This is a genomic window from Streptomyces sp. NPDC005151 (assembly GCF_053599875.1).
The window spans coordinates 56,391-111,633 of sequence record NZ_JBSFYR010000008.1 but is presented as its reverse complement, the minus strand read 5'-3'; the positions used below and the strand labels follow the sequence as shown (position 1 = coordinate 111,633).

The 55,243-nt window shown below is 69.2% G+C and carries 61 protein-coding genes and 2 pseudogenes (2 of these 63 only partly in view); 15 read left to right on the top strand and 48 right to left on the bottom strand.

Annotation, left to right across the window (positions count from 1 at the left end):
- The 9 genes from ACWD6R_RS07225 to ACWD6R_RS07185 form a co-directional block, all read right to left on the bottom strand.
- Positions 1-789 carry the 5' portion of an alpha/beta fold hydrolase gene (locus ACWD6R_RS07225; RefSeq protein WP_451817787.1) on the bottom strand. The gene continues 474 nt to the left of window position 1, outside the view, so 789 of the gene's 1,263 nt are visible here — the first part of the coding sequence; its start codon is at positions 787-789; its stop codon lies beyond the left edge, outside the window.
- Between the two features lie 64 nt (positions 790-853).
- Entirely contained in the window at positions 854-2,011 is a 1,158-nt protein-coding gene (gene alr / locus ACWD6R_RS07220; RefSeq protein ID WP_451817786.1) for an alanine racemase, read from the bottom strand.
- Between the two features lie 160 nt (positions 2,012-2,171).
- On the bottom strand, positions 2,172-2,555 hold the full coding sequence (locus ACWD6R_RS07215; protein ID WP_398951082.1) for a DUF488 domain-containing protein: 384 nt from the start codon (positions 2,553-2,555) through the stop codon (positions 2,172-2,174).
- Between the two features lie 58 nt (positions 2,556-2,613).
- On the bottom strand, positions 2,614-4,074 hold the full coding sequence (locus ACWD6R_RS07210) for an NAD(P)H-hydrate dehydratase (protein ID WP_451817785.1): 1,461 nt from the start codon (positions 4,072-4,074) through the stop codon (positions 2,614-2,616).
- Positions 4,075-4,078: 4 nt separating this feature from the next.
- Positions 4,079-4,447: a holo-ACP synthase gene (locus ACWD6R_RS07205; protein ID WP_451817824.1), complete on the bottom strand. Its 369-nt coding sequence runs from the start codon at positions 4,445-4,447 to the stop codon at positions 4,079-4,081.
- Positions 4,448-4,471: 24 nt separating this feature from the next.
- Positions 4,472-6,319: a glutamine--fructose-6-phosphate transaminase (isomerizing) gene (glmS, locus tag ACWD6R_RS07200; RefSeq protein WP_451817784.1), complete on the bottom strand. Its 1,848-nt coding sequence runs from the start codon at positions 6,317-6,319 to the stop codon at positions 4,472-4,474.
- Between the two features lie 631 nt (positions 6,320-6,950).
- Positions 6,951-7,706 (bottom strand): copper homeostasis protein CutC, encoded by a 756-nt coding sequence (locus tag ACWD6R_RS07195; RefSeq protein ID WP_451817783.1) that lies wholly within the window; start codon positions 7,704-7,706, stop codon positions 6,951-6,953.
- A complete protein-coding gene (locus tag ACWD6R_RS07190; protein ID WP_451817782.1) occupies positions 7,703-9,226 on the bottom strand; it encodes a M81 family metallopeptidase in 1,524 nt (507 codons plus the stop codon). The genes ACWD6R_RS07195 and ACWD6R_RS07190 overlap by 4 nt, the downstream gene beginning before the upstream one ends.
- A 23-nt stretch (positions 9,227-9,249) precedes the next feature.
- Positions 9,250-10,470 (bottom strand): ROK family protein, encoded by a 1,221-nt coding sequence (locus ACWD6R_RS07185; RefSeq protein ID WP_451817781.1) that lies wholly within the window; start codon positions 10,468-10,470, stop codon positions 9,250-9,252.
- Between the two features lie 286 nt (positions 10,471-10,756).
- Between ACWD6R_RS07185 and ACWD6R_RS07180 the strand changes: the two genes are divergently transcribed.
- The 10 genes from ACWD6R_RS07180 (at position 10,757) to ACWD6R_RS07135 (ending at position 21,418) form a co-directional block, all read left to right on the top strand.
- Entirely contained in the window at positions 10,757-12,574 is a 1,818-nt protein-coding gene (locus ACWD6R_RS07180) for a peptide ABC transporter substrate-binding protein (protein ID WP_451817780.1), read from the top strand.
- A 50-nt stretch (positions 12,575-12,624) separates the two neighbouring features.
- Positions 12,625-13,584: an ABC transporter permease gene (locus tag ACWD6R_RS07175; RefSeq protein WP_451817779.1), complete on the top strand. Its 960-nt coding sequence runs from the start codon at positions 12,625-12,627 to the stop codon at positions 13,582-13,584.
- The gene (locus ACWD6R_RS07170) at positions 13,581-14,480 is read left to right on the top strand and encodes an ABC transporter permease (RefSeq protein WP_451817778.1); all 900 of its coding nucleotides are present in this window, start codon (positions 13,581-13,583) and stop codon (positions 14,478-14,480) included. Before ACWD6R_RS07175 ends, ACWD6R_RS07170 begins: the two co-directional genes overlap by 4 nt.
- Positions 14,477-16,186 carry a dipeptide ABC transporter ATP-binding protein gene (locus tag ACWD6R_RS07165; protein ID WP_451817777.1) on the top strand — a complete coding sequence of 570 codons (1,710 nt, stop codon included), beginning with the start codon at positions 14,477-14,479 and terminating at the stop codon, positions 16,184-16,186. Before ACWD6R_RS07170 ends, ACWD6R_RS07165 begins: the two co-directional genes overlap by 4 nt.
- Entirely contained in the window at positions 16,183-17,118 is a 936-nt protein-coding gene (locus ACWD6R_RS07160) for an ROK family protein (RefSeq protein WP_451817776.1), read from the top strand. Before ACWD6R_RS07165 ends, ACWD6R_RS07160 begins: the two co-directional genes overlap by 4 nt.
- Before the next feature lie 110 nt (positions 17,119-17,228).
- Positions 17,229-17,600, top strand: a complete 372-nt coding sequence (locus ACWD6R_RS07155; RefSeq protein ID WP_451817775.1) for a hypothetical protein — start codon at positions 17,229-17,231, stop codon at positions 17,598-17,600.
- A gap of 110 nt (positions 17,601-17,710) precedes the next feature.
- Positions 17,711-18,325, top strand: a complete 615-nt coding sequence (locus tag ACWD6R_RS07150) for an RNA polymerase sigma factor (protein WP_451817774.1) — start codon at positions 17,711-17,713, stop codon at positions 18,323-18,325.
- On the top strand, positions 18,313-19,335 hold the full coding sequence (locus tag ACWD6R_RS07145; RefSeq protein WP_451817773.1) for a CU044_5270 family protein: 1,023 nt from the start codon (positions 18,313-18,315) through the stop codon (positions 19,333-19,335). The genes ACWD6R_RS07150 and ACWD6R_RS07145 overlap by 13 nt, the downstream gene beginning before the upstream one ends.
- A gap of 119 nt (positions 19,336-19,454) precedes the next feature.
- On the top strand, positions 19,455-20,450 hold the full coding sequence (coaA, locus tag ACWD6R_RS07140) for a type I pantothenate kinase (protein WP_451817772.1): 996 nt from the start codon (positions 19,455-19,457) through the stop codon (positions 20,448-20,450).
- A gap of 29 nt (positions 20,451-20,479) precedes the next feature.
- Positions 20,480-21,418, top strand: coding sequence for a DUF389 domain-containing protein (locus tag ACWD6R_RS07135; protein ID WP_451817771.1), 939 nt, complete (start codon positions 20,480-20,482; stop codon positions 21,416-21,418).
- 120 nt (positions 21,419-21,538) lie between these two features.
- Here the strand turns inward: ACWD6R_RS07135 and glmM are convergent, their stop codons facing one another.
- The 4 genes from glmM to ACWD6R_RS07115 all read right to left on the bottom strand — a co-directional run bounded on the left by glmM (position 21,539) and on the right by ACWD6R_RS07115 (position 26,143).
- A complete protein-coding gene (gene glmM / locus ACWD6R_RS07130; RefSeq protein WP_451817770.1) occupies positions 21,539-22,897 on the bottom strand; it encodes a phosphoglucosamine mutase in 1,359 nt (452 codons plus the stop codon).
- Positions 22,898-23,116: 219 nt separating this feature from the next.
- The gene (gene rpsI / locus ACWD6R_RS07125; protein ID WP_037688031.1) at positions 23,117-23,644 is read right to left on the bottom strand and encodes a 30S ribosomal protein S9; all 528 of its coding nucleotides are present in this window, start codon (positions 23,642-23,644) and stop codon (positions 23,117-23,119) included.
- 44 nt (positions 23,645-23,688) lie between these two features.
- Entirely contained in the window at positions 23,689-24,132 is a 444-nt protein-coding gene (rplM, locus tag ACWD6R_RS07120; RefSeq protein WP_124269622.1) for a 50S ribosomal protein L13, read from the bottom strand.
- Positions 24,133-24,514: 382 nt separating this feature from the next.
- Positions 24,515-26,143: an ABC-F family ATP-binding cassette domain-containing protein gene (locus ACWD6R_RS07115; protein ID WP_451817823.1), complete on the bottom strand. Its 1,629-nt coding sequence runs from the start codon at positions 26,141-26,143 to the stop codon at positions 24,515-24,517.
- A gap of 261 nt (positions 26,144-26,404) precedes the next feature.
- Here ACWD6R_RS07115 and ACWD6R_RS07110 point away from each other — a divergent pair, with 261 nt between their 5' ends.
- Positions 26,405-27,259, top strand: coding sequence for a hypothetical protein (locus ACWD6R_RS07110; RefSeq protein WP_451817769.1), 855 nt, complete (start codon positions 26,405-26,407; stop codon positions 27,257-27,259).
- Positions 27,260-27,456: 197 nt separating this feature from the next.
- On the opposite strand, the gene truA is transcribed toward ACWD6R_RS07110, so the two are convergent.
- The 32 genes from truA to rpsJ all read right to left on the bottom strand — a co-directional run bounded on the left by truA (position 27,457) and on the right by rpsJ (position 45,428).
- Positions 27,457-28,311 carry a tRNA pseudouridine(38-40) synthase TruA gene (gene truA, locus ACWD6R_RS07105; protein ID WP_451817768.1) on the bottom strand — a complete coding sequence of 285 codons (855 nt, stop codon included), beginning with the start codon at positions 28,309-28,311 and terminating at the stop codon, positions 27,457-27,459.
- Positions 28,312-28,398: 87 nt separating this feature from the next.
- The gene (gene rplQ, locus ACWD6R_RS07100; protein WP_266982582.1) at positions 28,399-28,899 is read right to left on the bottom strand and encodes a 50S ribosomal protein L17; all 501 of its coding nucleotides are present in this window, start codon (positions 28,897-28,899) and stop codon (positions 28,399-28,401) included.
- 244 nt (positions 28,900-29,143) lie between these two features.
- Positions 29,144-30,166 carry a DNA-directed RNA polymerase subunit alpha gene (locus ACWD6R_RS07095; RefSeq protein ID WP_451817767.1) on the bottom strand — a complete coding sequence of 341 codons (1,023 nt, stop codon included), beginning with the start codon at positions 30,164-30,166 and terminating at the stop codon, positions 29,144-29,146.
- A gap of 109 nt (positions 30,167-30,275) precedes the next feature.
- A complete protein-coding gene (gene rpsD, locus ACWD6R_RS07090; protein WP_451817766.1) occupies positions 30,276-30,902 on the bottom strand; it encodes a 30S ribosomal protein S4 in 627 nt (208 codons plus the stop codon).
- Positions 30,903-30,931: 29 nt separating this feature from the next.
- Positions 30,932-31,336 carry a 30S ribosomal protein S11 gene (gene rpsK, locus ACWD6R_RS07085; protein WP_003956432.1) on the bottom strand — a complete coding sequence of 135 codons (405 nt, stop codon included), beginning with the start codon at positions 31,334-31,336 and terminating at the stop codon, positions 30,932-30,934.
- Between the two features lie 97 nt (positions 31,337-31,433).
- On the bottom strand, positions 31,434-31,814 hold the full coding sequence (gene rpsM / locus ACWD6R_RS07080) for a 30S ribosomal protein S13 (RefSeq protein ID WP_014047799.1): 381 nt from the start codon (positions 31,812-31,814) through the stop codon (positions 31,434-31,436).
- A 198-nt stretch (positions 31,815-32,012) separates the two neighbouring features.
- Positions 32,013-32,126: a 50S ribosomal protein L36 gene (gene rpmJ, locus ACWD6R_RS07075; RefSeq protein ID WP_003956441.1), complete on the bottom strand. Its 114-nt coding sequence runs from the start codon at positions 32,124-32,126 to the stop codon at positions 32,013-32,015.
- A gap of 60 nt (positions 32,127-32,186) precedes the next feature.
- On the bottom strand, positions 32,187-32,408 hold the full coding sequence (gene infA, locus ACWD6R_RS07070; protein WP_003956442.1) for a translation initiation factor IF-1: 222 nt from the start codon (positions 32,406-32,408) through the stop codon (positions 32,187-32,189).
- Between the two features lie 182 nt (positions 32,409-32,590).
- Entirely contained in the window at positions 32,591-33,427 is an 837-nt protein-coding gene (gene map / locus ACWD6R_RS07065; RefSeq protein ID WP_451817765.1) for a type I methionyl aminopeptidase, read from the bottom strand.
- A 121-nt stretch (positions 33,428-33,548) separates the two neighbouring features.
- A complete protein-coding gene (locus ACWD6R_RS07060; RefSeq protein WP_451817764.1) occupies positions 33,549-34,208 on the bottom strand; it encodes an adenylate kinase in 660 nt (219 codons plus the stop codon).
- Positions 34,208-35,527, bottom strand: coding sequence for a preprotein translocase subunit SecY (secY, locus tag ACWD6R_RS07055; protein ID WP_451817763.1), 1,320 nt, complete (start codon positions 35,525-35,527; stop codon positions 34,208-34,210). Before secY ends, ACWD6R_RS07060 begins: the two co-directional genes overlap by 1 nt.
- 222 nt (positions 35,528-35,749) lie before the next feature.
- A complete protein-coding gene (gene rplO / locus ACWD6R_RS07050) occupies positions 35,750-36,205 on the bottom strand; it encodes a 50S ribosomal protein L15 (protein ID WP_018550610.1) in 456 nt (151 codons plus the stop codon).
- A 1-nt stretch (position 36,206) separates the two neighbouring features.
- Positions 36,207-36,389 (bottom strand): 50S ribosomal protein L30, encoded by a 183-nt coding sequence (gene rpmD, locus ACWD6R_RS07045; protein ID WP_018550611.1) that lies wholly within the window; start codon positions 36,387-36,389, stop codon positions 36,207-36,209.
- Positions 36,389-36,994: a 30S ribosomal protein S5 gene (gene rpsE / locus ACWD6R_RS07040; protein WP_327422379.1), complete on the bottom strand. Its 606-nt coding sequence runs from the start codon at positions 36,992-36,994 to the stop codon at positions 36,389-36,391. Before rpsE ends, rpmD begins: the two co-directional genes overlap by 1 nt.
- A 47-nt stretch (positions 36,995-37,041) precedes the next feature.
- Entirely contained in the window at positions 37,042-37,425 is a 384-nt protein-coding gene (rplR, locus tag ACWD6R_RS07035) for a 50S ribosomal protein L18 (RefSeq protein ID WP_266982593.1), read from the bottom strand.
- Between the two features lie 2 nt (positions 37,426-37,427).
- Complete coding sequence (rplF, locus tag ACWD6R_RS07030) at positions 37,428-37,967, bottom strand: 50S ribosomal protein L6 (protein ID WP_030977959.1); 540 nt, start codon at positions 37,965-37,967, stop codon at positions 37,428-37,430.
- A 21-nt stretch (positions 37,968-37,988) separates the two neighbouring features.
- A complete protein-coding gene (rpsH, locus tag ACWD6R_RS07025; RefSeq protein WP_030977958.1) occupies positions 37,989-38,387 on the bottom strand; it encodes a 30S ribosomal protein S8 in 399 nt (132 codons plus the stop codon).
- Positions 38,388-38,610: 223 nt separating this feature from the next.
- A complete protein-coding gene (locus tag ACWD6R_RS07020; protein WP_024491590.1) occupies positions 38,611-38,796 on the bottom strand; it encodes a type Z 30S ribosomal protein S14 in 186 nt (61 codons plus the stop codon).
- Between the two features lie 2 nt (positions 38,797-38,798).
- Positions 38,799-39,356 carry a 50S ribosomal protein L5 gene (rplE, locus tag ACWD6R_RS07015; RefSeq protein WP_037688009.1) on the bottom strand — a complete coding sequence of 186 codons (558 nt, stop codon included), beginning with the start codon at positions 39,354-39,356 and terminating at the stop codon, positions 38,799-38,801.
- Positions 39,356-39,679: a 50S ribosomal protein L24 gene (rplX, locus tag ACWD6R_RS07010; RefSeq protein WP_451817762.1), complete on the bottom strand. Its 324-nt coding sequence runs from the start codon at positions 39,677-39,679 to the stop codon at positions 39,356-39,358. Before rplX ends, rplE begins: the two co-directional genes overlap by 1 nt.
- Before the next feature lie 2 nt (positions 39,680-39,681).
- The gene (rplN, locus tag ACWD6R_RS07005) at positions 39,682-40,050 is read right to left on the bottom strand and encodes a 50S ribosomal protein L14 (protein ID WP_003966950.1); all 369 of its coding nucleotides are present in this window, start codon (positions 40,048-40,050) and stop codon (positions 39,682-39,684) included.
- Positions 40,051-40,156: 106 nt separating this feature from the next.
- Complete coding sequence (rpsQ, locus tag ACWD6R_RS07000; protein ID WP_030977953.1) at positions 40,157-40,441, bottom strand: 30S ribosomal protein S17; 285 nt, start codon at positions 40,439-40,441, stop codon at positions 40,157-40,159.
- Positions 40,441-40,665, bottom strand: a complete 225-nt coding sequence (gene rpmC, locus ACWD6R_RS06995; protein WP_015035581.1) for a 50S ribosomal protein L29 — start codon at positions 40,663-40,665, stop codon at positions 40,441-40,443. The genes rpsQ and rpmC overlap by 1 nt, the downstream gene beginning before the upstream one ends.
- Complete coding sequence (gene rplP, locus ACWD6R_RS06990; RefSeq protein ID WP_014047785.1) at positions 40,665-41,084, bottom strand: 50S ribosomal protein L16; 420 nt, start codon at positions 41,082-41,084, stop codon at positions 40,665-40,667. Before rplP ends, rpmC begins: the two co-directional genes overlap by 1 nt.
- 5 nt (positions 41,085-41,089) lie before the next feature.
- Positions 41,090-41,926, bottom strand: coding sequence for a 30S ribosomal protein S3 (gene rpsC / locus ACWD6R_RS06985; protein ID WP_037688007.1), 837 nt, complete (start codon positions 41,924-41,926; stop codon positions 41,090-41,092).
- The gene (gene rplV, locus ACWD6R_RS06980; RefSeq protein ID WP_004571827.1) at positions 41,926-42,273 is read right to left on the bottom strand and encodes a 50S ribosomal protein L22; all 348 of its coding nucleotides are present in this window, start codon (positions 42,271-42,273) and stop codon (positions 41,926-41,928) included. The genes rpsC and rplV overlap by 1 nt, the downstream gene beginning before the upstream one ends.
- 40 nt (positions 42,274-42,313) lie before the next feature.
- The gene (gene rpsS / locus ACWD6R_RS06975; RefSeq protein ID WP_003966956.1) at positions 42,314-42,595 is read right to left on the bottom strand and encodes a 30S ribosomal protein S19; all 282 of its coding nucleotides are present in this window, start codon (positions 42,593-42,595) and stop codon (positions 42,314-42,316) included.
- Between the two features lie 12 nt (positions 42,596-42,607).
- Positions 42,608-43,444 (bottom strand): 50S ribosomal protein L2, encoded by an 837-nt coding sequence (rplB, locus tag ACWD6R_RS06970; protein ID WP_266982598.1) that lies wholly within the window; start codon positions 43,442-43,444, stop codon positions 42,608-42,610.
- Positions 43,445-43,483: 39 nt separating this feature from the next.
- Positions 43,484-43,807: a 50S ribosomal protein L23 gene (gene rplW, locus ACWD6R_RS06965; protein WP_037688005.1), complete on the bottom strand. Its 324-nt coding sequence runs from the start codon at positions 43,805-43,807 to the stop codon at positions 43,484-43,486.
- The gene (gene rplD, locus ACWD6R_RS06960; RefSeq protein ID WP_359106592.1) at positions 43,807-44,457 is read right to left on the bottom strand and encodes a 50S ribosomal protein L4; all 651 of its coding nucleotides are present in this window, start codon (positions 44,455-44,457) and stop codon (positions 43,807-43,809) included. The genes rplW and rplD overlap by 1 nt, the downstream gene beginning before the upstream one ends.
- 4 nt (positions 44,458-44,461) lie before the next feature.
- Positions 44,462-45,106: a 50S ribosomal protein L3 gene (gene rplC / locus ACWD6R_RS06955; protein WP_030914132.1), complete on the bottom strand. Its 645-nt coding sequence runs from the start codon at positions 45,104-45,106 to the stop codon at positions 44,462-44,464.
- Between the two features lie 13 nt (positions 45,107-45,119).
- Positions 45,120-45,428 (bottom strand): 30S ribosomal protein S10, encoded by a 309-nt coding sequence (gene rpsJ, locus ACWD6R_RS06950; RefSeq protein ID WP_003948644.1) that lies wholly within the window; start codon positions 45,426-45,428, stop codon positions 45,120-45,122.
- A gap of 556 nt (positions 45,429-45,984) precedes the next feature.
- Here rpsJ and ACWD6R_RS06945 point away from each other — a divergent pair.
- From ACWD6R_RS06945 to ACWD6R_RS06930, 4 genes and pseudogenes are all read left to right on the top strand, one after another.
- A pseudogene (locus ACWD6R_RS06945) lies at positions 45,985-46,179 on the top strand (RNA ligase family protein); the annotation flags it as partial.
- A 2-nt stretch (positions 46,180-46,181) separates the two neighbouring features.
- Positions 46,182-48,983 carry a poly(A) polymerase gene (locus ACWD6R_RS06940; RefSeq protein WP_451817761.1) on the top strand — a complete coding sequence of 934 codons (2,802 nt, stop codon included), beginning with the start codon at positions 46,182-46,184 and terminating at the stop codon, positions 48,981-48,983.
- A gap of 262 nt (positions 48,984-49,245) precedes the next feature.
- Positions 49,246-49,455: pseudogene (locus ACWD6R_RS06935) on the top strand (GNAT family N-acetyltransferase); the annotation flags it as partial.
- A 146-nt stretch (positions 49,456-49,601) separates the two neighbouring features.
- Positions 49,602-51,581: a PIG-L family deacetylase gene (locus ACWD6R_RS06930; RefSeq protein ID WP_451817822.1), complete on the top strand. Its 1,980-nt coding sequence runs from the start codon at positions 49,602-49,604 to the stop codon at positions 51,579-51,581.
- 105 nt (positions 51,582-51,686) lie between these two features.
- Here ACWD6R_RS06930 and tuf read toward each other — a convergent pair whose 3' ends face one another.
- The 3 genes from tuf to rpsG form a co-directional block, all read right to left on the bottom strand.
- Positions 51,687-52,880: an elongation factor Tu gene (tuf, locus tag ACWD6R_RS06925; RefSeq protein WP_356640245.1), complete on the bottom strand. Its 1,194-nt coding sequence runs from the start codon at positions 52,878-52,880 to the stop codon at positions 51,687-51,689.
- 163 nt (positions 52,881-53,043) lie between these two features.
- The gene (gene fusA / locus ACWD6R_RS06920; RefSeq protein WP_451817760.1) at positions 53,044-55,173 is read right to left on the bottom strand and encodes an elongation factor G; all 2,130 of its coding nucleotides are present in this window, start codon (positions 55,171-55,173) and stop codon (positions 53,044-53,046) included.
- 38 nt (positions 55,174-55,211) lie between these two features.
- Positions 55,212-55,243: the 3' end of a 30S ribosomal protein S7 gene (rpsG, locus tag ACWD6R_RS06915; RefSeq protein ID WP_030977935.1), read on the bottom strand. 439 nt of this gene lie beyond the right edge of the window; 32 of the gene's 471 nt are visible here — the last part of the coding sequence; the start codon falls outside the window, past its right edge — the gene reads right to left on this strand; its stop codon occupies positions 55,212-55,214.

Genomic DNA, 55,243 nt, shown 5'->3' with positions numbered 1-55,243 from the left:
CAGCACCCCGGGCAGCACCCGCCGCACGGCGTTCACACCCGCGACCGGCAGCCCGAAGCTGACCTCGCCGAGCTTCCCGCTCGACGTACCGACAAAGGCGACGGCGGCGACCCGGTCCCGGATCAGCTGCGGGTACTGCTCGGCGAGCGCCATGATCGTCATGCCGCCCATCGAGTGCCCGACCAGTACCAGCCGCCCCTCGGGGGCCGCCGCGTCGATGACCGCCTTCAGATCGCGGCCGAGCTGGTCGATCCCGACCGTCACGCCCTGCGCCTGGTCCCGGCCGCGCTCGGACCGGCCGTGGCTGCGCTGGTCCCAGTGCACGGTGCGCACCAGGCCGCGCAGCGCCGCCCGCTGGAAGTGCCAGGAGTCCTGGCTGAGGCAGTAGCCGTGGCTGAAGACGACGGTAACGGGCCCGGGGACCTTGCGGCCGAAGAGCCGGCGTCTGCGCGGTCCGGTACCGGCGGGCCCGGAGCCCGCACCCGGTCCGGCGCCCGTGCCCGTACCGCCGTCGGGTTCGACCTCGTCGGTCTCGTAGTACAGCTCGGTGCCGTCGTCGGCGGCGGCCCGGCCGGGCATGCCGCGCAGCGAGCCGTACGGCCCCGAGGCGTCCAGCGCCAGCCTGGCCCGCCTGCGCATGCCCCGGCCGACGGTCATCCGCTCGACCGCGACACCGGCTGCCGCACCGGCGGCGATCACGCCTATGGCGGCTCCGGCGATGCCTGCCCGGCGCCAGCCGACCGCCGAAGCGGCCGTCGCCATCGCGTCCCCCGCGCTGATCTCGCTCACCGTGCCGTGCTCCTCGTCGGTCGTTGTCCGTCAGGTCAGGTCAGGACGTGCAGGACAGAGCGGATCAGAGAGAACCGGTCGGGATCTCGTTCAGATAGACGCGCGGCACGCGGCCGCCGATGCGGGTGACGATCTCGTACGCGATCGTGCCGGCCGCCTCCGCCCAGTCCTCGGCGCTCGGCTCGCCCCGGTCCCCCGGGCCGAAGAGCACCGCGTCGCTGCCCACCTCGACGGTGTCCCCGTCGAGATCGACGACGAACTGGTCCATGGCCACCCGGCCGGCGACCCGCCGCCGGGCGCCGCCGACCAGGACCGGGCCGCGCCCGGAGGCGTGGCGCGGAATGCCGTCCGCGTAGCCGAGCGGGATCAGGCCGAGTGTCGTCTCGGCGGACGTCGTGTAGTGGTGCCCGTAGCTGATGCCGTGCCCGGCCGGCACCTGCTTGACCAGGGCGACCGACGCGGCGAGCGTCATCACGGGGCGCAGCCCGAAGTCGGCCGGGGTGCCCAGCTCCGGGCTGGGCGAGATGCCGTACATGGCGATGCCGGTCCGCACGAGGTCGAAGTGCGACTCGGGGATCGTCAGCGTCGCCGGGGAGTTGGCCATGTGCCGCACCTCGGGTTCGACGCCCGCCTTCTCCGCGTGCGCGACCATGTCGCGGTACACCGCCAGCTGGGCGGCGATCGACGGATGGCCGGGCTCGTCGGCGCAGGCGAAGTGGGACCAGAGGCCGGTGACCTTCACCGTGCCCTCGTCCTCGGCGGTGCGGGCGGCGGAGACCAGTTCGGGCCAGTCGGCGGGCTGGCAGCCGTTGCGCCCCAGTCCCGTGTCGGCCTTGAGCTGGATACGGGCCGGCCGTCCGGCCTCCCGGGCCGCGGCGACGACCTCGCGCAGCGCCCACATGCCGCTGACCGACACATCGATGTCGGCCTCGATCGCCTCGTGCCAGGGGCCGCCCGGTGTCCACAGCCAGCACATCACCCGGCCGCCGAGCCCGGCGGCGCGCAGGGCGAGCGCCTCGTGCGGGGTCGCGGTGCCGAGCCAGGTCGCCCCGGCTTCGAGCGCGGCCCTGGCACAGGGCACCGCCCCGTGCCCGTACGCATCGGATTTGACGACGGCCATGAGTTGCGCGCCGGCCGCCCGGGCGCGCAGAACACGCACGTTGGCGCGCAGCGCGGCGAGGTCGATCTCGGCTCGGGCTCTCAAGGACGCTGTCTCGTTCATCGCGCCCAGTCTCTCAGAGGCGTACGCCAGGACCCTCAGGTGCCGTGTGCGGTCAGGGCCTTTCTTTCGGATCATGCCGGGCCGACGGGGTCCGGCCCGATCCGGAAGCACGGCCCGGGGTGCGTCACCGGTGGCGGCAGGGGTCACGAGGCCGCTGATGTCACCGATGGCGCAGCTCATGTTCCACGTGGTCGACGAGGACCGGGACATGGCTGTGCGGGACGTCCTTCACCGCTGTGACGAGGGTCACCGGCCCGCCCGCGCGGACCAGCTCGACCAGCTCACGCACCGCCGCCGTGTGGGAGGGGTCGGCGAGTTCGGCGCGGTAGCGGTCCACGAAGTCGTCGTAGCGGGTGCCACTGCGGTCCTCGTGGTACCAGGAGCGGAGTTCGTTCGACGGGGTGAGGTCCTTCAGCCACCGGTCGATCCGTGCCCGGTCCTTGGCGACGCCGCGGGGCCAGAGCCGGTCGACGAGGACGCGGGTCCCGTCACCGTCCTCCTGCGGGTCGTACACCCGGCGTACGCGTACGGAGTCGCTGCCCACCGTCGACCACTCCTCACCGGCTCTCCTCCGCGGTTCCGTGTCCGGTGCCCAGGATCTCTCAGGCCCGCACGTCACGCCACGCCGCGGGGACCGCGTCCGCGACGTCCTGGGCGGAGACCGGGCCGCCGTCCGAGGCGTGGCGGGCGGCGAGGCCGTGCAGGTAGGCGCCGGCGGAGGCGGCGTCGCGCGGGTCGAGACCCGCGGCCAGCAGGGAACCGGTCAGCCCGGAGAGGACGTCGCCGCTGCCCGCCGTGGCCAGCCAGGATGTGCCGGTCGGGTTGACCCGTACGGGTGCGCGTCCGGTGGCGTCGGCGACCAGGGTCGTCGACCCCTTGAGCAGCACGGTGGAGCGGTAGCGGGCGGCGAGCTCCCGGACAGCGGCGAGCCGCTCCTCCTCGACCTCCTCGCGCGGGACGCCGAGCAGCGCGGCGGCCTCCCCGGCGTGCGGGGTGAGCACCGTCGGCGCGGTGCGCGACCGCAGGACGGCGGCGTCGAGCAGCCGCAGCCCGTCCGCGTCGACAAGCACCGGAACCTCGGCGTCCAGCACATCGGCGACCGCCGAGACGGCGTCCGTACCGTCCCCGAGCCCGGGTCCGACGACCCACGCCTGCACCCGTCCTGCCTTCGACGGCGGGCCCGTGTGGACCAGGGTCTCCGGGTGCCGGGCGATCACGGCACCGGCGCCCGGACCGACGTACCGCACCGCGCCCGCACCGCCCCGCAGCGCCCCGCCGACGGCGAGCACCGCCGCGCCCGGATACCGCGCGGACCCGGCAACGATGCCGACGACACCACGCCGGTACTTGTCGCTCTCGCTGCCGGGAAGCGGCAGCAGCGCGGCGACATCGGCGTACTGCAGCGCCTCCAGATCGGGTACGCCGGGCAGCTCGTCGCCGAGCCCGATGTCGACGAGGTGCAGCGCGCCCGCCAGGTCGGCGGCCGGGTCGATGAGCAGCCCCGGCTTGTACGCACCGAAGGTGACCGTCGCATCGGCCCGCACGGCGTCGCCGAGCACCTCCCCGGTGTCCGCCTCGACGCCGCTGGGCAGGTCGACGGCGAGGATCGGCGCCCCGGTCGCCTCGTAGGCGCGCACCAGCACGGCCGCGTCCGGGCGCAGCCCGCCGCGCCCGCCGATGCCGGTGATGCCGTCGACCACCAGATCGACACGGCCGATCCGGTCCGTGCCCACCTGCGCCGCGTCCTGGGCCAGCCCGCCCGCCGCGCGGAGCGCCGCGACCCCGCCCTCGTGGGCGCGGCCCGGCGAGGTCAGCAGCGCGCGGACGCCCGCGCCGCGCCGGGCCAGCCGGGCGCCCGCGTACAGCGCGTCGCCGCCGTTGTCGCCGCTGCCGACGAGCAGGACGACCCGGGACCCGTACACGCGGCCATTGCGCCGCAGCAGATCGCCGCAGGCCACAGCGAGTCCCGCGGCGGCCCGCTGCATCAGGGCACCCTCCGGCAGCCGTGCCATCAGGGCACGCTCGGCAGCCCGTACGGTCTTCACGCTGTACGCAGTTCGCATACGGTCAACCTTCCGCGATCACCACGGCCGACGCCACCCCCGCGTCATGGCTCAGCGAGACGTGCCAGTGCCGTACGCCCCGCTCGGCGGCGCAGGCGGCGACGCTGCCGCGGACCCGCAGCTGGGGCTGCCCGCTGTCCTCGACGTACACCTCGGCGTCCGTCCACAGCAGCCCGCCCGGCGCACCGAGCGCCTTCGCGACGGCTTCCTTGGCGGCGAACCTGGCGGCCAGCGAGGCGATACCGCGCCGCTCACCGCTGGGCAGCAGCAACTCCCGCTCCAGGAAAAGCCGCTGAGCCAGATGCGGCGTACGCTCCAGCGCCGCGCCGAACCGTTCGATCTCTGCCACATCGATACCGACCCCGATGATCACGCGCTCACTCACTCATTCTTCGACTCACTCGACGGTCACGGACTTCGCCAGATTGCGCGGCTGGTCCACCTCGTTGCCGCGGGCGGTGGCCAGTTCACAGGCGAAGACCTGCAAGGGCACGGTCGCCACCAGCGGCTGAAGCAGCGTAGGCGCAGCGGGGATCCAGATCAGATGATCGGCGTACGGAACGACCGCCTCGTCGCCCTCCTCGGCGATGACGATGGTGCGGGCGCCGCGGGCCCGGATCTCCTGGATGTTCGACACGATCTTTTCGTGGAGCACCGAACGCCCGCGCGGCGACGGCACGACCACGACGACCGGCAGATCGTCCTCGATCAGCGCGATCGGCCCGTGCTTGAGCTCGCCGGCGGCGAAGCCCTCGGCGTGCATGTAGGCGAGTTCCTTGAGCTTCAACGCCCCTTCGAGGGCGACCGGATAGCCGACGTGGCGCCCCAGGAAGAGGACGGTGTTCTTGTGCGCGAGCGAACGGGCCAGCGCGCGCACCGGCTCCATGGTCTCCAGGACCCGTTCGACCTGCCCGGGGACCTCGGAGAGCTGCCGGACGACGGTCCGGATCTCGTCGCCCCACTTCGTACCGCGGGTCTGGCCGAGATACAGGGCGACGAGGTAGCAGGCGACGAGCTGCGTCAGGAACGCCTTGGTCGAGGCGACGGCGACCTCCGGCCCGGCGTGCGTGTACAGCACCGCGTCGGACTCACGCGGAATGGTCGACCCGTTCGTATTGCAGATGGCGAGGACCTTCGCGCCCTGCTCGCGGGCGTGCCGCAGCGCCATCAGCGTGTCCATCGTCTCGCCGGACTGGGAGATCGCGATGACGAGGGTGCGCTGGTCGAGGATCGGGTCGCGGTATCGGAACTCGCTGGCGAGCTCCGTCTCGCAGGGCAGCCTGGTCCAGTGCTCGATGGCGTACTTGGCAATCATCCCGGCGTGGTACGCGGTCCCGCAGGCCACGACGACGACCTTGTCGACCTCCCGGAGCACGCTCGGCGCGATGCGCACCTCGTCGAGGTGGAGCGAGCCCGAGCGGTCGATCCGCCCGAGGAGCGTGTCGGCCACGGCCTTCGGCTGCTCGGCGATCTCCTTGAGCATGAAGTAGTCGTAGCCGCCCTTCTCGGCGGCGGAGGCGTCCCAGTCCACGTGGTACTTACGGACCTCGGCGGGCTGCCCGTCGAAGTCGGTGACCGTGACGGACTCCCGGCGCAGCTCGACGACCTGATCCTGCCCCAGCTCGATCGCTGACCGGGTGTGCGCGATGAACGCCGCCACATCGGAGGCCAGGAACGCCTCCCCGTCCCCGACCCCGACCACGAGCGGTGAGTTCCGCCGGGCTCCCACCACCACATCCGGCTCATCGGCATGCACGGCAACCAGGGTGAACGCCCCTTCGAGCTGCCGGCAGACCTGTCGCATCGCCTCTGCCGGGTCACCGGTCGACGAGTACGCCTCGGCGAACAGATGGGCGACGACCTCGGTGTCGGTCTCGGACGCCAGATCATGCCCGCGCTCGGCGAGTTCGGCGCGCAGCCCGGCGAAGTTCTCGATGATCCCGTTGTGCACGACGGCGACGCGGCCCGCGTTGTCGAGGTGCGGGTGGGCGTTGGCATCGGTGGGCCCGCCGTGGGTGGCCCACCGGGTGTGCCCGATCGCGGTGGTCCCGGCCGGAAGAGGCTGTTCGGCCAGCGCCTTCTCCAGATTGACGAGCTTGCCGGCCTTCTTCATGGAGGCCAGCCCGCCGTCCGCGAGAACGGCGACACCTGCGGAGTCGTACCCGCGGTATTCGAGGCGCTTCAGCCCTGCGACGACAACATCAAGCGCGGACTGCCCACCGACGTACCCGACGATTCCACACATAACGATCCCGATCCTTTCGTGGCCGCCCTCCCCTGACTTCACTCGGCATCGTCGCAGAAGGGGAGGGGGCGCCCGGGATCACTCGTCGGTGGAGTCGCCGTAATCCTCCGCGAGTCGCAGCCCCGGGTCCGCTTCCCACCTGCGCCCACCGCCGAAGCGCCGCGATCTGCTGCTCGCTCAGGCCGCAGGCCTCGAACCCGGCGTCGTTGATCCAGTACGCCCCGGCCGGCCGCGCCCGAAGGTCCACGAGGGAGAACTCCTCTCTCGCGTGACGGCGACCGAACACCTCCGGCTCCGCCTCGGGCCGGCGGCCGGAGGCGGCGTGAACGTCGATCAGGTCCCGGGGAAGTCCGCGGCCGGCCAGGGCGCGCGCCTTCGTCCCGACGACATCCCCGACGGCGAGCACGGGACCGTAATCGCTCTGCACAGCCGGATACCCGAGCGCCTCTATGAGGATGTCCACCTCGCACTGCTCACCGGTGCCCGGGGCAGTGACAACGAGCCGCGCGGACAGCGGATCCGTCTCGATCTGCCGCACCTGCCAGCCCCGCCCCTTCGCCCGGACGAAGAGCGCCGACGAGATCCTCGAACGCCTCGCCACATATCTTGATCGAATTCCCGGCGCAGGACACTAGCCCTCCGTCCCCACCGCCCGCCGTGCCTCGGCCACCACTTCGGGATCGGTGACGAAGTGGGTGTCCTGCTCAGCCGACGCACCCCCGGCGCCGAGCGGTACCCAGCCGCCGCCACGCCGGGGCAGCGCCCTGGTCTTGGCGGATAGGTGGACGGCGGCGGCTCCGGCGGAGGTCAGGGCCGGGATATCGGCGGGGCGCACCCCGCCGCCGGCCATCACCTGCACCCCGGGTGCGGCGGCGGCCATCGCGGCGATCGCCTCCAGCCCCTCGGCCGCGGTGGGGGCACCACCCGAGGTGAGGACCCGGGTGAGGCCGAGCGAGGGCAGCAGTGCCGCGGCGGCCACCGGGTCGGCGGACTGGTCGATGGCGCGGTGCAGGGTGATGTCCACCGGGCGGCCCGAGGCGCGGGCCGCTTCGGCGAGTCGGGCGACCGCCACGGTGTCCAAGGCGCCGTCCGCGGTCAGCGCGCCGATCACCACACCGGAGGCGCCGGAGGCGATGACGGACCGCACCTCGGCGGCCATCAGCGTGATCTCCTCCGCGTCATGGACGAAATCGCCGGGCCGGCACCTGACCAGCACCTGCACCGGCAGCCCCTCCCCCGCGACCGCCTCCACCAGTGCCGCCGACGGGGTCAGGCCACCCAGCTCCAGGGCGATGCAGAGCTCGACCCGGTCGGCGCCGTTCTCCCGGGCGGCGCGGGCGCCGGCCGGTGAGGTGACGGCGATCTCCAGAGCGGGGCGTGCGGTCACTCGTCGTCCCCGGTCAGCGGCTGGTCGGAGGCGGGGATGATACGGGCCGACAGGTCCGGGTCGGCCATCTCGCGGTCGAAGGGGAACATCGGGCGGCGGATGCGGTGGTGGCCCAGACGTACCAAGTCCTGGTCCACCCCGCCGGGGGTGAGCGCCATCTTCCAGCCGACCGACATGTCGAAGAGCTCGGGCTCCAGGTAACCGATCTTCACGATCACGATGTCGGCGCCGCGCGGGTCGAGGTCCAGGTCGGTAAAATCGTGCTCGTGGTGGTAGGGCTTGCGGAGCCTGGTGAGAATCGCGTACACGCTGCCGACCCGGATGACGACCTCGGTCTCGGCGTCGCGGTCGCCGTGCCGAATGGCATGCACCACACCGGTCAGGGTGACCGGACCCGCGTGCCGGTCGTCCACCTCAGCGCCGGCGGTGACCTTGACGGTGGCGCCGACACCGGCGGCGACGGCGGTCTCGACGGCGGCCGGTCCGGGCACCGAGGCGTAGATGACGGTCGGGCCGTCGTCCTCCTGGAACTCCGGGCGGGTCAGCAGCCGGGTCAGGCCCCAGGTCACGTCACCGGCGCCGCCGGCGGTCGGGTTGTCCCCGGTGTCGCTGATGAAGTACGGGCTCCGGTCGGAGGCCAGGGCCTCGTCCAGGATGCCGTCGAAGGTGCCGGTCGGGGCGACGAAGTCGAAGTCGTCGCGGGCCTTCCAGAAGCCCTGGGCCAGGCGCTCGGAGCCGGCCGACACGGCGGCCTGGTCGGTGCCGGTAACCACCACCACGGCGCGGTTGCGCGGTTCGTCGGCCCAGGCGTAGCCGACCCATATCGCGGCGTCGATCACGCCGTCCATGGCCTCGACCTCGTCCACGGCCGCGTACACGCTCTTGGCCGGCTCGATCCGGGTGGAGGTCTGCTCGCCGGCCAGCAGCACCGGCACCGGCACCCAGGCCTTGACCGGGCGGGGCGCGCCGGAGACCAGCAGGTCCACCAGGTTGCGGACGGCCCGCTCCTTGGTCTCCATGTGGTCCTCGTGCGGGGCCATCCGGTAGCAGGTGATCAGGTCGCTGCCGTGGGCGAGTTCGCGGGAGACGTTGCCGTGCAGGTCCATCGAGGTGGAGATGATCACGTCGGGGCCGACGGTGGCGCGGATGCGCTCCAGCAGCACCGCCTCGGCGTCGTCGATGCCCTCCACGGTCATGGCGCCGTGGATGTCGTACCAGAGGCCGTCCGGCTTGGGCAGCGCGGCGAGCCGCTCGATCAGTTCGTCGGTCAGCTCGGCCCAGGCGGAGGCGGTGACGGTGCCGCCCGGCAGCGACTTGCCGACCAGGGCGCCGTGCCAGTCGGCCGCCTCGCGCAGTTCCTCACCGGGCGCCAGGAAGGGGTAGCGGTCCAGCACTTCGGCGCCGTGCGAGGGGTGGAAGGCGGGGGCCTGGGTGCGGGCGGGAGAGAAGGTGGACGACTCAATGCCGAGTCCGGCGATGGCGATGACCGGGCGGGCTGCGGCGGTGCGGGATTGCGGCATGGCTCCTCGTAGGGGGTGGGGTGTCAGGCGTGGCGGGGCGCCGGGGCGCGGAATTGGTCGGTTCCGCCGACCCCGCGCAGGGCGAGGGCCAGGGCGCGCTGCAGGGCGAACTGCCCGGCGCCGACCAGTCCGGCGTCGGCGCCCAGGCTGGCCCGCTCGATGGTGAGGTGTTCGGTGACCAGCGGGTGGCAGCTCTCGTAGAGCTGGCTGCGCACGGCGGCGACGAACGGCTCCAGGGTGGAGAGGATGCCGCCGAGATAGACGGCGTCCGGGTTGAAGAAGTTGACGTTGGCGGCGAGCACTTGGCCGAGATAGTCGCCGGCCCTGCGGACCGCGCGGGTGGCCTCCGGGTCGGCGTCGATGGCCAGCCGGGCCACGTCCTCGGTGCTGCTGACGTCGGCCCCGCGCTCGCGCAGGATGCGGACCAGGGCGGCGCCGGACGCCACGGTTTCCAGGCAGCCGGTGTTGCCGCAGGAACAGGGGATGTCGGCGCCGCCGTCGATCCGGATGTGGGTGATGTCACCGGCCGCGCCGGTGGCGCCCCGGTAGAGACGTCCGTCGGCGATGACGCCGGCGCCGATCGCGGAGCCGATCTTCACCATGATCGTCTGCCGGTGCTCGGCGGGCCGTACGGTGTGCTCGCCGACCGCCATGCAGTTGGCGTCGTTGTCCACGGCGGCCGGGACGCCGAAGCGTTCCTCCAGCCAGGCGGTGACCGGGAAACGGTTCCAGCCCGGCATCCGGGACGGCAGGACGACCGAGCCCGACGCGACGTCCACCGGCCCGGGCAGCGAGAGCCCGACCCCGCGCAGCCGGCTGCGGCCGCGCTGCTCGGCCAGCGCCTCCAGGGTCTCGGCGAGCCGGGGCAGGGCCGCCTCGGGGCCGTCGGCGATCACGAAGGGGACGGTCGAGACATCGGTCAGACCGCCGCCGGGCAGCACCACACCGATCCGGGCGTGCCGGCCGCCGAGATCGGCGGCGACGGCGAACTCGTCATTACTTCCCAGTCTCAGCGCTTTGCGGGGGCGCCCCCCGGTGGAGGACTGGGTGCCCTCCTCGGCGATCAGCCCGCGCTCCACCAGATGGGCCACGGTGAGCGAGATGGTGGAGGCCGCGGCCCCCAGCAGTCCGGCGAGTTCGGCGCGTGACGAGGCCTGGCCCGATGCCACGAGTTCCAGGACCCGCGCGGCGAGGGCCGGGGTGCTTTTCATGGCCTTGCGGTCCCCTGCACTTATTCCAGTCATGTACGAAGTAACTTCCGCAATGGTGTGTGTGGCGAGAGACGATACGCCCGCGCTTGGCGCGGGGGAACAGCCTCGCGAAGGAAGTGAGCCAGACCTGAAGCCCCTTCAATCCACGCAAATCCACCCAATGAAGAGGATCGATCGGGGCGAGGGGGCTTTTTTCGGCGGCGCAGTTACTTACTTTTTACTAATTCTTGTTTGTTTCTTCGGAGTGTCCGGCGTTAGCTGTCGTGAACGCAGTGCCGGTCCTGGGACACACAGGGGCCCCTTCACTCTGAGGAGAGTCATGTTCCTTGCTCACACGGCGAACAGCCGCCGCTGGGCCCTCGTCGCGGGCGCCGTTGTCACCGCGGGTGCTCTGCTGACCGGCTGTTCCGGTGGCGGCACCTCGTCGTCCGCGTCCGGCTCTTCGGACACCATCAACTACGCGCTGCCGGCCAACTTCACGCCGAACTGGATCCTCCCGATCGGCACCGCCGCGCACCTGAACACCAACAACTCCTCCATATCCCAGTCCCTCTGGGAGCCGTTGATCGCGTACGACGGCTCCACCGGCAAGGTCGGCTGGAACAAGGACAACTCGCTGGCCACCGCCGCCGACTTCGCCAAGGACAGCAAGAGCGTCACGATCACGCTCGGCGACCGGAAGTGGAGCGACGGCAAGCAGATCACCTCCCGTGACGTGGAGTTCTGGTTCAACCTGGTCAAGGCCAACAAGGCCGACTGGGCCAGCTACAGCCCGGGCAAGGCGCCGGACAACTGGACCTCGCTGAAGATCGTCGACGAAACGCACTTCACCCTCACCTTCGACCGGGCGTACAACCAGCAGTGGATGCTCGCCAACGAGTTGAGCATGATCCGTCCGATGCCGCAGCACGTCTGGGACAAGACCAGCGACTCGGACGCCGTGTCGGACCTCGACCGCACCCCCGCGGGCGCCAAGAAGGTCTGGTCGTACCTGAACGACGCGGCCAAGAAGATCTCCGGCTACGCCACCGACCCGCTCTGGAAGACGGTCAGCGGCCCGTACACCATCAAGTCGTTCTCCACGGCGGGCAAGGTCGAGCTGACCGCCAACGCCGCGTACGACGGCGGTGGCAAGGCCAACATCAAGAACGTGAACCTGCTGCCGTTCACCACCACGGACGCCGAGGAGAACGCGCTCCGGGCCGGCACGGTCGACTACGGCTACATCAACGCCACCAACCTCAGCCAGGAGTCGTCCTTCACCTCCAAGGGCTACGTGGTGAAGCCGTGGTCCGGCTGGGCCATCACCTACATGCCCTACAACTTCAACAACCCCGCCATGGGCGCGGTCTTCAAGCAGCTCTACGCCCGCCAGGCGATCCAGATGTCGGTGGACCAGACCACCCTCTCCAAGGTCGTCTTCAACGGCACCGCGGTCCCCACCTACGGCCCGATCCCGCAGGGCCAGAGCTCGTCCTTCGTCTCGACGGAGCAGAAGAACAACCCGTACCCGTTCTCCACCGCCAAGGCGAAGGAGCTGCTGACCAGCCACGGCTGGACCGAGCAGAACGGCACCCTGGTGTGCACCGACCCGGGTACCGGCGACGACCAGTGCGGCGCCGGCGTGGACAAGGGCACCAAGTTCCGGATGCAGGTGCTCTCACAGTCCGGTTCCACCGTGACCGACAACATGATGAGCGCCCTGCAGTCGTCGTTCGCCAAGACCGGCATCGACTTCACCATCAAGACCGCCCCGGTCAACTCGGTCCTCTCGCAGTCCGGCCAGTGCAAGGCCGACGAGGCCGGCTGCAAGTGGCAGCTGTCGTTCTTCGGCACCGCGGGCAGCTGGTACTTCCCGGCATACCCGAGCGGTGACTCCCTCTTCGCCACCGGCGGCGGCTCCAACTTCGGCAGCTACACCAACCCCGCCGTGGACGAGCTGATCACCCAGACCACCACGTCCTCCTCCGACGATGCGGTGCAGCAGTACAGCGCCGCCCTGGCCAAGGACCTCCCGGTCATCTGGCTGCCGGAGCCGGACTACCAGGTCTCCGTGGTCAAGAAGGGCCTGGACGGCTTCGCCCAGGACTCGCTCGCCAACTTCCACCCCGCCATGTGGAAGTGGACCACCAATTGAGCCCGGTCGGTGACCACGCGTACCACTGAGCCGAAGCGACCGGAAAACACATGAGCACTTCCTCGTACCTGATCAGACGCGTCCTTCAAGCCGTCGTGGTGATCGTCATCGTGACGATCGTGGTCTTCGGTCTGCTGCACGCCCTGCCCGGGGGTCCCGCTCGCGGGATCCTCGGCCCGCAGGCCACGGCGCAGCAGATCGCGTCCTTCAACCACGAGCAGGGCCTCGACAAGCCCCTCCCCGTGCAGTACTTCTACTACCTGAACCAGCTGCTGCACGGCGACCTCGGAACCTCGTACACGCTCAATGAGCCGGTCTCCCAGCTCATTACCGAGCGGCTGGCCAAGACCCTGCTCCTCACCGCCCTGTCGGCGGTCGTCGGCCTCGTGCTGGCCATCCCGCTGGGCATGTGGCAGGCCGTCCGGCGCAACAAGCCGGTCGACTACGTCATCACCACGCTGAGCTTCATCGCCTACTCCACGCCCGTCTACTTCCTCGGGCTGATCCTGGTGCTGGTGTTCAGCCAGGCGCTGCCGTGGTTCCCGTCCCAGGCCCCGCAGGGGGACACGCTCGCCCAGGTGCTCTCCGACCCGCAGGCGCTGGTGCTGCCGGTCGTCGCCGGTGCCGCCTCGATGATCGCGGTGTTCAGCCGCTACATGCGGGCGGCCACCCTGGAGAACCTCTCCGAGGACTACGTCAGGACGGCGCGGGCCGGCGGCTCCCGCTCCCGCGCCATCCTGTGGCGTCATGTGTTCCGCAACTCGCTGACGCCGGTGGTCGCCATGCTCGGCTACTACGTGCCGGTGCTGTTCGGCGGCGCCCTGGTGGTGGAGCAGCTCTTCAACTACCCCGGTATGGGCCTGCTCTTCTGGACCGCCGCGCAGTCGTCCGACTATCCGGTGCTGCTGGGCTGTGTGCTGGTCATCGCGACCGCCACGGTGGTCGGCACACTGCTCGCCGACATCGCCCAGCGGATCATCGACCCCCGAGTGAAGGCAGGCCGGGCATGAGCGCCGTCATCCAGCCGAGCCAGGCGCCCATCACAGCCACGGCCGCCGATACCCCGTCCGGCTCCCGGCTCGCCGTCCGGCGCTTCCTGCGCAACCGGCTCGCCGTGGTCGGACTCGGTGTCGTGGTCTTCTTCTTCCTGCTCTGCTTCGTCGGTCCGCTGGTGTACTCCACCGACCAGACCCACACCATGCTCCAGCAGGTCAACCTCGCACCCAGCGGTTCGCACTGGCTCGGTACCGACGCGGTCGGCCACGACGAACTGGGCCGGTTGATGTACGGCGGCAAGGTGTCGCTGATCGTCGGCCTCGCCGCGGGCATCCTGGCCACCGTGATCGGCACCCTGTGGGGCGCCGTCGCCGGCTACGCGGGCGGCTGGATCGACGCGGTCATGATGCGGATCGTGGACGCGGGGATCGCCATCCCGGCGCTCTTCATCCTGCTGGTGGTCTCGGCCATCACCACCCCGGATCTGACCGGGCTGATCGTCATCCTGGGCTTCGTCTCCTGGCTGGTGCCGTCCCGGCTGATCCGGGCCGAGACGCTGAGCCTGAAGAACCGCGACTACGTCCTGACCCTGCGGGCCATCGGTGGAACGCACGCCCGGGCGATCACCCGGCACATCCTGCCGAACTCGGTCTCGACCATCATCGTCGCGGCCACGTTCCAGATCGCCGACGCCATCCTGCTGGTCGCCTACGTCTCCTACCTGGGCCTGGGCGTCCAGCCGCCGGCCACCGACTGGGGCGGCATGCTCTCGGCCGGTCTCACCGCCGCGTACTCCGGCTACTGGTGGCTCATCCTGCCGCCGGGCCTTGCCATCATCCTGGTGGTGTGGGCGTTCAACGCGATCGGGGACGGACTCCGCGACGCATTCGACGTGAGGGGACGCGGATGACCGCCACCCAGGGCTCCGCCGCCCCGCCGGCCGAGCCGATTCTCGAACTCGACGACCTCGGCGTCGTCTTCACCACCGAGACCGGCGAAGTGCCGGCCGTCCGAGGCGTCTCCCTGCGCGTCAGCCCCGGCGAGACGCTCGCCCTGGTCGGCGAGTCGGGCTCCGGCAAGTCCACCATCGCGCTGGCCGCGATGGGCCTGCTGGACGGCAACGCCCGTGCCACCGGCTTCGCCACCATCGCCGGCACCCCGGTGGTCGGTGCCCGTGAGGCCGATCTGGCGGTGCTGCGCGGCCGGACCGTCTCCATGGTGTTCCAGGAGCCGGCCACCGCGCTGGACCCGCTGACCCGGATCGGCAAGCAGATCGCCGAGGTGATCCGCAACCACCGCAAGGTTTCCGCCAAGGACGCCGCCGCCGAGGCCGTCGAACTCCTCCGCAAGGTCGGCATCCCCGAGCCGGAGAGGCGGGCCACCGCCTACCCCTTCCAGCTCTCCGGCGGACAGCGTCAGCGGGTGGTCATCGCCATGGCCATCGCCAACGAGCCCGCCCTGCTGATCGCCGACGAGCCGACCACCGCGCTGGACGTCACGGTGCAGGCCGAGATCCTCGACCTGCTGCGCCGGCTCGCCGTCGAAACCGGCACCGGTGTCCTGCTGGTCACTCACAACATGGGCGTGGTCGCCGACTTCGCCGACCGGGTCGCCGTGATGTACCACGGTGAGATCGTGGAGACCGGACCCGTCGAGGACGTGCTGCTCCGCCCGTCCCACGACTACACCAAGCGGCTGCTGGCCGCGGTGCCCCGGCTGTCGGTCGCGGAGGCGGGCCGGCCGGCCGCACCGGCCGCCGCCCCCCGCCCGGACACCGATCCGGTGGTCGAACTCCGCGACATATCCGTGGTGTTCGGTCGTGGGACGGGCGCCGTGCGGGCTCTGGACGGGGTCTCGCTCACCGTCCACGCCGGGGAGACCCTGGGCCTGGTGGGCGAGTCGGGATCCGGCAAGTCCACCGCGTCCCGGGTCGCGCTCGGTCTGATCCCGCCGAGCTCCGGCACCGTCTCACTGTTCGGCACCGACCTGGGCCGCACCCGGTCCCGGGCCCGCCGGGCGCTGCGGGCCGGTATCGGCGTGGTCCTCCAGGACCCGGTGGCCTCGCTGGACGCCCGGATGACGGTCGGCGAGTGCATCGCCGAGCCGCTCAGGGTGCACCGCCGCGAGCTCTCCGCCAAGGACCGCCAGAGCAAGGTCGCCGCCGTGCTCGACCGGGTCCGGCTGCCGCGTGAACTCGCCCGGCGCGCCCCCCGGGAGCTCTCCGGCGGTCAGCGCCAGCGGGTCAGCCTGGCCCGCGCCCTGGTCCTGGAGCCCCGACTGCTGGTCGCCGACGAACCCACCAGCGCGCTCGACGTGAGCGTGCAGGAGGCGGTGCTCGAAGTGATCTCCGAGCTCCAGGACGAGCTGGGCTTCGCCTGTCTCTTCGTCTCCCACGACCTGGCCGTCGTACAGCACTTCGCCCAGCGCGTCGTGGTGATGCGGGCCGGCCGGATCGAGGAACAGGGCGCCACCGGTGCGACCCTGCTGCACCCGGAGACCGACTACACCCGCCGGCTGCTGGCCGCCGTGCCGGTGCCCGACCCGGTGATCCAGCGCGGTCGCAGAGCCGAACGCCTGGCCACGCTCGCGGCCGGCCGGACGGAGGCCCAGGGATGAGCTCCCCTGACCGTACGCTCTTCGCCGGAGTGGACATCGGCGGCACCACCACCCAGGTGGTGCTCTGCGCCGAGGACCTGACCGTACTGGACCGCGCCGAGGTGGCAACTCCGGCGACCGACGGCGGCCGGGCCATGATCGGCGCAGCCCTGCGCGCGCTGGCCCCGCTGCTGGAGCGCACCCCCGGTCGCCTCGCCGGCTGCGGGGTCGGCGCAGCCGGCGTGGTGGACTCCGCCACCGGCCGCATCCTGGTGGCCAGCGACTCCTTCACCGGCTGGGCCGGCTTCGCGGTGACGGACGCCGTCGAGGAGGCGCTGGGCGTCCCGGCCTTCCTGGACAACGACGTCAACGCCTTCCTCTACGGGGAGGTATCCGGCGGCGCCGTGCGCGGCGAGTCGGACGTCCTCGGGATGACCCTGGGCACCGGGGTCGGCGGCGCGCTGTGGACCGGCGGCGCGCTGTTCGCCGGGCCGCACGGCGCGGCCGGCGAGATCGGGCACATCCCCGGCTTCGGTGATCTGCTCTGCTCGTGCGGCGGCCGGGGCCATCTGGAGACCCTGGCCTCCGGCCGTTCCATCGGTGCCCGCTACGCGGACCGCACCGGCCGCCGGCTGACCGCCCGTGAGGTCGCACAGGCCGCCGGTCACGGCGACCAGGACGCCCTCGCGGTGTACCGTGCCGCCGGTGCCGGGATCGCCCAGGCGATCGTGATGACGGCGGGCGTCGTGGACATCACCACGGTGGTGGTCGGCGGCGGGGTCAGTCGCGCCTGGCCCCTGCTGGAACCCCTCGTCCTGGCGTCGCTCGCCGCCGACCCGCCGGTCAGCGGCCACCCGGTCCGGCTGGTCAGGGCGGCCCTGGCCGGCGACGCGGTTCCGGTCGGCGCCGCGGCCCGGGCCCGACGGGAGCTGATGGTGAAGGCCGGGGTCTGAGGCGGCCCGGTCGAAGGCGCCACGAGTGGGCTCCGATGCTACGAGCCCATGTGTGTCGTGGCATCGGAGCAGGCTCTTCGCCGACCGCCCTCCGACGCCGGACGATCACCGTGTCATCCAGGAGATCGAGGCCTTCTGATCTGCGCCGGAACGGCGGCTACTCGTACATCGCCGACAGCAGCCACCACCCGCGCGACAACGACTTCGCGACCATCACCGCGTTCGCCGATGCCCTTCCGAAGAAGCAGGACGCGGTGGTCGGCGGGTTCGTGGACGTGCTGGCCAGGCTGCGGGCGGGCCGCATCGAGCAGTCCGAGCTCGACTCGGCGCGCGCCAAGATCCTCAAGCAGTACGACACACCCGACGCCCGTCCCCCGGCCGGCGTCCTCGCCGGGAGGCGGGCTGAAGAGCCGGACCCGGTCCGTGCTGAGGTCGCTGCTGATCGGCCGCCGCGGCTGATACCGGGTTCATACAGGGGCTGAGGGCACCGGCCCGACGGCCTGCGCCCTCAGCCCCTGCGCCCCGTGAACCTTTCTGCGCCCTGTGGGGAACAAGGGGTGACATGCTCACCGACAGAGCCCCAGGAGCCCCTGTGACCGGACCCCCGACCGGACGGCCCATCACCGAAGCCGACGACAACGCCGAGATCGTCGCCCAGTCGCTGGAGCAGCCGGAGATCTTCGCCGGGCTCTACGACCGCCACGCGCCCGACATCCACCGGTACGCCGCCCGCCGCCTCGGGGAGGGTGCGGCGGACGACATCACGGCGGAGACGTTCCTCATCGCGTTCCGCTCCCGGCGCCGCTACGACACCACTCGCCGGGGCGCCCGGCCCTGGCTGTACGGCATCGCCGCCAGCCTCATCGGCAAGCACCGGCGCGGCGAGGAGCGGAGTCTGCGCGCCCTGGCCCGTACCGGACAGGACACGGTCGCCGCGTCCTGGAGCGACCGTTCCGACAACCGGATCGCCGCCCAGGTGCCGCTGGCCGGAGCGCTCGCCGCGCTCTCCCCCGGCGACCGCCATGTGCTGCTGCTCGTCGCCTGGGCCGACCTCGGATACGAGGAGGTCGCGCAGTCGCTGGGCATCCCGCTCGGCACCGTACGGTCCCGCCTCAACCGCGCCCGCCGCAAGGTCCGCGAGGCGCTGCACACCGACCCCGCGTTCACATCCGACGTCATGGAGCTGAGCCCGTCATGGACGAAATGACCCAGCTGCGCGAGCTGCGCGCGGATGCTCCCGTTCCCGACCGTGCCGCGCTCGCTCCCGGCCGGCAGCGGCTGACGGACTCCCTTGCGGGCGGCCGGCGCACCCGCCGGCTGCGTGCCGACTGGCGGATCGCGTCGATCGGCGCCGCGGCGGCGATCACCGCGGCCGCCCTGCTGACCACGCAGATCGGCGCGGACGGTCCCACCCACGGGGCCACCGCGGCGGCCCCCCTGACCCTGGACAGCCCGGCCGAGGTACTGAACCGGGCCGCCGACGAGCTGGCGAAGCAGCAGGCCGCGCCGGAACCGCGCGACGACCAGTGGATCTACACCCGGACGAAGATCGCCCAGCGGGAGCCCAAGGCGGGCTCGGCCGCCGTGTACCGGTCGGGCTCGGCCGCCGTGTACCGGTCGGGCTCGGCCGCCGTGGGCCGGTTCTCGTACGACCCGGATTCCTGGGTTCCGTACGACAACTCCGCCGCGGCGAAGAACGGCAAGGACACCGACTACCGCACGGCCCGCCAGGTCTACCGGGCCGCCGATGAGCTGCCCGACGACCCGGCGCGTCTGCTGGCGAAGGTCCGCTCGTTCTATCCGACGGGCCACACCGCCGAGAGCCCTCCCGAGGCCGAGGCCCAGCACAGCTTCCGCGCCATGGGTCTGATGGTCGAGACGTACCCGATCGCCCCGGACGCCCTCGCCCGGATCTACCGTGCGCTGGCCACCGTCCCAGGGGTGAAGGTCACCGGCCATCTCGTGAAGGACGCCGCCGGGCGCGATGCCATTGCCATCACCCGGAAGGAGGACGGTTCGCACGAGCAGCGCGAGATCCTCATCAACCCCCGCGACTACAGCTACGCGGGCATGCGCTTCGTGGCCGCCGACGACTACGAGATGAAGGCTCCCGCCGGGATGAAGGTCCCGACCGAGAAGTACAAGGCCGGGGAGGTCCGCACCAGCGAGGCGCGGATCAGGGCCGCCGTCGTCGACGCCAAGGGCCAGAAGTCCTGACCGCAGGGTGGTACGAAACGGGCCGGTGTCCGCTACAGGGGTGCGGACACCGGCCCGCAGCCCTTCCACGTGACCGACCCCACCCCCCACTGCGTCAAAACTCCCGCAACAATGAACCCGTGATCACTTCGCCGCCACGGAGCACCCCCCGACGCGCCGAGCACGCGGCGACGCCGTACGTCGACCTGTCGCGCGCCGAGTGGAGCGCCCTGCGCGACAAGACGCCGCTGCCGCTGACCGCCGACGAGGTGGAGCAGCTGCGCGGGCTCGGGGACGTCATCGACCTCGACGAGGTACGCGACGTCTACCTGCCGCTCTCCCGGCTCCTGAACCTCTACGTCCAGGCCACCTCCGGCCTGCGCGGCGCCCTGAACACCTTCCTCGGGGACGCGGGCAACGGCCATGGCGAGCAGCGGGGCACCCCGTTCGTCATCGGGGTCGCCGGCAGTGTCGCCGTCGGCAAGTCCACCAGTGCCCGTATCCTCCAGGCGCTGCTCGCCCGCTGGCCCGAGCACCCCCGGGTCGAGCTCGTCACCACGGACGGGTTCCTGCTGCCGATGAAGGAGCTCCGGGCGCGCGGGCTGATGTCGCGCAAGGGGTTCCCCGAGTCGTACGACCGGCGCGCCCTGACCCGTTTCGTCGCCGACATCAAGGCCGGCAAGGACGAGGTGACGGCGCCCGTCTACTCACACCTGATCTACGACATCGTGCCGGGCGAGCGGCTCACCGTACGCCGCCCCGACATCCTGATCGTCGAGGGCCTCAACGTGCTGCAGCCCGCGCTCCCCGGCAAGGACGGCCGCACCAGGGTCGGGCTCGCCGACTACTTCGACTTCAGTGTGTACGTGGACGCGCGGGCCGAGGACATCGAGACCTGGTACCTCAACCGCTTCCGCAAGCTGCGCGAGACGGCCTTCCAGAACCCGTTCTCGTACTTCCGCAAGTACACCCAGGTCTCCGAGGAGGAGGCCATGGAGTACGCCCGCACCATGTGGCGGACCATCAACAAGCCCAATCTGCTGGAAAATGTGGCACCCACACGCGGCCGTGCCACTCTGGTGCTGCGCAAGGGCCCGGACCACAAGGTCCAGCGTCTCTCGCTGCGCAAACTCTGAGTCCCCCGAGCCTCCCCGGGAGTATCCGCGTGCTGCATCTGCGCCTGATCGTCCCTCACGACCGCACGGACGAGGTGGTGCACGTCGTGCAGCACACCGTCGGCGCCACGCATCTGGTGGTCATGCCCGGTGTCGCCCTCGACCCCGCGGGCGATGTCGTGACGTGCGACGTGGCGCGCGAGGCGGGCGACGAGCTGATCGCATCACTGCGCGAGCTCGGCATCGACGAGTCCGGCTCGATCACCGTCGAGGAAACGGACCTGACGCTCTCCGCACATGCCGACCGGGCCGAGGAGGAGGCGCCGGGCGAGGGCGCGGACGCGGTGCTGTGGGAGGAGCTGGCGGACGCGACCCACGAGGAGTCGACGTTCAGCGTCACCTACGTAGCGTTCCTCACGATCGCCACGATGCTCGCGGCCTGCGGTGTGATGCTGGACAACGCGATCCTGATCGTGGGCGCAATGGCGGTGGGCCCGGAGTTCGGGCCACTGGCCGGCATTTCCACGGCGCTGGTGCAGCGCGCCCCGCGCCTGGTGTGGCGGTCGCTGTTGGCGCTGGTCGGCGGGTTCGCCGTGGCGATGGTGCTGACGGCCGGATTCGCCTGGATGATGAACGGCCTCGGGCTGTTCACGGAGACGATGATCGAGGCGAAGCGGCCCAATACGGCGTTCATCTGGCAGCCGGACTGGATGTCGTTCGTGGTGGCGTTCCTGGCAGGCATCGGCGGGACGCTCTCCCTCACCTCGGCGAAGTCGGGGGCGCTGATCGGCGTCGCGATCTCGGTGACGACGGTGCCCGCAGCCGCCAATGCGGCGGTGGCCTTCAGCTACCAGGACCTTTCCCAGACGTGGGGTTCGGTGGGCCAGCTGGCGGCGAACCTCGGCGGGATCGTGCTCGCGGGCACGCTGACACTGCTGGTCCAGAAGGCGCTGTGGGCGATGCACCGCCGCCGGATCCGGGCTGCCTGACGCGATGGCCCGGGGGCCGGCGACGGTTTCGGCTGCCGCCCGGCACCAGCCGCACACGACGCCGCCCGGCGCCCCTCCAGGAGGAACACCGGGCGGCACCTCACCCCCGTACGGCGAAGGTCACCCCAGGGCGGACTTCACCACGTCGGCCAGCCGCCCGGCCACCGACCGCGCCTGCTCGATGTCGGCCGCCTCGACCATGACCCGCACCAACGGCTCGGTGCCCGACTGACGCAGCAGTACGCGCCCGGTGTCGCCCAGCTCGCGCTCGGCCTCCTCGACCGCGGCGGCCAGCTCCGGGGAGGTGGCGACCCGGGACTTGTCGACGTCCGGGACGTTGACCAGGATCTGCGGGAGCCGCTGCATGACACCGGCCAGGTCGGCGAGCGTACGGCCGGTGGCGACGACCCGGGCCGCCAGCAGCAGGCCGGTCAGCGTGCCGTCCCCGGTCGTGGCGTGGTCGAGGACGATGACATGGCCGGACTGCTCGCCGCCCAGCGCGTAGCCCTCCGCCTTCATCGACTCCAGCACGTAGCGGTCACCGACGGCGGTCTGGACGAGGTGGATGCCCTCCCGCTCCATGGCGATCTTGAAGCCGAGGTTGGACATGACCGTGCCGACCACGGTGTCCTTGCGCAGCTGCCCGGCCTCGCGCATGGCGAGGGCCAGCACGGCCAGGATCTGGTCGCCGTCGACCTCCTCGCCCGAGGCGTCCACGGCGAGGCAGCGGTCGGCGTCGCCGTCGTGTGCGACGCCGAAGTCGGCGCCGTGCTCGACGACGGCGGCCTTCAGCAGCCCCAGGTGGGTGGAGCCGCAGCCGTCGTTGATGTTCAGGCCGTCCGGATCGGCCCCGATCGTGATCACCTCGGCGCCGGCCCGGGCGAAGGCCTCGGGCGAGACCCGGGCGGCCGCGCCGTGCGCCTCGTCGAGGACGACCTTCAGCCCGTCGAGCCGGTTCGGCAGGACCGCGACGAGGTGGGCCACGTACCGGTCGAAGCCCTCGGTGTAATCGGTGACCCGACCCACCCCGGCGCCCGTCGGACGCGCCCAGGGCTCACCGGTGCGGTGCTGCTCGTAGACCGTCTCGATCCGGTCCTCCAGCTCGTCGGCGAGCTTGTGACCGCCGCGGGCGAAGAACTTGACACCGTTGTCCGGCATGGCGTTGTGGCTGGCGGAGAGCATCACGCCGAGGTCGGCGCCCAGCGCGCCGGTGAGGTGCGCCACCGCGGGGGTGGGCAGCACACCGACCCGCAGGACGTCCACGCCCGCACTGGCGAGGCCCGCCACGACCGCGGCCTCCAGAAACTCTCCGGACGCACGTGGGTCGCGTCCCACCACTGCGGTCGGCCGATGCCCCTCAAAGGTGCCCGCCTCGGCGAGCACATGCGCCGCAGCGACCGACAGACCGAGCGCGAGCTCGGCCGTCAGATCCGCATTGGCGACACCGCGCACACCGTCCGTGCCGAAGAGTCGTCCCACTGGTGTCCTCCGAAGATGCTCCGAGACCGAACTGCGAAAACAAAACAAGTCATGACAGGCATGACCCAGAACGACGCAAGGCAACAAAGAGCCATGCCAAGCATGTCGGGCCTATGAACGTCTGATGCCGTTATACGCCCGTGGGTGCCAATAAACGAACGCCCCGGGGGCACAGGGAGTGCCTCCGGGGCGAACGTGTACAGCAGGTGAGCAGGCGGATTAGCGCTTGCTGTACTGCGGAGCCTTACGGGCCTTCTTGAGACCGGCCTTCTTGCGCTCGACCGCACGGTCGTCGCGGGAGAGGAAGCCGGCCTTCTTCAGCGGGGCGCGGTTGTTGTCCACGTCCGCCTCGTTCAGCGCACGGGCGACACCGAGGCGCAGGGCACCGGCCTGACCCGAGACGCCGCCACCCGAGATGCGGGCGATGACGTCGTAGCGGTTGTCGAGCTCGAGCACCTTGAAGGGCTCGTTGACTTCCTGCTGGTGCACCTTGTTGGGGAAGTAGTCCTCAAGGGTGCGACCGTTGATCTTCCACTTTCCGGTGCCCGGAACGATCCGGACGCGGGCAATGGCGTTCTTGCGACGGCCAAGGCCGGCGGCAGGCTGCGGCTCGCCGAAGCGGGACGCCAGCGACTCGCTGGTGTACTCGCCCTCGACGGGAACCTCGGATTCGAAGGTGGTCACCTCGGCGAAGACCTCTTCGCCCTCGGTGCCCTCGATGGGGTTCTCAACAGTGGTCTCGGCCACGATTCTCCTCAGATCTTTCTTTACGTCTTAGGGGGAGGCCGGAACTACTGCGCGACCTGGGTGATCTCGAACGGGACCGGCTGCTGCGCAGCGTGCGGGTGCTGGTCGCCCGCGTAGACCTTGAGCTTCGAGAGCATCTGACGGCCCAGGGTGTTCTTGGGGATCATGCCCTTGATGGCCTTCTCGACAGCCTTCTCCGGGCTCTTGGAGAGGAGCTCGTCGTAACGCACGGAGCGCAGACCACCCGGGAACCCGGAGTGGCGGTACGCCATCTTCTGGGTCTTCTTGTTGCCGGAGAGGTGAACCTTCTCGGCGTTGATGATGATGACGAAGTCGCCCATGTCCATGTGGGGGGCGTAAATCGCCTTGTGCTTGCCTCGGAGGAGGTTCGCAGCCGTGGTGGCCAGACGACCCAGGACGATGTCCTGCGCGTCAATGATGTGCCACTGGCGCGTCACATCGCCGGGCTTGGGGCTGTACGTACGCACGGTCGTAGCCTTCGCTTCTTCAGTGAGTGAGTCCTGACAAGGCCACCCGGACGATCGAACCAGCCCTGGCGGCGCTACGGGGACGCAACCCGAGTGCCTGCCGCTGGTCATCGGCCCGGTGGACCGGCGTAAGGGCCCCTCGCGTGAGAACGACCAAGCCAATACGCATAACAAACCAGAAGAATACCGTCGCTCCCCCGCGCGGGTCAAAACGCGCCGCAGACCCCGCCTGTCAGGGCGCCGATCGGTGTCCGGACAGGCGCCGGATCCAGCCCCTCCGGGCCGCCGGTTCCCGCCTCTCCCGGAGCCGGATCCAGCCCCTCCGGCTTGAGGAGCGGGGGCCCGGGGCGGAGCCCCCGCAACACACCCGCCCCTTCATCCCCTACCGCACGCGCTCCACCCGCCGCTCGTCCCACACCGGCTCCGCCGTCTCCCGTACGACCCCGTCCGACCCGAACACCAGGTACCGGTCGAAGGACTTCGAGAACCACCGGTCGTGCGTGACGGCCATCACGGTCCCGTCGTACACCTCGAGCCCGTCCTGCAGCGCCTCCGCCGACTCCAAGTCGAGGTTGTCCGTCGGCTCGTCCAGCAGCAGCGCCGTGGTTCCCGCCAGCTCCAGCAGCAGGATCTGGAACCGTGCCTGCTGCCCGCCGGACAGCTTCTCGAAGGGCTGGTCGCCCTGCCGCTCCAGTTCGTACCGGCGCAGCACGGACATCGCCCCGCCCCGGTCCTTCGCGTGCTCCGTCCACAGGATCTCGACGAGCGTGTGCCTCATCAGCTCCGGATGGGCGTGCGTCTGCGCGAAATGCCCGGGCACGACCCGCGCACCGAGCTTCCACTCCCCCGTGTGCGCGACCGGTTCCCCGGCCAGCAGCCGCAGGAAGTGCGACTTGCCCGAGCCGTTCGAGCCGAGTACGGCCACCCGTTCCCCGTAGTAGATCTCCAGGTCGAACGGCTTCATCAGCCCGGTCAGCTCCAGCCCCTTGCAGGTGACCGCCCGCACCCCGGTCCGGCCACCGCGCAGCCGTATCTTGATGTCCTGCTCGCGCGGCGGCTCCGGCGGCGGCCCCGCGTCCTCGAACTTCTTGAAGCGGGTCTGCATCGCCCGGTAGCGCGACGCCATGTCGGGGCTGATCGCCGCCTGCTGCCGCAGCCGGTGGACCAGCGCCTTCAGCCGGGCGTGCTCCTCCTCCCAGCGCCGCAGCAGCTCCTCGAACCGGGCGAACCGGTCCTTCCTGGCCTGGTGGTACGTATCGAAGCCGGCGCCGTGCACCCAGACGTCGCTGCCCGCCGGGCTGGGCTCCACGCTCACGATCTTCTCGGCGGCCCGGGACAGCAGTTCCCGGTCGTGCGAGACGAAGAGGACCGTCTTCCGCGTCTCCTTGAGCTTCCCCTCCAGCCACCGCTTGCCGGGGACGTCGAGATAGTTGTCCGGCTCGTCGAGCAGCAGCACCTCGTCGGGCCCGCGCAACAGCGCTTCGAGCACGAGCCGCTTCTGCTCACCACCACTGAGCGTGCGGACCTCGCGCCACTGCGCCTTCTCGTACGGGACACCGAGCGCGGCCATGGTGCACATGTCCCAGACGGTCTCGGCCTCGTACCCGCGGGCCTCCGCCCAGTCGCTGAGGGCCTGCGCGTACGCCATCTGCGCGGCCTCGTCGTCGACGGTGAGGATCAGCTCCTCGGCCTTGTCGACGGCCTGCGCCGCCTCCCGGATGCGCGGCTGGGCGACGGAGACGAGGAGGTCCCGGACCGTACGGTCGTCCCGCACCGAGCCCACGAACTGCGGCATCACCCCGAGTCCGCCGCTCACCGACACCGTGCCGCCGTGCGGCTGGAGCTCTCCGGACAGCAGCCGCAGCAGCGTTGTCTTCCCGGCGCCGTTCGCCCCCACGAGGGCGACGACGGCCCCGTCCGCGACCCGGAACGAAGCATCGCCGAGCAGCACCCGCCCGTCCGGTAGGTAGTACTCAAGATGGCCTGCTTCGAGATGTCCCATGCACAGCATTGTCACGGTCCACGAAGCTCTGACCCAACCGGTTTATGCCTCCTCTAGTGCCGCGACCGGCAATGTTTGCCCCATGAGGAGCGTCGTCCGGTGCGTGCGATCGCAAGGCGGCCGGAAGTCCTCGAGTGGGGTCTCCCCTGCTCGAACGAAGTTGAGAGCTTGGGGAAGGAGCTACCAGGGCTTGTGGCCAACGCGGCGAGCGGGCGTGCTGGGCGGCGCGACGGGGCAAAGCTTGCCGGGAGGGCCACTAGGATTCGCCGCATGAGCTTTGGGCAAGGGGGGCCCTCCTGGGGGCCCGGAGGCAATCACACTCCGGACTGGGCAGCGCTGGCCGATGAATCCGCCGCGCGGAGCCGTCGCAAGAAATGGCTGATGATCGGCGGCGGCGCCCTCGCCACCGCCGCGATAGCGGCGATCGTCGCCACAGCCGTCATCTCGACCAACAACAACGGCGGCTCCACCGGCTCGGGCAAGAACGCGAGCCAGTTGCCGGGACCCGCCGATCTGCCGACCGACTCGGCGGAGCCCGAGCCGTCCTTCTCCACGGTGGCGCCTCCGCCCCCGCCGGACCCGGAGGACTACATCTCCGATGTGAAGAAGGACAGGGCGCCGATCTCCATCGACTCCTTCTACCCCGGCAGGAAGCTGACGATGGGCGATCGCGTCTACGCCAAGGGCGCCACGCACCGCACGACGAACTGCGCCGCGACCACCCAGGGCGCGCTCGGCTCGATCCTCACGAACAACGGCTGCGACCAGGTCATCCGCGCCACGTACAGCAAGGCGGGGGTCGCCGTCACCGTCGGCGTCGCGGTCTTCGAGACGGAGGCGCAGGCCAAGAAGGCGGCGCAGCAGGCGTCCGGCGGTCTCGCGTCGCTGAGCGGCGCGGGCGTGCCGACGTTCTGCCGCGGCGGTTCCATCTGCCGCCGCACCGCCAACTCGTACGGCCGCTACGCCTACTTCACCATCGGGGGCTTCACGAACGGCAAGAACGTCACCAGGGCCGACAAGAACGTCTTCGCGGTCGGCGACGACCTGACCAACTTCATGTTCCGTCAGATCCGCCACCGCGGCGAGGTCCAGGCCTCGGCGGCGGCGACCGCGCCCACCAGCTGACACGGCCCCAGGAATCGGTGTCGGCCGCCGCGGGCTTCGCCGACCGGCCCCACCTCACCAGGACGGCCCGCACCCTCATCGGCCGCACCCCGGCCTCGCTCGGACGCGTTGCCGCACCGTAACGTCACCGATAGGGCCGGGGAACGGCGGCGACGCGCGCATCGAGGCGGTCCGGAGGCAGCGGACAGCACCGCGCGTCAGCAGCAGCCGCCCCCCGGCAGCGTCCGCATGTTGCGTGCCGCCTTGTTGCGCGCGGCGAGCAACTCGTCGACCGGGTAGGCGACTTCCTCCAGCGTCAGCCCATGCGGCCGCACCACGTGCACCCCCGGGTCCCGCACCCCCTCGGCCAGCACCTGGGCCGGCCACAGGTCGGGGCGGCGTCCGTCCCCCACGAACAGCATGGCGCCGACCAGCGCGCGCACCATGTTGTGGCAGAAGGCATCGGCCTGCACGGTCCCCGTGATGACTCCGGACGCCTCGTCCCGTACCCAACTCAGCTTCTGCAGCGTACGGATGGTCGTCGCACCCTCGCGCTTCTTGCAGTACGCGGCGAAATCGTGCTCCCCGACCATCCTGGCCGCAGCCGCGTTCATCGCGTCCACGTCCAACGGCCGGTCGTGCCAGAGCACATGACCGCGAGTCAGGGGATCCGCACCGCCGGGCCGGTCCGAGATCCGGTACGCGTACCGCCGCCACAGCGCCGAGAAACGCGCGTTGAACCCCGTCGGAGCCTCGGCCACCCGCCAGATCCGTACATCGGGGGCCATCCGGCCGGCCATCCGACGCAGCAGCAGCGCACCGTGCTCGGCCCACACCCCGTCCGGCAGATCGACATGCGCGACCTGACCTCGGGCATGCACCCCAGCATCGGTGCGCCCGGCGACCGTCAGGTCGTACGTCCGCTCGGACCGCGTCACGGTACGCAGCGCGTCCTCGATCTCCCCCTGCACCGTGCGCCGCGCCGTCTGCTTCGCCCAGCCGGAGAAGTCCTTGCCGTCGTAGGCCAGGTCCAGCCGCACCCGTACAAAACCGGGCTCTACTTCGTCACTCACCCAACGATCCTCTCAAGCCTGAACATACGGAACGGGCCCGCACCGCCCCGAAGGGTGATGCGGGCCCGTCCAGTGGTCTCAGAACGCTCAGGCGTCCTTGGACTCCGCGTCGGCCTCGGCCGGCTTGGCGTCCTCGACGACCTCGGCGGACTCGTCCTTCTTGAGGGAGTCCTCCTTGACCGCACGCTTCGTCGCGGCCTCGGCCTCACCGGTGGCCTGCTGCGCCACGGTCAGCGCCTCGACCAGCTCGATGACGGCCATCGGGGCGTTGTCGCCACGACGGTTGCCGATCTTGGTGATGCGCGTGTAACCACCGGGGCGGTTCTCGTAGCGCGGGGCGATTTCGGTGAAGAGCGTGTGCACGATGCTCTTGTCCGTGATCGTCTGCAGAACGAGGCGACGGTTGTGGATGTCGCCCTTCTTCGCCTTGGTGATCAGACGCTCGGCGACCGGACGCAGGCGGCGGGCCTTGGCCTCGGTCGTCGTGATGCGGCCGTGCTCGAACAGCGACTTCGCGAGGTTCGCGAGAAGCAGACGCTCGTGCGCGGCGCTGCCGCCCAGACGGGCACCCTTTGCGGGACGCGGCATGGTGTTTCTCCTTGTGTGCTGCACCGGCCGTATCAGGTACCGGTGTCAGTTCCCGTGAAGCGGCCGCCTCACGGAAGATCATGGGCCATCCGGACACCATCCCGGCCGATGAGATCAGTCATCGGCCGAAATCAAGCCCGTCGAGGGGGTCCCCCCATGCCCTTAAGGCTATGGGGGAGATTGAGACAAAACCCTCACCCGGTCCGGGGCGCCCAGAAACCCAGGCACCCCAGCCGGAGGCGTACTAGTACTGCTCGGTCTCGACGAAGCCCGCGTCCGCGTCGTCCTCGGCGCCGAAGGCGTCGGCGGCAGCGGTCGGGTCGAATCCGGGCGGGCTGTCCTTGAGCGCCAGGCCCATACCGGCCAGCTTCGCCTTGACCTCGTCGATCGACTTCGCACCGAAGTTGCGGATGTCGAGCAGGTCGGCCTCCGAGCGCGCCACGAGCTCACCCACGGAGTGGATGCCCTCACGCTTGAGGCAGTTGTACGAGCGGACCGTGAGCTCCAGCTCCTCGATCGGCAGCGCCAGATCGGCAGCGAGCGCGGCGTCCGTCGGCGACGGGCCCATGTCGATGCCCTCGGCGTCGATGTTGAGCTCGCGGGCCAGACCGAACAGCTCGACCAGGGTCTTACCGGCCGACGCCATGGCGTCACGCGGACGCATGGCCTGCTTGGTCTCGACGTCGACGATCAGCTTGTCGAAGTCGGTGCGCTGCTCGACACGGGTCGCCTCGACCTTGTACGTGACCTTGAGCACCGGCGAGTAGATGGAGTCGACCGGGATACGGCCGATCTCCTGGCCCGCCTGCTTGTTCTGGACGGCGGAGACGTAGCCGCGACCGCGCTCGACGGTCAGCTCCATCTCCAGCTTGCCCTTGCCGTTCAGGGTGGCGAGGACCAGGTCCGGGTTGTGGACCTCGACACCGGCCGGCGGGGCGATGTCAGCAGCGGTGACCAGGCCGGGACCCTGCTTGCGCAGGTACATCACGACCGGCTCGTCGTGCTCCGAGGAGACGACCAGCTGCTTGATGTTGAGGATGAGGTCGGTGACGTCCTCCTTGACGCCCGGCACGGTGGTGAACTCGTGCAGGACACCGTCGATCCGGATGCTGGTGACAGCAGCGCCGGGGATCGAGGAGAGGAGCGTGCGGCGGAGAGAGTTACCGAGGGTGTAGCCGAAGCCCGGCTCCAGCGGCTCGATCACGAACCGGGAGCGGAACTCGTCGACGACCTCTTCGGTCAGCGACGGACGCTGAGCGATAAGCATGCTGTGGTCCTTCAGTCGTGGGCGCCCACTATTTGACGCCCCCAGATACTGACAAGGGTACGGGCGGCACGACCCGAAAGAGCCGTACCGCCCGGACCCGCGAGCTCTCCTACTTGGAGTAGAGCTCGACGATCAGCTGCTCCTGCACCTGGGTGTCGATCACCTGGCGCTCGGGCAGGGAGTGCACGAGGATCCGCAGCGTCGACGGCACGGCTTCGAGCCATGCCGGGACGGTGCGCTCGCCGGCCTCGGCCTGGGCCACCTGGAAGGGGGTCAGGGCCTTGGACTTCTGGCGGACCTCGATGACGTCGTTCACGGCGACGCGGGCCGACGGAATGTCGGTCTTCGTGCCGTTCACGGCGATGTGTCCGTGACGCACCAGCTGACGGGCGTGGTCGCGGGACTTGGCAAAGCCGGCCCGGTAGACCACGTTGTCGAGGCGGGTCTCAAGGAGGCGCAGAAGGTTCTCACCGGTCTTGCCGGTCTTCTGGTTCGCTTCCTTGTAGTAGTTCACGAACTGCTTCTCAAGGACACCGTAGATCCGCGAGCACTTCTGCTTCTCACGAAGCTGAAGAAGGTACTCGCTCTCCTTGGTGCGCCCGCGTCCGTGCTCACCCGGGGGGTAAGGACGGATCTCGATCGGGCACTTCGCGCTCTCGCACTTGCTGCCCTTAAGGAACAGCTTCTGCTTCTCCCGACGGCAACGCTTGCAGTCGGCCCCGGTGTATCGCGCCATTTTCCAGTTGTCTCCGTTGCTTCAGTGCGTCAGACGCGACGGCGCTTGGGCGGCCGGCATCCGTTGTGCGGAGTGGGGGTGACGTCCTGGATCGAACCGACCTCGAGGCCAGTGGCCTGGAGGGAGCGGATCGCGGTCTCGCGGCCGGAGCCCGGACCCTTGACGAAAACGTCAACCTTGCGCATGCCGTGCTCCTGCGCGCGGCGGGCGGCCGACTCGGCGGCCATCTGCGCGGCGAAGGGGGTGGACTTGCGCGAGCCCTTGAAGCCGACGTGGCCGGCAGAGGCCCAGGAGATCACGTTGCCCGAGGGGTCCGTGATCGAGACGATGGTGTTGTTGAACGTGCTCTTGATGTGCGCGTGGCCGTGAGCGACGTTCTTCTTTTCCTTGCGACGCACCTTCTTGGCTGCGCCCTGACGACCCTTGGGGGGCATGTCTTAACTCCAGATGGAGAGGGGAGGTGATCGGTCCTACAGCGAAGACCGCTGGATGCTGCGACGATCCGGACTGCCGCAGTGCGTCCGCTGAGGACTACTTCTTGCCCGGCTTCTTCTTACCGGCGATCGCGCGACGCGGACCCTTGCGGGTACGAGCGTTCGTGCTGGTGCGCTGGCCGTGGACCGGCAGACCGCGACGGTGGCGGATGCCCTGGTAGCAGCCGATCTCGATCTTGCGGCGGATGTCGCCCTGGATCTCGCGGCGAAGGTCACCCTCGGTGCGGAGGTTGGCGTCCACGTACTCGCGGATCTTGACCAGGTCCTCTTCGGCCAGGTCACGAACGCGGGTGTTCGGGTTCACACCCGTGGTGGCGAGGATCTCCTTGGACCGGGTGCGCCCGATACCGAAGACGTAGGTGAGGGCAACCTCCACGCGCTTTTCGCGCGGGATGTCAACACCTGAAACGCGTGCCATTCAATGGCTCCAGTTGTTATTTCGGGGGTCTTCCGCAGTACCACTCCCGGCCGCCGACCGCTTCCGAAAGGGAAGCGGTGGTACGTCCGGGTCCCCGGCCCCCGCCGGAGGTGTCGTCAGCCGAAGCTTGGACGGGCACTGCGTATGTACGTATTACGTGCGTCGCGCGAAGTGCTGCGAGATGCAGGGGGTCGTGCGTCAGCCCTGGCGCTGCTTGTGGCGCAGGTTGTCGCAGATGACCATGACCCGACCGTGACGGCGGATCACCTTGCACTTGTCGCAGATCTTCTTGACGCTCGGCTTGACCTTCATGGGATGTCAGGTTCTCCGGGTCAGTGCCACCACCCCGCCGTAGCAGGGCGTGGGCAAGATCTACTTGTATCGGTAGACGATCCGGCCACGCGTCAGGTCGTACGGAGACAGCTCCACCACGACCCGGTCATCCGGGAGGATACGGATGTAGTGCATCCGCATCTTGCCGCTGATGTGCGCGAGGACCTTGTGACCGTTCTGGAGTTCCACCTTGAACATGGCGTTCGGGAGGGACTCGATCACGGTGCCCTCAATTTCGATGGCACCTTGCTTCTTGGCCACGCTTCGCCTTTCGAATCGGCTACCTTGATCGACTCTCCGCTCCGTATGCGGACACACGGATGCACGAGAGCCGACGAGTCAGTCTACGTCAGCGGACCCCAAAAGACGAATCCGTCAAGTTTGCCCACCGGAGTAGATCCTTAGACCTGCCCGGGGGGCGCGTTCTCGGCCGGTGGGACCCCTCAGCCCAGCGGGTCCGGCGCGGCCTCGATCCCGTACTCCGCCAGCTTCGCGCGGCCGCAGTCGGGGGCTGTCAGGACCAGGGGGCCCTGCTCAGTCAGGGCGATCGAGTGCTCCCAGTGCGAGGACCAGGTGCCGTCGGTCGTGATGACCGTCCAGTTGTCCTGGAGCACCTCGGTCTGCGGCGTACCGAGCGAGACCATCGGCTCGATGGCCAGGCAGACGCCGGGAACCAGCTTGATGCCCTTGCCGCGCTTGCGCGCGACGTAGTTCAGCAGGTGCGGGTCCATGTGCATCTCGGTGCCGATGCCGTGGCCGCCGTAGTCCTCGATGATCCCGTACTTGCCGGTGGCCGGACGCGGCTGACGGCGGATGTAGGACTCGATCGCCTTCGAGATATCGACGAGGCGGTTGTTCACCTTCATCGCCGCGATCCCGGCCCACATGGACTCCTCGGTCACCCGGGACAGCTCGATGAGCTCCGGAGCGTGACTGGTCCCGACGAACGCCGTGTACGCCGCGTCGCCGTGCCAGCCGTCCACGATCGCGCCGGCGTCGATGGAGATGATGTCGCCGTCCTTGAGGACGGTCTTCTCGTCCGGGATGCCGTGCACGACGACCTCGTTGACCGAGGCGCAGATGGTCGCGGGGAACCCGCCGTACCCGAGGAAGTTCGACTTCGCACCGTGGTCGGCGATCACCTTGCGTGCGACCTGGTCCAGGTCGTGGGTGGTGGCACCGGGCACCGCCGCCTCGCGGGTGGCCGTGTGAATGGCAGCGACCACCAGCCCCGCCTCACGCATCTTCGCGATCTGCTCGGGGGTCTTGATCTGCACCATTGCGCGGCGCCTCTCTGCATCGAACGGGAACGGGTGCGGCGTACTCCACGATACGGCGCAAACAGTCGGCCGCGGCGCCCAAGGACGCCGCGGCCGTCTGTACAGGTATTACGGGTGTTCCTCAGTCCTCGCGGGCCTTCTTGAGGGCTTCCATCGACCGCTTGGTCACGTCCTCGACCTTGCCGAGCGCCGAGATCGTGACCACCAGACCCTGGGCCCGGTAGTAGTCGATGATCGGCTCGGTCTGGGTGTGGTAGACCTCGAGCCGGGTCCGGACCGTTTCCTCGGTGTCGTCGTCGCGCTGGTACAGCTCGCCGTCGCAGGTGTCGCAGACACCCTCGGTCTTCGGCGCGTTGTACGTCACGTGGAAGACGTGCGCGCTGTCGTTGCGGCAGATACGCCGGCCCGCGATGCGCTTGACGACCTCGTCCTCGGGGACCTCCAGGTCGAGAACCGCGTCCAGCGTCACGCCCTCGCTCTTGAGCATCTCGTCGAGCGCCTCGGCCTGGCCCACGTTGCGCGGGAAGCCGTCGAGCAGGAAGCCGTTCACGGCGTCCGGCTGGGACATGCGGTCCTTGGCCATCGCGATGGTGACCTCGTCCGGCACCAGCTGCCCCGCGTCCATGTAGGCGCGGGCCTGCTTGCCAAGGTCAGTGCCCTGGCTGATGTTGGCGCGGAAGAGATCGCCCGTGGAGATGTGCGGAATCGACAGGTTCTTGGCAAGGTACGCAGCCTGCGTTCCCTTGCCGGCACCGGGCGGCCCGACGAGGACGATTCGCATCAGCGGAGGAACCCTTCGTAATTGCGCTGCTGGAGCTGACTCTCAATCTGCTTCACGGTCTCCAGACCCACACCCACGATGATGAGGATGCTCGTCCCGCCGAACGGGAAGTTCTGGTTAGCGCCACCGAAGCCTGCCAACGCCATCGTCGGCACGAGAGCGATCAGACCCAGGTACAGCGAGCCCGGCCAAGTAATCCTGTTGAGCACGTAGCTCAGGTACTCGGCAGTAGGTCGACCAGCCCGGATACCCGGGATGAACCCACCATACTTCTTCATGTTGTCGGCGACTTCCTCGGGGTTGAACGAAATCGCCACATAGAAGAAGGCGAAGAAGACGATCAACAGGAAGTACGCCGTGATGTAGTACGGGTGGTCGCCCTTGACGAAGTGATCCTTGATCCATGTGGCCCAGCCCGAAGTGGAGTTGGAGAACTGGACGACCAGGGCCGGAATGTAGAGCAGCGAAGAAGCGAAGATGACGGGAATCACACCCGCCTGATTCACCTTCAGCGGGATGTACGTGGACGTACCGCCGTACGACCTGCGGCCGATCATGCGCTTCGCGTACTGCACCGGGATACGGCGCTGGGCCTGCTCGACGAAGACCACGAGGCCCACCATGACGAAGCCGACCAGGATGACGGTGGAGAACTCGATCCAGCCGTCCGCCAGCTTGCCGCTCTGCTTGATGGCCCACAGGGCACCGGGGAAGCTGGCAGCGATCGAGATGAACATCAGGATCGACATGCCGTTGCCGATGCCGCGGTCGGTGATGAGCTCACCGAGCCACATGACGGCAGCGGTGCCCGCGGTCATGGTGATCACCATGACGATGGTCGTGAAGATCGAGTGGTTCGGAACGATCTGGTCGGCGACCGGGCAGCCGCTGAACAGCGCGCCGCTGGTGGCGGTGGCCACCAGGCCGGTGCCCTGGAGGATGGCGAGCGCGACGGTCAGATAACGCGTGTACTGCGTGATCTTGGCCTGGCCGGACTGCCCCTCCTTCTTGAGCGCCTCGAGTCGGGGAATGACCACGGTCAGCAGCTGAAGGATGATGCTGGCCGTGATGTACGGCATGATGCCGAGCGCGAAGATCGTGATCTGCAGCAGTGCACCACCGCTGAACATGTTCACCAGGCCGAAGAGGCTGTTGTTGCCCTTACTTGCCTGGTCAACACAGGTCTGGACGTTCTCGTAGCTCACTCCCGGTACCGGGATGTGCGCCCCGAGCCGGTAGAGCACGATGATGCCGAGCGTGAAGAGCAGCTTCTTGCGCAGGTCGGGCGTCTTGAACGCCCGGGCGAACGCGGTGAGCACGGTGCCTCCTGCGACCCCCGCGCAGAGCGAGAGGTGACGGTCTTGAGGATCGACAAATACGAAACAGTCAAAGATTCCCGGGCATGCGCCCAGGGTTACCACAGCAACAGTGCACGCCACCTTACCGGCGACCATGCCCCCCTAGGAACGACCAACCGGGGATGCCCCAAATAAGAGGCATCCCCGGTCGGATGTTCAAGCCATCGAGTTGTCCGAGTTGTCTCAGACGAGCTCAGTGACGGTGCCGCCGGCGGCGGCAATCTTCTCCTTGGCGGAGCCGGAGACGGCGTCAACCGAAACCTGCAGCGCCACGGAGATCTCGCCCTGTCCGAGGACCTTGACGAGGTGGTTGTTGCGCACCGCACCCTTGGCGACCAGGTCGGCCACGGTGACCTCTCCACCCTCGGGGTAGAGCGTCGCGAGCTTGTCCAGGTTCACGACCTGGTACTCGGTGCGGAACGGGTTCTTGAAGCCCTTGAGCTTCGGGAGACGCATGTGGAGGGGCATCTGGCCACCCTCGAAGCGCTCCGGAACCTGGTAGCGGGCCTTGGTGCCCTTGGTACCACGACCAGCGGTCTTACCCTTGGACGCCTCACCACGACCCACACGGGTCTTGGCGGTCTTGGCGCCCGGGGCAGGCCGGAGGTCGTGGGCCTTCAGCGGCTTGTTCTCCGCCATGTCAGTCGACCTCCTCAACCGTCACGAGGTGGCGGACGGTGTGCACCATTCCGCGGAACTCGGGGCGGTCCTCCTTGACAACCACGTCGTGCAGGCGCTTGAGCCCGAGCGAACGAAGGGTGTCGCGGTGGTTCTGCTTGCTGCCGATGTACGACTTCGTCTGCGTGATCTTGAGGCGAGCCATTACGCACCCGCTCCCGCACGTGCACGAAGCAGAGCCGCGGGGGCGACGTCCTCGAGGGGCAGACCACGGCGAGCCGCGATCTCCTCGGGACGCTGCAGGCCCTTGAGGGCCGTCACGGTCGCGTGCACGATGTTGATCGCGTTGGACGAGCCAAGCGACTTCGACAGGATGTCGTGAACGCCGGCGCACTCCAGAACGGCGCGCACCGGGCCACCGGCGATAACACCGGTACCGGGGGAAGCCGGCTTCAGCAGCACGACGCCGGCTGCCTTCTCGCCCGTGATCGGGTGAGGGATGGTGCCCTGGATGCGCGGAACCTTGAAGAAGTTCTTCTTGGCTTCTTCCACGCCCTTGGCAATGGCCGCGGGAACTTCCTTGGCCTTGCCGTAACCGACACCGACGGTGCCGTCACCATCGCCCACCACGACCAGCGCGGTGAAGCTGAAGCGACGACCACCCTTCACAACCTTGGCGACGCGGTTGATCGCGACAACGCGCTCAACGTACGCGGTCTTCTCGGCGGCAGCTGCGCCGCCGTCACGGCCCTTCCGGTCCCGCCGCTCGCCGCCACCGGCACCGCTTCCGCGGCGCTGGGGTCCAGCCATTGGATTTACCTCTCTCTGTTACGTCCGCTGTGCGTAGGAACCGGGGCTTAGAACTTCAGCCCGGCTTCACGGGCGGCGTCAGCCAGAGCGGCAATCCGCCCGGCGTACTGGTTACCACCGCGGTCAAACACGACGGCCTCGACGCCTGCGGCCTTGGCACGCTCGGCGACCAGGGCCCCGACCTGCTTGGCCAGGGCGCTCTTGTCACCCTCGCCACCACGGATGGACACGTCCAGGGTCGACGCCGACGCGAGCGTGTGGCCCGCGATGTCGTCGATGACCTGAGCGACCATGTGGCGGTTGGAACGCGTCACGACCAAGCGCGGACGCTCCGGCGAACCGGAGATGTGCTTGCGGACACGAATGTGACGACGCTTGAGGGCTGCACGCTTGTACGCGTCGCCCTTGGCGATCTTTACACCGTATGCCATGGCTACTTACCCGCCTTTCCGACCTTGCGGCGGATGACCTCGCCGGCGTACTTGACGCCCTTGGCCTTGTACGGGTCAGGCTTCCGCAGCTTGCGGATCTTGGCCGCGGTCTCGCCGACCTTCTGCTTGTCGATGCCCTCGACGGAGAACTTCGTGGGGGACTCCACCTTGAAGGTGATGCCCTCCGGGGCCTCGATCAGGATCGGGTGGCTGTAGCCCAGGGCGAACTCCAGGTTGGAGCCCTTCGCCTGGACGCGGTAACCGACACCACTGATCTCGAGCGCCTTGATGTATCCCTGGGTCACACCGGTGATCATGTTCGCCACCAGCGTGCGGGACAGGCCGTGAAGGGCCTTGTTCTGACGCTCGTCGTTCGGGCGGACGACGTTCAGAACGCCGTCCTCACCCTTGGTGACCTCGATCGGCGCGGCAACGGTGTGCGAGAGGGAACCCTTGGGGCCCTTCACCGCGACCGTACGGCCATCGATGGTGACGTCCACACCGGCGGGAACCTGGATGGGGAGCTTGCCGATTCGCGACATGAGCTATTCCTCCGTTCCCGACTACCAGACGTAGGCGAGGACTTCCCCACCTACGCCCTTCTTCTGAGCCTGCTGGCCGGTCAGGAGACCGTGGGACGTGGAGATGATCGCCACGCCCAGGCCGCCGAGGACCTTCGGCAGGTTGGTGGACTTTGCGTATACACGCAGACCCGGCTTCGAGATTCGCTTGATGCCGGCGATCGAGCGCTCGCGGTTCGGGCCGAACTTCAGCTCGAGGACGAGGTTCTTGCCAACCTCGGCGTCCTCGACCTTCCAGCCCGTGATGAAGCCCTCCTGCTGGAGGATCTCCGCGATGTGCGACTTGATCTTGCTGTGCGGCATCACGACGTCGTCGTGGTACGCCGAGTTCGCGTTACGCAGACGCGTGAGCATGTCTGCGATGGGATCAGTCATGGTCATGAATTGGCCTTCGGCCTCTCTCGCCGGGGTTTCCTGTATGCGCCATCCCTCTCCCCACTCAGTGGCGGGACGGGTGCGGTGCGGGGACCTACGGCGTAGTAAGTCGGTCTAGGGCGGCAGGCGCCCAACCCGTCAAGCCTACGGCATGAAGAGCCGGGCTCCTGCCGACCAGATACTTACCGAGAGCTTCCGGGTATTCCCAACGCCCAAAGGGCGAAGGAGATTACCAGGAACTCTTGGTCACGCCCGGCAGCTCGCCACGGTGGGCCATCTCACGAAGGCACACGCGGCACAGGCCGAACTTGCGGTAGACGGAGTGGGGCCGGCCGCAGCGCTGGCAGCGGGTGTACCCGCGCACGCCGAACTTCGGCTTACGGGCGGCCTTAGCGATCAGAGACTTCTTCGCCACGGTCAGTTCTCCTTGAACGGGAAGCCGAGGTGACGAAGGAGGGCACGACCCTCGTCGTCATTGGTCGCCGTGGTGACCACGGTGATGTCCATGCCCCGGACCCGGTCGATCTTGTCCTGGTCGATCTCGTGGAACATGACCTGCTCCGTGAGACCGAAGGTGTAGTTGCCACGGCCGTCGAACTGCTTCGGCGACAGGCCACGGAAGTCACGGATCCGCGGCAGCGCGAGCGACAGCGTACGGTCCAGGAACTCCCACATCCGGTCACCGCGGAGGGTGACGTGGCAGCCGATCGGCTGACCCTCGCGCAGCTTGAACTGCGCGATGGACTTGCGGGCCTTGGTGACGGCCGGCTTCTGGCCCGTGATCGTGGTGAGGTCGCGCACGGCGCCATCGATCAGCTTGGAGTCGCGGGCGGCGTCGCCCACACCCATGTTGACCACGATCTTGACCAGGCCGGGGATCTGCATGACGTTCTCGTACGAGAACTCCTCACGCAGCTTGCCGGCGATTTCCTCGCGGTAGCGCGTCTTGAGACGCGGCGCAGTGGTGGCAGTCATCAGATGTCCTCACCGGTCCGCTTGGCAACGCGGATCTTCTTGCCCTCGTCGTCAAAGCGGTAGCCGACGCGGGTGACGACCTTGTTGCCGTCCTTCTCCACGATCAGCTGAACGTTGCTGACGTGAATCGGGGCCTCGGTGGTGACAATGCCACCGGTCTGCGAGCCGCGAGCCGTCTGACCGGCCTTCGTGTGCTTCTTGACCCGGTTGACACCCTCGACGAGGACGCGGTCCTGAGCAGGGTAGGCAACGATGACCTTGCCCTGCTTGCCCTTGTCCTTACCGGTGATGACCTGAACCAGGTCGCCCTTCTTGATCTTCATGCTTACAGCACCTCCGGCGCGAGCGAGATGATCTTCATGAACTTCTTCTCGCGCAGCTCACGGCCCACCGGGCCGAAGATACGGGTGCCGCGGGGGTCGCCGTCGTTCTTCAGAATGACGGCGGCGTTCTCGTCGAAGCGGATGTACGAGCCATCCTGACGACGACGCTCCTTGACGGTGCGAACGATGACGGCCTTGACGACGTCACCCTTCTTCACGTTGCCACCGGGGATCGCGTCCTTGACGGTGGCGACGATGACGTCACCGATGCCCGCGTAGCGGCGACCCGAACCACCGAGAACACGGATGGTGAGGATTTCCTTCGCACCCGTGTTGTCGGCGACGCGAAGTCGCGACTCCTGCTGGATCACGTCTATCTCCTGATCGTCTGCCGGTTCCCGGCGGGGTTCGAACCCTGAACGGGTCGAACCCCACCGAGCCTGGCGGAACTTGCCTGAGGGGAATGCCCCTCAGGAATTACTTGGCCTTCTCGAGGATCTCGACGACGCGCCACCGCTTCGTGGCGGACAGCGGCCGGGTCTCCATGAGGAGGACACGGTCGCCGACGCCGGCGGCGTTCTGCTCGTCGTGAGCCTTGAGCTTGTTCGTACGGCGGATGACCTTGCCGTACAGGGCGTGCTTGACACGGTCCTCGACAGCGACGACGACGGTCTTGTCCATCTTGTCGCTGACGACGAGACCCTCACGGGTCTTGCGGAAACCGCGGTCGGTGTTCGTCTCAGTCACAGTCTTCTCGCTCATCAGGCGCTCTCCACCGTCTCGATGCCCAGCTCGCGCTCGCGCATCAGGGTGTAGATCCGGGCGATGTCCTTACGGACGGACTTGAGCCGGCCGTGGTTCTCGAGCTGCCCGGTCGCCGCCTGAAAGCGGAGATTGAACAGCTCTTCCTTGGCCTCGCGGAGCTTGTTGAGGAGCTCCTCGTTGCCCAGCTCGCGCAGCTCGGACGCCTTGGTACCGGCCGACATCACGACTCACCTGCCTCGCGCCGAACGATCCGGCACTTCATCGGAAGCTTGTGAGCAGCGCGGGTAAGCGCCTCACGAGCAATCTTCTCGTTCGGGTAGGACAGCTCGAACATCACCCGACCGGGCTTGACGTTCGCGATCCACCACTCGGGAGAACCCTTACCGGAACCCATGCGGGTCTCGGCAGGCTTCTTCGTCAGGGGGCGGTCCGGGTAGATGTTGATCCAGACCTTGCCGCCACGCTTGATGTGGCGGGTCATCGCGATACGAGCTGCCTCGATCTGGCGGTTCGTCACGTACGCCGGGGTCAGCGCCTGGATGCCGTACTCGCCGAACGCAACCTGCGTGCCACCCTTGGACATACCGCTGCGCTTCGGGTGGTGCTGCTTGCGGTGCTTGACCCTACGGGGGATCAGCATTTCGGTCAGGCCTCCGTTCCGGTGCTCTCAGCCGGAGCAGCGGCGGCGGGAGCGTCGGCCTTGGGGGCCTCGGCTGCCGGCGCGGACTGCTGCGGCTTGCGACCGCGACCGCCACGCTCGCCACCGCGGCCACCACGGCCGGCCGGGCGGTCAGCGCCGCCACGGGCCGGGCGGTTGCCAGCGCGGGCAGCAGCGTTCTCGGCGCGGACCTCAGCGATGTTCTTGACGTCGCCCTTGTAGATCCAGACCTTCACACCGATGCGGCCGAAGGTCGTCTTGGCCTCGAAGAAGCCGTAGTCGACGTTCGCACGGAGCGTGTGCAGGGGCACACGGCCCTCGCGGTAGAACTCCGAGCGGGACATCTCGGCGCCGCCGAGGCGGCCACCGCACTGGATCTTGATGCCCTTGGCGCCGGCCTTCATCGAGCTCTGCATGCTCTTGCGCATCGCACGACGGAAGGAGACGCGGGAGGAGAGCTGCTCGGCGACGGCCTGGGCCACCAGCTGAGCGTCCACCTCGGGGTTCTTGACCTCGAGGATGTTCAGCTGGACCTGCTTGCCGGTCAGCTTCTCCAGCTCGCCACGGATGCGGTCGGCCTCGGCGCCACGGCGACCGATGACGATGCCCGGGCGGGCGGTGTGGATGTCAACGCGGACGCGGTCGCGGGTGCGCTCGATCTCAACCTTCGAGATACCGGCCCGCTCCATGCCCTTCGTCATCATGCGACGAATGGCGACGTCTTCCTTGACGTAGTCCTTGTACAGCTTGTCGGCGTACCAACGGGACTTGAAGTCCGTGGTGATGCCGAGCCGGAACCCGTGCGGGTTTACCTTCTGGCCCATTACCGGGTTCCTTCCTTGCTGCTGACGACCACGGTGATGTGGCTGGTCCGCTTACGGATCCGGTAGGCACGGCCCTGAGCACGCGGACGGAACCGCTTCAGGGTCGGGCCCTCGTCCACGTACGCCTCGCTGATGACCAGCGAAGAGGCGTCGGTGTGGTCGTAGTTGTGTGCAGCGTTGGCAATGGCGCTGTCCAGCACCTTGCCAACCGGCACGCTCGCGGCCTGCGGGGCGAAACGCAGGACCGCCTGAGCCTCCGTGGCATCCATGCCACGGATGAGGTCCACCACGCGGCGGGCCTTCATGGGCGTGACGCGGATGTACCGCGCCTGGGCCCTGGCTTCCATGGTTGTCCCTTCGGTGTAAGTCATAGTCAGTCACCCCGCGCTAGCGGCGCTTCGACTTCCGGTCGTCCTTGACGTGGCCGCGGAAGGTGCGAGTCGGCGAGAACTCGCCGAGCTTGTGGCCGACCATCGACTCGGTGACGAACACCGGGACGTGAATCTTGCCGTTGTGCACCGCGATGGTGTGACCCAGCATGGCCGGGACGATCATCGAGCGACGGGACCAGGTCTTGATGACGTTCTTGGTGCCTGCCTCGTTCTGTACGTCCACCTTCTTGATGAGGTGGCCGTCGACGAAGGGCCCCTTCTTGAGACTGCGCGGCATCTAAACCCGCTCCTAGCGCTTCTTGTTCGTCTTGCGGCGGCGGACGATGTACTTGCTCGATGCCTTCTTCGGCGAGCGAGTACGACCCTCCTTCTGACCCCACGGCGAGACCGGGTGGCGACCACCGGAGGTCTTGCCCTCACCACCACCGTGCGGGTGGTCAACCGGGTTCATCGCGACACCGCGGACGGTCGGGCGAACGCCCTTCCAGCGCATACGGCCGGCCTTGCCCCAGTTGATGTTCGACTGCTCGGCGTTGCCGACCTCGCCGATCGTGGCGCGGCAGCGGGCGTCGACCAGGCGGATCTCACCCGACGGCATACGAAGGTGGGCCATGGTGCCCTCCTTCGCCAGCAGCTGCACGGAGGCACCCGCGGAACGGGCGAACTTCGCGCCGCCGCCGGGCCGCAGCTCGATGGCGTGGATGGTCGTACCGACCGGGATGTTGCGCAGCGCCAGGTTGTTACCGGGCTTGATGTCGGCCGTCGGGCCGTTCTCGACCCGGTCGCCCTGCGTCAGTCCACGCGGCGCGATGATGTAGCGCTTCTCGCCGTCCGCGTAGTGCAGGAGCGCGATGCGCGCGGTGCGGTTCGGGTCGTACTCGATGTGCGCGACCTTGGCCGGCACGCCGTCCTTGTCGTGACGACGGAAGTCGATCACTCGGTAGGCGCGCTTGTGGCCACCGCCCTGGTGGCGAACGGTCACACGACCGGCGTTGTTACGGCCGCCCTTGCTGTGCAGGGGGCGGACCAGCGACTTCTCCGGCGTGGACCGCGTGATCTCGACAAAGTCGGCGACGCTGGAGCCACGACGGCCCGGGGTCGTCGGCTTGTACTTGCGGATACCCATTTCTCAGTCCTCGTCCGATTCCGGACGACTCGACCTCCGTCAGGAGGTCGGGCCGCCGAAGATGTCGATACGGTCGCCCTCGGCGAGGGTCACGATGGCGCGCTTGGTGTCAGCGCGCTTGCCGAAACCGGTCTTGGTGCGCTTGCGCTTACCCTGCCGGTTGATCGTGTTGACCCCGGTGACCTTGACCGAGAAGACCGCTTCCACGGCCTGCTTGATCTGGGTCTTGTTGGAGCCGGGCGCGACGATGAACGTGTACTTGTTCTCGTCGAGCAGCGCGTAGCTCTTCTCGGAAACGACCGGCTTGACGAGAACGTCGCGCGGGTCCGTGAAGGTCTTGCTGGTTACGGTCGCCTCGCTCATCAGGCGTCGCTCCCTTCGGTCTCATCGGCCTTGGGGCCAGACACGAAGGACTCGAAAGCGGCCTGGGTGAAGACCACGTCGTCGGAGACGATCACGTCGTACGTGTTGAGCTGGCCCGGCTCCAGGATGTGCACCTGGGGCAGGTTGCGGGCGGACAGCCACGCGGCCTCGTCGGCGCGGTCGACGATCAGGAGCAGGTTCTTGCGCTCCGAGATCTTGCCGAGCAGCGTCTTCGCGGCCTTCGTGGAGACTGCACCGTCGACCACGCCGGTGACGACGTGGATACGGGAGTGGCGTGCCCGGTCGGAGAGGGCACCGCGCAGGGCGGCGGCCTTCATCTTCTTCGGGGTGCGCTGCGAGTAGTCACGCGGCTGCGGGCCGTGGACGACGCCACCGCCGACGAACTGCGGTGCGCGGGTCGAACCCTGGCGGGCGCGGCCGGTGCCCTTCTGGCGGTACGGCTTGCGGCCACCACCACGGACTTCGCCGCGACGCTTGGTCTTGTGCGTGCCCTGACGGGCAGCAGCCAGCTGAGCGACAACGACCTGGTGGATCAGCGGAACGCTGGTCTTCGCGTCGAAGATCTCCGCGGGGAGCTCGACGGTACCGGCCTTGTCGCCTGCCGGCGAAAGGATGTCAATGGTGCTCATTACCTCAAGCCCCCTTGGCCGCGGTACGGACCAGGACGAGGCCGCCGTTCGGACCGGGGACTGCGCCCTTGATGAGGAGCAGACCCTTCTCCGCGTCAACCGCGTGGATGGTCAGGTTCTGGGTGGTGACACGCTCGTTGCCCATGCGACCCGCCATGCGCATGCCCTTGAAGACACGGCCGGGGGTGGCACAGCCACCGATGGAGCCGGGCATACGGTGCACACGGTGGGCACCGTGGGACGCCTTGCCACCCTTGAAGTTGTGACGCTTCATCACACCGGCGAAGCCCTTGCCCTTGCTCTTGCCCGTGACGTCAACCTTGACGCCGGACTCGAACACTGCGGCAGTGACCTCCTGGCCCAGCGTGTACTCGCTGGCGTCAGGGGTGCGGAGCTCCACCAGGTGGCGGCGCGGGGTCACGTCGGCCTTGGCGAAGTGGCCCTTGAGGGGCTTGTTCACCTTGCGCGGGTCGATCTCGCCGAAGGCGATCTGGACCGACTCGTAGCCGTCGCTGTCGTTGGTGCGGACCTGGGTGACGACGCAGGGCCCGGCCTTGACGACGGTCACCGGGACGACCCGGTTGTTCTCGTCCCAGACCTGGGTCATGCCGAGCTTCTCGCCCAGGACGCCCTTAATGTTCTTAGCCATCTCGCGCGTCACCTCAGAGCTTGATCTCGATGTCGACGCCGGCCGGCAGGTCGAGACGCATCAGCGAGTCAACCGTCTTCGGCGTGGGGTCGAGGATGTCGATGAGGCGCTTGTGCGTGCGCATCTCGAAGTGCTCGCGCGAGTCCTTGTACTTGTGCGGCGACTTGATGACGCAGTACACGTTCTTCTCAGTGGGCAGCGGCACCGGGCCCGCGACCGACGCACCAGTGCGGGTCACCGTCTCGACGATCTTCTTCGCCGAGGAGTCGATGACCTCGTGGTCGTAGGCCTTGAGCCGGATGCGGATCTTCTGTCCCGCCATGGCTACTAGTAGTCCTGTCTCTCGTAACGCTCTGGAACCCGGGGGTTCTCGTAACTCCCCCTCCGACCCACGCGGTCGGGCGTGTCGCATCCCCTCTACGCAGATCTCCCGAAGGATTTCCCAACCAAGGGGGTGCGGGCCGTGGACCGCGCTGTGCTCAATCAAGAGCGTCGGGGGTGGAACACCCACCGGGTGCCTGGTCGGCGCCCCACTTACGCTTCCCGAAAGATTCCCGTACGTCCGGCCCACATGGGGCCGACGAGTACTGTGGGACTCGCTTCCGGTCCTCCCGGCGGGAGGCGCGCAGCATTGACACTCAACCGAGCAACCTGGTCAGTGTGCCATACGCGGCGGGAGCCTGGCCAATCCGGCCGAAGAGATTACCCCGCGGGTGTTGCGTGTCAAACCGCGCCTCACCCGGCACCCGGCGACGCGCCGACGGGGCGTCGGGAGAAAGGGACGCCAGGGTGACTTCGTCCGGACCGTCGAGGGATTCGCTGCCGACGACATCGGGCGGCAGGTAACGGAGGTGGGTCACGCCCGGCCATGTACGGACCGGTACGCACTCGTCACCCACGCCGTGGTGCTCGTCGACGAGGACGTGCCGACCCGACGCAACGCCGCACGCGAGCACCCGGCGCCGTCCGGTGTTCTCGCCGCCCAGCTGCACCGCTTCGGCCCGCCCTACCCGGGCCAGGCGCACCGCACCTGGTACATCGGGGCGAGTGGGACGATCGAGGTGGAGGCATAGCCGTGCGCACCAGCGAGGAGATCTACCACCGGGTGCGCTGGGACGCGCGCTTCGACCCCGCCCGCTTCGTCGTCGGCGTCAACCAGCGCGGCGCCCCGCCCAAGCGGGTCCCGCTGCCCGTGTTCGTGCCGGGCGGCGACATCCCCTGGCACCGGGTGCAGTTCTTCGAGGCCGACGGCGAGGTCGTCTGGGACCGGACCACGGGCGTCGACCGGATGGACGACACGGACGCCGGGCGGGTGCGGGAGGCACGCCGGCTGCGGGCACCGTTCTTCACCGCCCGCACGCCGTACGCCTGGGACGGCGCCGACTGGGTCCCGGCGCGGACGCCCCGGGGTACCGGGCCTGCGGGACGGCTGCGCGTACTGACCTGGAACACCCTGTGGGACCGCTACGACGCCGACCGCATCGACACGGCCGCGCGCAGACCGCTGCTGATCGCCGCGCTCCGCGAGGCCGGCGCCGATGTCGTCGCGCTCCAGGAGGTCGAGCCACAGCTGCTCACACTGCTGCTGCGGGAGCCGTGGGTGCGTGAGGCATACACCCTGGGGACGGAGGCGCGGGACGTCGACGAGTGCGGTCTGGTGCTGCTGAGCAAGCTGCCCGTGCGGGAGGCCGGTCACCACGAGCTCGGCCCGCACAAAGCGGTGACGGCCCTCGTCGCGGAGACCGGCGCCGGGCCGGTCACGGTCGCCGCAACCCACCTGAGCAGCGACCGCTCAGAGAATGGCACACAGCGGCGGGACGACGAACTGGTCCGGATCGCCGAGGGACTGGCATCCCTGGATGGCGACCTCGTCCTCATGGGCGACTTCAACGACGGCACCGACGCGCCGGGCACGACGCTCGGGATGCGCGACGCGTGGAGCGAGGTGCACGGTCCGGGCGATGCGACGCCGACGTTCGACCCGCGCGTCAATCCGCTGGCCGCGGTCTCCTCACCGACCGGGCGGGCGTCCCGGCTGGACCGGGTGCTGCTGCGCGCGGAGGGGCTGCGGGTGCGGCGCGCCGAACTCCGCGGCGACGTCCCCACGACCGAGGGCCTGTACATCTCCGACCACTACGGCGTGCTGACCGAACTGGCCCCGGTGGACGCGGAGAGCGCCGAGGCCCTGGACGTACAGCCCACGGCCCGTACGGCACTGGCATGGATTCCGCCGCAGGAGCTCTGGCCGCCGCTGCAGGCGATCCGGCGGGACCACGACCCGCAGATCCGCCGCTGGCCGCCACACGTCAATCTGCTCTTCGGCTTCGTCCCCGAGTACACCTTCGAGCAGGCGGCGCCGCTGCTCGCCGCCGCTGCCGCCGCGTGTGCGCCCTTCGACGCGCGGCTGGCGGGTGTGCAGTGGTTCGGGCACCGCGAGGGGGCCACGGTGTGGCTGGACCCGGCGGCCGGGGGCGAGGAACCGTGGGCCGGCCTGTGGGAGGAGCTGGTACGGCGGTTCCCCACCTGCCGTGGCCACCACGGGGGCTTCACCCCGCACCTCAGCCTGGGCCGGACCACGGACCCGCACGCCCTGGCCGCCGAATGCGGTGCGCGGCTCGATCCGATGCCGGTCCGGGTCGGGGAGCTGGCGCTGCTGACGCGCCGCGGCGACGAGCCGATGCGGGTACGGGCGACGGTGGCGCTGGGAACGGGCGAGGTGCGCTGGGTACCGGACGCACAGCCGGCGGACGAGCCCCCCGCGCCCGGCCACGGGAACCCCGGCCCGGCCTCGGGCGGCGCCCGCCCGGTCGCGGACGCCACCGGTGTCGTACGCCGCGTCCGCGAGGCACTGGCCGGCGGGGTCGTCCATGTCGTCGGCTCCCGGCGCATGGGCTGCGCCCTGCCCGGCGCGGATCTGGATCTGGTGGCGGCGCTGCCGGGCAATGCCGAACCGACCGTTGTACGAGCTCGGTTGGCGGCGGCGTTGCCGGAGGCGGCGGACGTCCGGGAGGTGACCGGAGCCCGGGTCCCCGGTCTGCGGACGGACGTCGACGGCCTGCGCGTGGACCTGGTCGTGGTCCCCACCGGTCCGATGGACCCGGCGGATGCGGTCGAGCGCCGAGCGGAGTTGGGCGAGGCGGCGGCGGTCACGCTCAGCGCGGTGAGCGACGCGGAGGCGGTGCTCACCCTGGCGGGCGACCGGCAGGAGGCTTTCGCGCGACTGGCCCGAGAGGTCAAGGCGTGGGCGAAGGCACGCGGCCTGGACTCGGCGCCGTTCGGCGGACTCCCCGGCCTGGCGTGGTCCGTCCTGGCGGCCCGTACGGTCCGCGGGGCGGATGACCTGTCGCCCGACGGGCTGCTGCGGCACTTCTTCGCGACCTGGGCGGCCTGGGACTGGCGCGTGCCGGTGGGTACGGCGGGACCGCAGGCACCGGAACTGCCGGTCACGGTCACGACTCCGTCGGAGCCCGTACGCCCCTGCACCGATCAGGTCACGCCAGGCATGCGCGACCTGCTCACCCAGGAGCTGTTCCGCGCCTGGGAGCTGCTGGAGACGGGCTCCCCCGGGCTGCTGTCGCCGCCCCCGCTGCACCGCCGCCACGCGGCCTGGGCGGTCGTGGCCGTACGCCCGGGACCGGACGAGGACCAGGTGCGCGGCCGGATGCGCGCCCTGCTCGGCGACCTGTCGCACATGGCCCCCGAGTGCCACGCCTGGCCCCGCCCCTTCGGCACGGACCCGGTCCGCTACGCGATCGGTCTCGGTCCGGTCCCTCCGGACCGCGCACTGGTCGAGGGGGTCGCGGAGCGCCGACTGCGGGGGCTCACCGGGGTCACGCTCACGCGCGCCGACGGCGGGGCCGTGCCGACCCTGCACTGACCGGACCGGCCGACCGGCCCTCAGCGATTCACGCCTCGACAGCGAGTCACGGCCTCCCCCGCGACAGGGAGTGGATCAGCGAGCGGCGTCATGCGGCTTCGATGGCAAGGCGGAGGACGGAGTCGACGCGGAGCGTCGGTGACCGACAACAACGCCGCAAGCGGAGTCGCAGGGCGTCGGGAGCCCACCCCCTGTCGCGGGGGAGGCCGTCAGGGCGGGGACTGTTGATCGTCGACGCTCTCGTGGACCGCTGGGGCGTGCCGGGATCGGCACCGCCGTCCTGCGCGGCCTGCTGGAACGCGCCGACGCCGAAGGGGTGGACGTTCGCCTGGACGTCGTCCAGGGCAGCGCCGCCCGTCGGCTGTACGAGCGCCACGGGTTCACCCTGGAGCGCGAGGACCCGATCGATGTCTTTAAGACCGACCGGCGTGTAGCCGCGACAAGCAACGCGACCGTTCCGATCCCCGTCTAATCTGCCGCGGGAAGCGGCACTGACCGGCTGCTTCGACGGAGTGAGCGGACGGAGCACGGGGCGTGAGGGATCGATTCGGCCTGGAACCGGGCCGTGCCGGGGTGCGGCGGCGCAGCGTCGTGGCGGCCGCCGCCGCAGCCGCCCTGATGGGCGTCGGCGCCTGTTCCGTACCGGCCCCCCGGCGCAGTGACACCATGGCGGATCCGACGCCCGGAATGGTGATCGGCGACGCCCGGCAGTCCCTGCTGATGCAGATCCTCGCCCACCCGGACGACGACCTGTACTTCATGAACCCGGACACCCAGCAGGCTCTGGACGCCGGGACCCCGGTGGTCTGTGTGTACCTCACCGCCGGTGAGGCCGTCGGCATCAACCGGATTCCCGGCGCGCCGCTGCCCGCCGCCGACAAGGCGGCGTACTCCTCCGCCCGGCACCAGGGGCTGCGCCAGTCGTACGCGATCCAGCTCGGGCTGCCGATGTTCACCGCCTGGCAGAAGTCCGTCATCGCGCCGGCGGACGGGCTCCGGGCCGAGATCAACACGCTGACGCACGGCGGGCGCCGGGTCGAGCTGATCTTCCTCAATACGGCGATGCACACCGGCCTCGGCCGCCTGGGGCTGCCAAGCCTCTGGAACGACCGGGAGCTCGGCCTGCCCACCGTCGTCGCCGAGGGCTCACCGCTGAAGCGGGCGGGCTCGTACACGTACGACAGTATGATCAACGCCCTCGTCGGGCTCCTCGACCACTACCGGCCGACCCTCGTCCACACCATGGATCCGGACCCGGACATCCAGCACAGCACCGAGGCCGTCCGCCGCCGGGACAGCGAGCAGCCCGGCTACTCCGACCACCCCGACCACACCGCGACCGCCTCGTTCACCTGGGCGGCGCTGATCCGGTGGGTGGCCCGCGCCACCGGGGTCGGTGGGCCCGTGCCGCGGTTCGTCACCACGGCGTACCGCGGCTACTACAACCGGCACTGGCCGAAGAACCTGCCGTACCGCGTGCTGAAGGAGAAGGCGGCGCATCTCGTCCCGTACGGGGGCGAGGCCGACTGGCGGTGCGGGAACGTGGCGGGCTGCGGGGACTACAACGTGGGCGGCGACAGGCCGCTGACCAACCGCAAGGGCTGGGTCCGCTCCACCCATTACCGCTACCCGGGCCCCCGCCCCACCCTCGCCGCCGGAACGGACGGGCGGCTCACCGCGTACGGAGTCCTCGGACTGCGGGCGGTGCGGTGGCGCGAGAGCGCACCCGGCAGCGGGGTCTGGGACGATCCCGACGATCTCGGCGGCGGACCGCTGGCACCGGTGCTCGGCGGGGCGACGACGGCGGACGGCAGGCAGCTGCTGTTCGGGCTGCGCTTCGCGGCGCTCGGCGGGCACGGGGCGGCCGACGAGCGGGAGATCGTGCTCCTCGAACAGAGCTCCCCGGACGGCACCTTCCGCGCCTGGCGGGGGCTGGGCAACCCGGAGCGGGACCAGGACCGCGGCCGCAGGATCGGCGTCCCGGTGGCGGTGACGGCGCCCGACGGGCGGGTCCATCTCTTCGTACGGAACGCGGACAACGGCGTGAGCACGCGGGTGCGGGAACGGTCCGGGCGGTGGAGCGGCTGGCGGGACACGGGCGGCGGCGAGGTCCAGGACGGACTGAGCGCCGTGGTGGACGGACAGGGCCTGGTCCATGTGTTCGCCGCCGGGCATCACACGGTCCACCACTGGACGCAGGAGACACCCGGCGCCGAACTGACCGCCCATCCGCAGATCGACGGGGCGCCGGTGCCGGGCGACGGGCCGGCCGCGCAGGTCGTCGCGGACGGGTCCGTGGAGCTGCTGTACCGGGCGGCGGCGCGGGCCGCACTGACGGTCGTACGCGCGGGGGCGGCGGAGGAACGCACCGACTTCGACGGGTACGGGCCGGTGACCGTGGCCGGTTCGCCGTTCGGGCAGGTGCTGCTGGGCCGCACCGAGAAGGGCCGGATCCAGCTCCGTACCGGCGCGGGGCTGTCCGTACGCACCCGGGGACCGGTGGCGCTCGACGGTCCCGCGCTGTACGCGGGGGGCAGGGGGCGCCCGGCGGTGGTGGGGCTGGGGCCGGATGCCCGCCCCTGGTTCTGGCGCCCGTGACGCCGCACCGGGACATGGCGAAGGGCCCCGGTCCACCGCTTGCGCGGCGGGCCGAGGCCCTTCTTGGTGCTCTGTGCGGAGCTACCAGGTCAGACAGTCAGGTAATTACTTGACGATCTTGGTGACCTGGCCGGCGCCCACGGTCCGGCCACCCTCACGGATGGCGAACTTCAGGCCCTCTTCCATGGCGACCGGCTGGATCAGCGTGACGTTCATGAGGGTGTTGTCGCCCGGCATGACCATCTCGGTGCCCTCGGGAAGGGTCACAACGCCCGTTACGTCCGTGGTACGGAAGTAGAACTGCGGGCGGTAGTTGTTGAAGAACGGGGTGTGACGGCCACCCTCGTCCTTCGACAGGATGTAGGACTGCGCCTGGAACTCGGTGTGCGGCGTGACCGAACCCGGCTTGATGATGACCTGGCCGCGCTCGACGTCCTCGCGCTTGATGCCACGAAGAAGCAGACCGACGTTCTCACCGGCCTGGCCCTCGTCGAGCAGCTTGCGGAACATCTCGATGCCGGTGACCGTGGTGGTGGTCTTCTCCTGCTTGATGCCCACGATGTCAACGGTCTCGTTGACCTTGAGGACGCCACGCTCGATACGACCGGTGACGACGGTGCCACGACCGGTGATCGTGAAGACGTCCTCGATCGGCATCAGGAACGGCTTCTCGACGTCACGCTCGGGCTGCGGGATCGACTCGTCGACGGCCTTCATCAGGTCGAGGACAGTCTGGCCCCACTCCTTGTCGCCCTCAAGAGCCTTGAGCGCCGAGACCTTGACGACCGGCAGGTCGTCGCCCGGGAACTCGTACTCGGAGAGGAGCTCACGGACCTCGAGCTCGACGAGCTCCAGGATCTCCTCGTCGTCCACCATGTCGGCCTTGTTCAGCGCGACGACGATGTACGGAACGCCGACCTGGCGGGCCAGGAGCACGTGCTCCTTGGTCTGCGGCATCGGGCCGTCGGTGGCGGCGACCACGAGGATGGCGCCGTCCATCTGCGCGGCACCCGTGATCATGTTCTTGATGTAGTCCGCGTGACCCGGGCAGTCGACGTGCGCGTAGTGACGCGACTCCGTCTGGTACTCGACGTGCGCGATCGAGATCGTGATACCGCGCTGGCGCTCCTCAGGAGCCTTGTCGATCTGGTCGAAGGCCGAGGCCTCGTTCAGGTCCGGGTACGCGTCGTGCAGCACCTTGGTAATGGCGGCCGTGAGGGTCGTCTTACCGTGGTCGATGTGACCGATGGTGCCGATGTTGACGTGCGGCTTAGTCCGCTCGAACTTTGCCTTCGCCACTGGGTCCTCCTGCGGAGTGGTTCTGTACGCCTTGCTTCATCGGCGCCAGGTGATCTTTGCTGGGATGCCGGGTCCCGGTGGGGCATTCGCCGCGCCGCTCCCGCGTCGCGTCGAATGCCCCACCGGGCTCCGGTGACAAGCCTAAAGCGTGTACTCGGGAGAGTTACTCGCCCTTGGCCTTCGCGATGATCTCCTCGGCGACGTTCCGCGGAACCTCGGCGTAGGAGTCGAACTGCATCGAGTAGCTTGCGCGACCCGAGGTCTTGCTGCGGAGGTCTCCGACGTAGCCGAACATCTCCGAGAGGGGCACGAGGCCCTTCACGACGCGAGCGCCGCTGCGCTCCTCCATGGCCTGGATCTGGCCACGGCGGGAGTTGAGGTCGCCGATGACATCGCCCATGTAGTCCTCGGGCGTGGTGACCTCGACGGCCATCATCGGCTCGAGGAGCACGGGGGACGCCTTGCGGGCACCCTCCTTGAACGCCTGCGAACCGGCGATCTTGAAGGCGAGCTCCGAGGAGTCGACCTCGTGGTAACCACCGTCGAGAAGGGTGACGCGGACGCCGACCATCTCGTAACCGGCCAGGATGCCGAACTGCATGGCTTCCTGGGCACCCGCGTCCACCGAGGGGATGTACTCACGGGGGATGCGGCCACCGGTGACCTTGTTGACGAACTCGTAGGACGCGTCGCCACCCTCGATGGGCTCAAGGGCGATCTGCACCTTCGCGAACTGGCCGGTACCACCAGTCTGCTTCTTGTGCGTGTAGTCGATGCGCTCGACGGCCTTGCGGATCGTCTCGCGGTACGCGACCTGCGGCTTGCCGACGTTCGCCTCGACGCGGAACTCGCGCTTCATGCGGTCGACGAGCACCTCGAGGTGAAGCTCGCCCATACCACCGATGATGGTCTGGCCGGTCTCCTCGTCGGAGTGCACCTGGAAGGACGGGTCCTCCTCGGAGAGGCGCTGGATGGCAACACCCAGCTTCTCCTGGTCACCCTTGGACTTGGGCTCGATGGCGACCTGAATGACCGGCGCCGGGAAGTCCATGGACTCCAGGATGACCGGGTTCTTGTCGTCACACAGCGTCTCACCGGTGGTGGTCTGCTTCAGGCCCATGACGGCGATGATGTCGCCGGCGCCCACCGACGCGATCTCCTCACGCTTGTTCGCGTGCATGCGGTAGATCTTGCCGATGCGCTCCTTCTTGCCCTTGACCGAGTTCAGCACCGCGGTGCCGGCCTCGAGGCGACCGGAGTAGATCCGGACGAAGGTGAGCTTGCCGAGGTGCGGGTCGCTAGCGATCTTGAACGCCAGGCCGGAGAACGGCTCGTCGTCCGAGGGCTTGCGCTTGATGACGACCTCGGGGTCCTTGACGTCGTGGCCTTCGATGGCCTCGACGTCCAGGGGGGAAGGCAGGTAGCGGACGACCGCGTCGAGCAGGGGCTGGACGCCCTTGTTCTTGAACGCCGTGCCACAGAACACCGGGGTGACCGTGACGGAGTCGGCGCTGCCCTTCGACGCGAGGGTGATGCGGCGGATCGCCTCGTGCAGCTGCTCCTCGGTGGGCTCGACGCCCTCCAGGTACAGCTCCATCATCTGGTCGTCGTTCTCGGAGACGGCCTCGAGCAGCTTGCCGCGCCACTCCTGAGCTGCCTCGATGTGGGTGTCCGGGATGTCGACGGTGTCGTACATCTCGCCCTTGGCGGCCTCTTCCGGCCACACAAAGGCCTTCATCGACACGAGGTCGACGACGCCCTTGAAGTCGGCCTCGGCGCCGATGGGGAGCTGCATGACGAGCGGGACCGCACCGAGGCGGTCGACGATCATGTCGACGCAGCGGTGGAACTCGGCACCCGTACGGTCGAGCTTGTTGACGAAGCAGATACGCGGCACGCCGTAGCGGTCCGCCTGACGCCAGACAGTCTCGGACTGCGGCTCGACGCCCGCCACACCGTCGAACACGGTGACAGCGCCGTCGAGGACGCGGAGCGAACGCTCCACCTCGACGGTGAAGTCGACGTGACCCGGGGTGTCGATGATGTTGATGGTGTGGTCAACATCATTGAGCGGCCAGTGGCAGGTCGTCGCGGCGGACGTGATCGTGATGCCGCGCTCCTGCTCCTGCTCCATCCAGTCCATCGTGGCTGCGCCGTCGTGGACTTCACCGATCTTGTAAGAAACACCGGTGTAGAAGAGGATCCGCTCAGTGGTGGTCGTCTTGCCCGCGTCGATGTGGGCCATGATCCCAATGTTGCGGACCTTGGCCAGGTCAAGCGAAGTGGTGGCCATAAGGCTCAATCTTCTCTCGGTCTCGATGTGGGTAGCGACTACCAGCGGTAGTGCGCGAAGGCCTTGTTGG

Excerpts from the sequence above, each read along its gene's own strand:
- alr (WP_451817786.1), bottom strand. The coding sequence starts at position 2,011 with ATGAACGAGACAGCGTCCTTGAGAGCCCGAGCCGAGATCGACCTCGCC.
- ACWD6R_RS07210 (WP_451817785.1), bottom strand. The coding sequence starts at position 4,074 with ATGCGAACTGCGTACAGCGTGAAGACCGTACGGGCTGCCGAGCGTGCC.
- glmS (WP_451817784.1), bottom strand. The coding sequence starts at position 6,319 with ATGTGTGGAATCGTCGGGTACGTCGGTGGGCAGTCCGCGCTTGATGTT.
- ACWD6R_RS07190 (WP_451817782.1), bottom strand. The coding sequence starts at position 9,226 with ATGCCGCAATCCCGCACCGCCGCAGCCCGCCCGGTCATCGCCATCGCC.
- ACWD6R_RS07185 (WP_451817781.1), bottom strand. The coding sequence starts at position 10,470 with ATGACTGGAATAAGTGCAGGGGACCGCAAGGCCATGAAAAGCACCCCG.
- ACWD6R_RS07180 (WP_451817780.1), top strand. The coding sequence starts at position 10,757 with ATGTTCCTTGCTCACACGGCGAACAGCCGCCGCTGGGCCCTCGTCGCG.
- ACWD6R_RS07175 (WP_451817779.1), top strand. The coding sequence starts at position 12,625 with ATGAGCACTTCCTCGTACCTGATCAGACGCGTCCTTCAAGCCGTCGTG.
- ACWD6R_RS07170 (WP_451817778.1), top strand. The coding sequence starts at position 13,581 with ATGAGCGCCGTCATCCAGCCGAGCCAGGCGCCCATCACAGCCACGGCC.
- ACWD6R_RS07165 (WP_451817777.1), top strand. The coding sequence starts at position 14,477 with ATGACCGCCACCCAGGGCTCCGCCGCCCCGCCGGCCGAGCCGATTCTC.
- ACWD6R_RS07160 (WP_451817776.1), top strand. The coding sequence starts at position 16,183 with ATGAGCTCCCCTGACCGTACGCTCTTCGCCGGAGTGGACATCGGCGGC.
- ACWD6R_RS07145 (WP_451817773.1), top strand. The coding sequence starts at position 18,313 with ATGGACGAAATGACCCAGCTGCGCGAGCTGCGCGCGGATGCTCCCGTT.
- ACWD6R_RS07115 (WP_451817823.1), bottom strand. The coding sequence starts at position 26,143 with ATGCTGTGCATGGGACATCTCGAAGCAGGCCATCTTGAGTACTACCTA.
- ACWD6R_RS07110 (WP_451817769.1), top strand. The coding sequence starts at position 26,405 with ATGAGCTTTGGGCAAGGGGGGCCCTCCTGGGGGCCCGGAGGCAATCAC.
- rplQ (WP_266982582.1), bottom strand. The coding sequence starts at position 28,899 with ATGCCGCGTCCCGCAAAGGGTGCCCGTCTGGGCGGCAGCGCCGCGCAC.
- ACWD6R_RS07095 (WP_451817767.1), bottom strand. The coding sequence starts at position 30,166 with ATGCTTATCGCTCAGCGTCCGTCGCTGACCGAAGAGGTCGTCGACGAG.
- rpsD (WP_451817766.1), bottom strand. The coding sequence starts at position 30,902 with ATGGCGCGATACACCGGGGCCGACTGCAAGCGTTGCCGTCGGGAGAAG.
- rpsK (WP_003956432.1), bottom strand. The coding sequence starts at position 31,336 with ATGCCCCCCAAGGGTCGTCAGGGCGCAGCCAAGAAGGTGCGTCGCAAG.
- rpsM (WP_014047799.1), bottom strand. The coding sequence starts at position 31,814 with ATGGCACGCGTTTCAGGTGTTGACATCCCGCGCGAAAAGCGCGTGGAG.
- rpmJ (WP_003956441.1), bottom strand. The coding sequence starts at position 32,126 with ATGAAGGTCAAGCCGAGCGTCAAGAAGATCTGCGACAAGTGCAAGGTG.
- map (WP_451817765.1), bottom strand. The coding sequence starts at position 33,427 with ATGGTGCAGATCAAGACCCCCGAGCAGATCGCGAAGATGCGTGAGGCG.
- ACWD6R_RS07060 (WP_451817764.1), bottom strand. The coding sequence starts at position 34,208 with ATGCGAATCGTCCTCGTCGGGCCGCCCGGTGCCGGCAAGGGAACGCAG.
- rplO (WP_018550610.1), bottom strand. The coding sequence starts at position 36,205 with ATGGCGGAGAACAAGCCGCTGAAGGCCCACGACCTCCGGCCTGCCCCG.
- rpmD (WP_018550611.1), bottom strand. The coding sequence starts at position 36,389 with ATGGCTCGCCTCAAGATCACGCAGACGAAGTCGTACATCGGCAGCAAG.
- rpsE (WP_327422379.1), bottom strand. The coding sequence starts at position 36,994 with ATGGCTGGACCCCAGCGCCGCGGAAGCGGTGCCGGTGGCGGCGAGCGG.
- rplR (WP_266982593.1), bottom strand. The coding sequence starts at position 37,425 with ATGGCATACGGTGTAAAGATCGCCAAGGGCGACGCGTACAAGCGTGCA.
- rplF (WP_030977959.1), bottom strand. The coding sequence starts at position 37,967 with ATGTCGCGAATCGGCAAGCTCCCCATCCAGGTTCCCGCCGGTGTGGAC.
- rpsH (WP_030977958.1), bottom strand. The coding sequence starts at position 38,387 with ATGACCATGACTGATCCCATCGCAGACATGCTCACGCGTCTGCGTAAC.
- rplE (WP_037688009.1), bottom strand. The coding sequence starts at position 39,356 with ATGACTGCCACCACTGCGCCGCGTCTCAAGACGCGCTACCGCGAGGAA.
- rplX (WP_451817762.1), bottom strand. The coding sequence starts at position 39,679 with ATGAAGATCAAGAAGGGCGACCTGGTTCAGGTCATCACCGGTAAGGAC.
- rpsQ (WP_030977953.1), bottom strand. The coding sequence starts at position 40,441 with ATGAGCGAGAAGACTGTGACTGAGACGAACACCGACCGCGGTTTCCGC.
- rpmC (WP_015035581.1), bottom strand. The coding sequence starts at position 40,665 with ATGTCGGCCGGTACCAAGGCGTCCGAGCTGCGCGAGCTGGGCAACGAG.
- rplP (WP_014047785.1), bottom strand. The coding sequence starts at position 41,084 with ATGCTGATCCCCCGTAGGGTCAAGCACCGCAAGCAGCACCACCCGAAG.
- rpsC (WP_037688007.1), bottom strand. The coding sequence starts at position 41,926 with ATGGGCCAGAAGGTAAACCCGCACGGGTTCCGGCTCGGCATCACCACG.
- rplV (WP_004571827.1), bottom strand. The coding sequence starts at position 42,273 with ATGGAAGCCAGGGCCCAGGCGCGGTACATCCGCGTCACGCCCATGAAG.
- rpsS (WP_003966956.1), bottom strand. The coding sequence starts at position 42,595 with ATGCCGCGCAGTCTCAAGAAGGGGCCCTTCGTCGACGGCCACCTCATC.
- rplB (WP_266982598.1), bottom strand. The coding sequence starts at position 43,444 with ATGGGTATCCGCAAGTACAAGCCGACGACCCCGGGCCGTCGTGGCTCC.
- rplW (WP_037688005.1), bottom strand. The coding sequence starts at position 43,807 with ATGAGCGAGGCGACCGTAACCAGCAAGACCTTCACGGACCCGCGCGAC.
- rplD (WP_359106592.1), bottom strand. The coding sequence starts at position 44,457 with ATGAGCACCATTGACATCCTTTCGCCGGCAGGCGACAAGGCCGGTACC.
- rplC (WP_030914132.1), bottom strand. The coding sequence starts at position 45,106 with ATGGCTAAGAACATTAAGGGCGTCCTGGGCGAGAAGCTCGGCATGACC.
- rpsJ (WP_003948644.1), bottom strand. The coding sequence starts at position 45,428 with ATGGCGGGACAGAAGATCCGCATCCGGCTCAAGGCCTACGACCACGAG.
- ACWD6R_RS06930 (WP_451817822.1), top strand. The coding sequence starts at position 49,602 with ATGGGCGTCGGCGCCTGTTCCGTACCGGCCCCCCGGCGCAGTGACACC.
- fusA (WP_451817760.1), bottom strand. The coding sequence starts at position 55,173 with ATGGCCACCACTTCGCTTGACCTGGCCAAGGTCCGCAACATTGGGATC.